This is a genomic window from Corynebacterium jamesii (assembly GCF_046097395.1).
Lineage (GTDB): Bacteria > Actinomycetota > Actinomycetes > Mycobacteriales > Mycobacteriaceae > Corynebacterium.
In genome coordinates, this window is sequence record NZ_CP175789.1 from 2,300,757 (window position 1) to 2,357,882 (window position 57,126).

Consider the following 57,126-nt stretch of genomic DNA (forward strand, 5'->3'; position numbering starts at 1 on the left):
CCTTTGTCTACCAGATCGCGCGCAATAAGATTACGGACGCCTACCGATATCAGGAACGGGACATGTCCGACCCCGTAGATGAAATTCCGGAAGGAGAGTCCTTCACGGATTCCCCCGAAGAGGTGTATTTAAACCTTGATTCGTGTAACGATTTAGCTCGAAAGCTCGATATTCTCAGTGAGAAATCACGAGAAATTATTCTCCTTCGGGTCGTTCATGGTTACAGTGCCGAGGAGACTGCGAGGATTGTGGGATCGAAACCCACGGCCGTTCGGGTGGCTCAGCACCGAGCGGTAATGAAGCTAAAGAAGCACGGAATTATCCAGAATTAGGTAACTACCTCCAGGTAGTTTTAAGAAAGAAAAGAGCTCAGGCGATATGGCGCAGAACGACGACTTCCGGGGGAGCGAGGAGAACTTCTCCTCCATCCTGGATGTTGATCGCATTCTCGATGCGATCGGCCAGGGTGAGCCGATTCCGGAGACGGAAAGCTTCGACTCTAACGACCCTGTTTTCACGGAGCTTATTGCCGCCCGTGAAGAGGCCTACCGGGATATTCCGCCCGCGCCGGACGTGAGTTATCTGTTTGACGAGGAAGTCGATTGGGAGGGGATTGAAGCTGGCGGTGCCGCCGGTGAGTCCAGTAACAGCTCCCGTTTGCTACGCACAGGTGCCAAAGCGGCTGCGGCTGGCAGTATCTCCCTGACCAGTATGCTGATCGCCGGTGGCGTGGCTGCCGCTATCGCCGTGGGCGGGCTGGGCATTGCTGCCTACACCAATTCGCATGATGCGCTGATCAAGCGCGAGGATACTGCGGAGAAGGATGTTTCCGAACTCGATAGCCCCAACGGTTCTGGTGAAGGCGTGTCCGGCAGGGAAGATGGCGCTCTGCACGAGGAAAACGTTGCGGATAAAAGCGATCGCAACGATAAGGGCCGTGACGATAAGCGCAAGAAAGATAAGGCCAAGGACAAATCAGGTAAGAAAACTTCGACGGAGAAGTCCAAGGCGCCGGAGGTAACGTCGGTGGAGGAAATCCCGACGACTACCATCCTGCTTGGTGGTACGGCCTCGGGCATGCCCGTGGAGCCGGAGCAGCCGGGTGGGCCACTGGAGCCGATCGAGACGACATCGAAGCAGCCTGCAGAACCGACATCGACATCTCGCACCAAGAAGCCAGCTCCGACTTCTACCGCGCCACGTCATCCGGAACCACTCCCCACGCTGACTGACTACAATTCCCCGCGCCCTGATGGCAGTGGTTAATCATTGGTGACGGAGTAGTAGGCGGCTATTTGCCCCACAAGAACGGTGGGCGCAAACCGTGGAACGCGAAATCGATTGCGTCCGCATAACCTAGGCAATAATCCCAGGTCACGTAATCATTCGGATCTGGCTGGGCAGAAGGCTCGTGCACCGGCACGAGCTCCTGGTTCAACATGGTCTGAATATTCGACTCGATGATGTCCCAGTCGTAGAAGTGGTTGTCGTTGCAGTCCTCGCACAGCATCGTGACCCCGCGAACCCCACGTGGCTCCAACAGCTTGCGGAAATCACGGACGTTTTTCAGATCCTCCCGCAGAGCCTGAACCTCATCGGGTGACAGTGGCGGAACGGCCTCGTCGAACTCGTCGGGATCCAGAAAAGACGCTGGGTCGTTAGGGTCATCAGCGAAAGGATCCGGCGGCATCTGATCGTGGTTAAAGCTCACACCAACACCGTACCCTGTAGCCACCCGAGAGCCCGCAACGCACCACAAAAGCACCACAAACGCACCACTAAAGTACCTTCCCCGGGGCAGCCTCGAAGCGCCAGTACCTGCCCTATGAATACTACGTAGCCCCGGCACACAAAAACGCGCCTCAAAGGGTTATTCTGTAGTACATCGGCGAGAAGACGGCGAAAACTCCCCAGGCGTGCACCGCACTGGCGAATTAGCGCCGCAGAATTTTTTTAGAGGAAGGTCGGGCAACCCGTGACGAACCCTGAGATGAACGCGAACACCAACCCAGTTTCCACCGGTGGCGACGACCCCAACAAGGTTGCACTGGTCGGACTGACTTTCGACGACGTCCTGCTGCTCCCCGCCGCCTCCGAGGTGATCCCCTCCGGCGTGGATACCTCCACCAAATTCACCCGCAACATCGACCTGAACATCCCGGTGGCCTCCGCGGCCATGGATACCGTCACTGAGGCTCGCATGGCAGTGGCCATGGCCCGTCACGGTGGCATCGGCGTGCTGCACCGCAACCTGTCCATCGAGGACCAGGCGCAGCAGGTGGAGATCGTCAAGCGCTCTGAGGCTGGCATGGTCACCGATCCCGTTACCGCCTCCCCGGACATGACCATCCAGGAAGTAGACGAGCTGTGCGCCCGCTACCGCATCTCCGGCCTACCGGTCGTGGACGACGAGGGCGTGCTGGTAGGCATCCTGACCAACCGCGACATGCGCTTCGAGACGGACTTCAGCCGCAAGGTCTCCGAGGCCATGACTCCCATGCCGCTGGTTGTCGCCCAGGAGGGCGTATCCGCCGAGGCCGCTCTGAGCTTGCTGTCGGAGCACAAGGTAGAAAAGCTGCCGATCGTTGACGGTGCTGGCAAGCTGACCGGCCTGATCACAGTCAAGGACTTCGCTAAGCGTGAGCAGTACCCACTGGCAGCTAAGGATTCCTCCGGTCGCCTGCTGGCCGCCGCCGGCATCGGCACTGGCGAGGATGCGTGGACCCGCGCAGGCAACCTGGTGGACGCTGGAGTGGACGTACTAATTGTCGATACCGCCCACGCTCACAACCGTGGCGTGCTGGACATGGTCTCTCGCGTGAAGAAAGAGTTCGGCGACCGCGTGGACGTCGTCGGAGGCAACCTGGCCACCCGCGAGGCCGCCCAGGCAATGGTCGACGCTGGAGCCGACGGCATCAAGGTCGGCATCGGCCCCGGCTCCATCTGCACCACCCGCGTCGTCGCGGGCGTTGGTGCCCCACAGATCACCGCCATCATGGAAGCAGCCGTTCCGGCCAAGAAGGCCGGCGTGCCGATCATCGCCGACGGAGGCATGCAGTTCTCCGGCGACATCGCCAAGGCGCTGGCCGCTGGGGCGTCCACAGTAATGCTGGGCTCTATGCTCGCCGGATCGGCCGAGACCCCCGGTGAGATCGTGACCATCAACGGCAAGCAGTACAAGCGCTACCGCGGCATGGGCTCCATGGGGGCCATGCAGGGCCGTGGCCTGAGCGGCGAGAAGCGTTCCTACTCCAAGGACCGCTACTTCCAGGCGGACGTCAAGTCCGAGGAGAAGCTGGTGCCGGAAGGCATCGAAGGCCGCGTACCGTTCCGCGGCTCCATCGGATCTATCCTGCACCAGCAGGTTGGTGGCCTGCGCGCAGCCATGGGTTACACCGGTGCGGCGACGATTCCGGAGCTGCACAATGCACGCTTCGTGCGCATCACCGGCGCAGGTCTGCGCGAATCGCACCCGCACGATGTGCAGGGCATCATGGAAGCGCCGAACTACAACCCGAACCGCTAAAGCACGCCCGCTACAGTACGCTAGCTAGAGCACTCTAAAGGAGCCATCCCGTCATGCAGGAATACGTGGACATCGGACGCTCGCGCACCGCGCGCCGGGTGTACGGCCTGAACCAGATCGACATTGTGCCGTCCCGGCGCACCCGCAGCTCGCACGATGTGGATACGTCGTGGAAGATCGACGCTTATTCCTTCGACATTCCGGTGATGACGCACCCGACCGATGCGATCGTTACGCCCGAGTTCGCCATCGAGTTTGGCCAGCTCGGCGGCCTACCGGTTATCAACGCCGAGGGTCTGTGGGGTCGCGTGGATGACCTGGATGCAGCTTTGAGCGGGGTCGTTGAAGCTGCCCGAAAAGCCGAGGTTTTCCTGTTCGAGGAGCAGGGGAGTGCCGCCACCACGGACCGAGATCTCTACGGTGCCAACGCGGAGCTGCAGCGCCTCCACGCGCTGGAGCTGAACGTGGATCTGCTGCAGGAGCGCCTGGACAAGGTTCGAGAATCTGGTGTGCGCTTCGCCGTCCGCGTATCCCCGCAGAATGCTCGCGAGCTCGCGCCGGTGCTGATTAAGTCTGGCATGGATCTGCTGGTGGTTCAGGGCACCCTGGTCTCTGCAGAGCACGTGCATCGCGACGGCGAGCCGTTGAACCTGAAGGAGTTCATCGGCAGCCTGGACATCCCGGTGATCGCCGGTGGCGTGGTGGACTACACCACTGCCATGCACCTGATGCGCACCGGCGCGGCGGGTGTGATCATCGGCTCTGGCCACACCACCAACAACGAGTCGCTGGGTATCGACGTGCCGATGGCTACCGCTATCGCCGATGCGGCCGCGGCGCGCCGCGACTACTTGGATGAGACGGGCGGCCGTTACGTCCACATCATTGCCGACTCCTCGCTGCACAATTCCGGTGACGTGGCCAAGGCTATCGCCTGTGGCGCGGATGCCGTTTCTCTTGGTCTTCCCCTGGCCACTGCAGCCTCCGCAGGTGCGCCGAACTGGTACTGGCCGTCCACTGCGGGGCACCCGAAGTTGCCACGTGGTCTGGTGGAAGAGGTAGGCCTGGGCGAGACACAGCCTCTGGAGGAGCTGCTGTTCGGGCCGACCACCAACCCGATTGGTGGAGAGAACATTATCGGCGCCCTGCGCCGCTCGATGGCCAAGTGTGGTTACACGGACATCAAGAGCTTCCAGAAGGTCGACTTGGTCGTCCGCTAGTACAGAAAGAACACAACTGATCCGAATGAAGTTTTCCCAGTGGTGGCAGCGCACAACTGAACGGCTGCCGATGCAGCTAGCGGTGCTGTCGTGGGCGTCAATAATAATCGGCGTGATCGGCATTATCGCCACGGTCGTGCTTTACCTGGGCTACCAGCCACAGCAGGGTGACGAGACCGTGAAGATGAACGTCGGCGCAACCGGCGTGATGGTCGGGCTGTACTTCTTTGCCTTTGCGCTGTTTGGAGCGATGATTATCCAGGGGCGTACGTGGGGTGTATCCGGGTTGGTGCTTACGCACATCACGCTGGTGTTGATTGCTATCACCGTGGTGCAATCGGGCGTGATCTGGCTGGCCACGATCCTCGGCGTGGTGGCCGTGGTATCGCTGGCCCTTATTTTCTCCCCGCCGTCGATGGACTGGTACAAGCAGCGCTTTGTAGACGGGCGGAGCTAGCTTCTCGCCAGCCCCGGCGACCGGTGTGCTGGCGGGGCCGAATGTGCGTTAGAGTTAGGGGCGTGACTCAACAAGACCCAGCTGCCGCCACTCCACGGCCCGTACTTGTCGTGGATTTCGGCGCGCAATACGCACAGCTCATTGCCCGCCGTGTGCGCGAGGTTAACCTGTATTCCGAGGTCATCCCGCACACCATGTCCGCCGACGAGGTTGCCGCGAAGAACCCTGCGGCTTTGATCCTTTCTGGTGGCCCTTCTTCTGTTTATGCTGATGACGCCCCTTCGCTGCAACTTGGTTTGCTGGAGCTAGGGGTGCCGGTATTCGGTATTTGCTACGGCTTCCAGGCGATGACCCAGGCCATGGGTGGCACCGTGGCGAAGACCGGCCTGCGCGAGTACGGCCGGACCGAACTGCAGATCCAGTCCGAGGCTGGCGTGCTGCACGAGGGCATGGGGGATAGTCAGCAGGTATGGATGAGCCACGGCGATTCCGTATCGGAGGCGCCGGAGGGCTTTACCGTGACCGCCCGCACTGAGGGCGCGCCGGTGGCTGCGTTCGAGTGCCCGGAAAAGCGCATGGCGGGCGTGCAGTACCACCCAGAGGTCTTGCACTCCCCGAAGGGGCAGGAGGTGCTGCGCCGCTTCCTGTTGGAAACCGCTGGGCTGGAGCCGACGTGGACCGCTGGCAACATTGCCGAGCAGCTGATCGGGCAGGTGCGCGAGCAGATCGGCGACGAGGGACGTGCGATCTGTGCCTTGTCTGGTGGCGTGGATTCCGCCGTGGCCGCTGCGCTGGTACAGCGTGCGATTGGCGACCGTCTGACCTGTGTGTTCGTCGACCATGGCCTGCTGCGCGCCGGTGAGCGCGAGCAGGTAGAGAAGGACTTTGTGGCCGCCACTGGCGCGAAGCTGGTGACGGTGGACGAGCGCGAGGCGTTCCTGCAGAAGCTGGCCGGCGTGAGCGATCCGGAGGCTAAGCGCAAGGCGATTGGTGCGGAGTTCATCCGCTCCTTTGAGCGCGCCGTTGCTGGCGTGCTGGCCGATGCCCCGGAAGGGGCCAGCGTGGACTTCCTGGTCCAGGGCACTCTGTACCCGGATGTTGTGGAATCTGGTGGAGGCACCGGTACCGCAAACATTAAGAGCCACCACAACGTCGGCGGCCTGCCGGACGACGTGGAGTTCGAACTGGTGGAGCCGCTGCGCCTGCTGTTCAAAGATGAAGTGCGCGCGGTGGGTCGCGAGCTGGGCCTGCCGGAGGAAATCGTGGCGCGCCAGCCGTTCCCGGGTCCAGGGCTGGGCATCCGCATCATCGGTGAAGTGACGGAGGAGCGCCTGGAGACGCTGCGTGCTGCCGACGCTATCGCCCGCGCGGAACTGACGGCTGCTGGTTTGGACGACGTGATCTGGCAGTGCCCGGTGGTGCTGCTGGCAGACGTCCGCTCCGTGGGTGTGCAGGGCGATGGTCGTACTTACGGCCACCCGATTGTGCTGCGCCCGGTATCCAGTGAGGATGCTATGACGGCCGACTGGACGCGCATTCCTTTCGACGTTCTGGAGAAGATCTCTACTCGCATTACCAACGAAGTGGAGGAAGTAAACCGCGTGGTGCTGGACGTGACCAGCAAGCCGCCGGGAACTATCGAGTGGGAGTAGAAGGCGGTTCTGGAGGCCGTTTTTAAGAAGACCGTTGGTTGTGTCGCATATTTATGCGGCACTGACCAGCGGTTTTCTTTGTGTAAGAGCTTTTTTAGAAAAGGCTGCAAAAATACTGATTTTGTTCCACTAACTAGGTATGCTGTAGTTCATAGTCGCTTGCAGTGCTCTGCATGTTGATTTATATCCTCTTCCCCCGACCTTCCACAGGAAAGGTACATTCCTATGACTTCTAAGTTTGTTCGTAGCGCAACCGCCCTTGCTGCAGCTTCTGCGCTGGCTTTCGGTGGCGTGAGTGTTGCATCCGCCGCCCCGGCTGGCTCTCTGGGTGGCCTGACTGGCTCCCTGGGTGGCCAGAAGGATCTGGACATCCCGCAGGGTCCCAAGGTTAAGCTGGGTAACCTTGGCGGGCCGGCTTTCAATGTTGACGTGTACAAGCAGGTTCACGGCGCCAGCACCGTGGCTCCGGGCGCTACCGTCAAGACTCGTGTTGAGGTTCAGGGTGTTAAGGGTAAGACCAGCATCAACGAGGTCATCGAGTGGATGCCGAAGGGCTTCAAGCTGGTCAAGGTTGAGCGCGTTAAGGGTGGCCTGCTAGGCGACTCTGTCCACCAGCTGGGCCAGACCGAATATGCCGTGACTCAGAATGGCGACAAGACCGAGGTTCACGTTTCCTGGGAGGAGGGTGTGCTGATTAAGCACAAGCCCACCGTCGATACCGCCACTCCGCTACTGCTGGACTTCACCTGGAAAGCTCCGGCAAAGGAGAGCACCTACAAGAATGGTGCTGGCCTGAAGGTTGGCGCTGTTATTAATAACAGCAAGGTCTTCGACAACGGCACCCCGATTGTTGTGAAGAAGGGTGCTAAGCCGGCCGGTTCCGGCGCCTCCGGCTCCTCCATCTCCGGTTCCTAAACCGGGGCTTTCTCCAACTGGCATTGGGCCCGCCTTTCCCGCGTGTGTGGGGGAGTGCGGGCTATTGCTGTTTCTAGCGTTTCTTCGCGCCCCGGTGGGGCTGCTTCTTCGTATTCTTCGTCGCGGTTTTTGCCTCGTCGATGGGCTTGATGTGCGCGGTGCCGTCGATGTGCGGGTAGATGAACCATGTGTATGCGCCGGCGATTATCCATGCGATGATCACTAGCGTCCATGAGCGCGTATTGAGAAGCGGGATCGCCATCAGTGCGATCCACAGTGGGAATAGGGGCGCGACCTGTGCTGCGCTGGTGCGGTAACGCTCACCGCGTTTTTCTACTTCTGCGCGCACCTGTCGGCGGTACGGGTGGCTAAAGGTTAGTAGTAGTGCCGCGCCGACGGTCACGACCAGCACAATCACTTGAAAGCCGGGGGCGAGCGGGGCGGCCATGATGCCCACTGCCAAGCCGAATAGTGCTGAGGCTGCGGCGCGGACGGCGCCGGGCGGGGCGATGACGGGCTCGTTGCGGTGTATTGGGCTCATAGTTGCCTATTTTAGGTGACGCCACCTCCTCCGCCCCTTGCAACCTGCGTCTTTAGCTCTGCGTTTGACGCCGCTTTGCGGGGGAGAGTACATTCAAAGCCGTCAAGATAGAACAAGTGTTCTAATATTTACTTCTGGTGGAGCAGGCTGTCCGTGGAGCTTGATAAAACAAGCGGTGTCGGACAAGGCGGCAGGCACAAGGTGCTGGATGGAAGGGAGGTGGAAGAAGTGGCGAAAACTGCAGCGCAGGCGACGATTGCCGACTTGCGGCGCAAGATGCAGCAGATTGAATCCGGAGATGCGCCGGTCGCTGGCGTATCGAGCTCCGCGGTGCTGGGGTCGGCACCGGCGAGGGAGGAGGCGCCGCAAAGAAAAGACAGTGTGCACGTTGCGCCGGTACCGGACTGGTTGGCCGGGCATCTGCCGGGTGGTGGCGTGGCGCGTGGGCGGGCGACGCAGGTGTCGGATTGTCCGGCAGTGCTGGTTGATGTGTTGGCGCACCTGACGGCGCAGGGCATGTGTGTAGCGGTGGTTGATTATCCGCGGCTGGCGATTGCGGCGGTGGCGGCAGCGGGCGGCGATGTGGAGCGGCTGGTGCTGGTGCCGGACTCTACCCCGCACACGGCGGCGGTGCTGGGAACGCTGGTGGATGGGATGGACGTGGTGCTGTTCGCCGCGCACGGTCAAGGCAGTTCTGTGAGCCCAACTTTTGCGCGTCCTGTGGAGGCACGACTGCGAAAAAGCGAATGCGCCCTGCTGGTGTGTGGGCAGGCGTGGCCACAGGCGAGAATGCACGTGGAACTGCAGGTGTGTGGCGTGCTGGGGCTGAGCCGGGGGAGTGGGCGCATCCGTGCCGTGGAGGTCGAGGGGCGCGTGTGGGGCACAGCCCAACCGCCGAGTGTGGTGCGGGCGACGATTGGTACAGAGGACGTGATTGGTGCAGAGGACGTGATTGGTGCAGCGAGCATAGAGAGTGCAGGGGGCGTGGCTCATGCACACTTCGGATAGTGCAGTGCGCACGGCTCCCGCGACTCGTAGCGCGCGGGTGGCCGTGTTGTGGTTTCCGGACTGGCCGGTGTACGTCCAGGCCCAGTCGCGTGGGTGGGATGTGTTGGCGCCCGCTGCGGTGATCGCGGACTACCGAGTGCTGGCTTGCAACGCGGCCGCGCGCGTCCAGGGAATCAGGATCGGGATGAAACAGCGGCATGCGCTGGCGGCGTATCCGCAGCTGAACGTTGCAGCGGACGACCCGACCCGGCAGGCCTCCGTGCACGAGGACGTGCTGGCCGCGTTGCAGGACGTCAGCGCGGTTGTGGAGACCCTGCGCCCGGGCTTGCTGGCCTTCCCCGTGGATGCGCTGGCCAGATATTACGGCGACGAAGGTGAAGCCGTAGAGAAACTGTTGGACGCAGCTGCGCGGATGCACGCCGACTGCCTGGCCGGGGTAGCCGATGATCTGGTTTCGGCGATGTGGGCGGCACGGCTGGGCAAGGTTATTCGCCCAGGTGGAAGTGCGGATTTTATTGCAGATCTGCCGATTACTGCGTTGGCTCTTGAGCCGGAGCTGCGCGCCCCCGCCCAGCTCAGCTCCACGCTGCAGCAGCTGGGGTTGCGCACGATGCGCGACTTCGCCAACCTTCCGCGTGCGGATGTGGCCGCCCGCTTCGGGCAGGAGGCCGTGGAGTGGCACCGCATCGCCAGCGGGCAGGTGGACCGAGATATATCGCCTCGACGGCACCGCGCGGATCTAGCGCTGCGCTACGAGGCCGACGAGCCCATCGCACGGACCGAAACTGCCGCGTTCGTTGCACGTCACGTGGCCACCGCGCTGCATAACAAGCTCTTCGGTGCCGGGGAGGCCTGTGTGCGCCTGGCCGTGCGGGCCTACCTGGAACCCCCGGTGGATTACACGGGGCCGACCGTCATCGAGCGGCTGTGGCGTTGCCGTGAGCCACTGTCGGAACAGGACACGGCCCAGCGGGTGCGCTGGCAGCTCGACGGCTGGCTGACACGCCTGCGGGCAGGTGCGAATAGCGGCACAGGTTCCAAGGGGAGGGATTCTGGGAGCGCTGACCCTGCGGCTGACATCACCGCCGACTGGGCGGACCATACCGTCGGCGTGACGTGCATCGAGCTTGTGCCCGTAGAGACTGTCCCGGCGGGAAGCCTAGCCGTGCCACTGTGGGGCGGGCCGGATGAAGGCATCCGAGCCGCTCGCGCCGCCGCTGGCCGCGCACAAGCGTTGATTGGCATGAACCGCGTGCTCCGCCCCATCCACCGTGGTGGTCGCGCCGTAGCCCGCCGCATCGCCACCGTGCCCTATGGCGAGGACGACCCGGAGGCCGTCACCGCCCTGCCCACCCGCCAATGGGAAGGCCAATTGTTGCACCCGCTGCCCGGGCTTATCGGGGCTCCTGCCAGCGGAAATGGTGGCCTCAGTTCTGGCAATTCTAACCCCAGCGCCGCACACCCCGCGGCACGGCTGGCTCTGCTGGACCGAAACGGTGATCCTGTGTACGTCACCGCCCGTGGGCTGATGAGCGCCCCGCCAGAAGCTCTGCGCTGGGGCGCTCGACAGTTCCGCATCATCGGCTGGGGTGGCCCCTGGCCCGTCGACGAACAGTGGTGGGCAGAGGGCAAGCGTTATGCCCGGCTGCAGATCTCGGTCCGCGAGGAGGCTCGCGGCAACTCGCCCTACAGCACCCGGAGCGCCTACAGCACCCGGAGCACCCACAGCGCCCACCGGAACTATGCATTCCTACTGGTCTGCAAGGGGAAACAGTGGCGCATCGAAGCTACCTACTAGCCCACCCGACCCTCTCGCCGCTTGGTAACCTGGATGGCATGCCTACAACTAGAAACGCGCAGGCCGGACAGCCCGAAACCGGACAGCCCACCACCACTCAGCCCTCCGCTGGAATCTACGCGGACATGTGCTCTCAACTTACCGACGAGACTCTGCCCGGCACCGCCAAGCCAGGCAAGATCATCCTGGCGCTCGAGTACGTTTCCAATTGGGGCCACGACATCCTTGATGGCACGGCGCTGGGGGAGGAGCTCACCAAGAAGATAGAGAACTTTCTTGATGAAAACGGGGCCCAGCTGCAGTTTATCCGCCGCCCCGGCCGCGAAGGCCAGCAGCGCGCCGCGAACCCCACCCGCCAGCTCTACATCAGCTGGGCAGAAGGCTACGGCGACGACCCCACCCCCATCCTCGAAAGCCTGCAGGTATCGGGCCCCGAAGATCTGCTAAACCTCGACCTCAGCGCCCCCGGCGCCGCCGGTGGTCAGCGCATCGACGGCCCCCTGCTACTGGTATGTACCCACGGCAAGCGCGACAAGTGCTGCGCCGTCTTCGGTCGCCCCGTGGCCGACGAACTTACTGCAAGGTACGGCCAACTCGTGTGGGAATCCTCCCACACTAAGGGCCACCGCTTCGCACCCTCCATGATCCTGCTGCCCTACAACTACTCCTACGGGCAGCTCGGCACCGCGGGCGCTAGCAGCATGCTGGAGCGCACCAAGCAGGGCGAGCTGTGGTTGGAAGGTTGCCGTGGCCGCGGAATCTGGGATCCAGTCGGCCAGGCCGCTGAGCTCGCCGTGGCGGAAAAGCTTGCCAGCGAGGGCCACCCCGTCAAGCTGGCCAGCATGCACGTGGCCAAGCCGGAAACTACAGAGGCCGCAAACCCTACGGGTGCTAACACCGAGGTGCGTATCGTGACCGTAGCCGGAGAATACAGCGCTACAACCAGCCCAGATACCGACCCCACAGGTGCAGAAAAAGAATTCACGGTCCGCCTGACTGCCCACCCAGGCGGAACATCTGTTCCCTCCTGCGGTAAGGGACCCAAGCAGACCGTGACGTGGGTCGCGGAGTTCTAAACGCACAACAAAACCCCGGGGGCAGTTCATTCTGAACTAACACCCGGGGTTTCGTGCTCACTAGTAGAGCGGGCCGACTAGCGCCGCATAATCTTCTTCGACAGCCAGTTTCCGCCCAGCTGGGCGATCTGCACGATGACGATGATCACTGCAACGGTCGTCCACGTAACGGCGTCGTTAAACGAGCGATAACCGTAGACAATCGCGAAGTCACCCAGACCACCAGCACCGATGTAACCGGCCATGGCGGACATATCCACAATGGCGATGAACATGAAGGTGAAGCCCAGGATTAGCGGCCCCAGCGCCTCGGGGATGATCACCGTGAATATGATCTTCAGCGGCGAGGCGCCCATTGCCTTGGCGGCCTCAATCACACCCGGGTCGATCGCCACGAGGTTCTGCTCGAAGATACGGGCCGCGCCGAACGTGGCGGCGACAACCATGCCGACGATGGCGGCGTCTGTACCAATACGGCTCTGCACCACCAGGTCAGTCAGCGGTCCGATCGCCGTCAGCAAGATGATGAACGGGATCGGGCGGATGAAGTTCACCAGGAAGTTCGTGATCCAGTAGACCACCCGGTTCTGCAGAATGCCGCCCTTGCGGGTCGTGTACAGCAGTAGGCCGATGATTAGGCCCAGCACCGAAGAGATCACCAGCGTGATCGAGACCATGTACAGCGTCTCGAAGATCGCCTTCTGGAATGTGTGGCCGTAGCGGTCCCAATCCATTTGCGCGAGGGTCATCGTGTTCATCAGATCTCCTCAATCTCGGTGGAAGCCTGCATGTGGCTGTAGAACTCCTCGATCGCCTTTTCGCCGTCGGCGCTGTGGGGCGTCAGGCGCAGGGTAAGGCGGCCAAAGCTGTGGCTCTGTAGGGTAGTGACGCCACCGTGGACGATGTTTACCGTCACCCCTGTAGCGGACAGCTTAGAGACGGCATCGAAAAACCCGATTCCTTCGGCCATCGTCACAGTGAACAGCCGGCCGTTCTCGGTCTGCAGCGCCTCTGCCTCGACCATGTCGGGGGTGTTGCGCAGCGAAGTGGCAACGAAGTCGGCGGCGGTCTGCGTCTGCGGGTTAGAGAACACGTCGTAGACGCTGCCCTGCTCCACAATGCGACCGTCTTCCATCACAATCACGGAGTCCGCGATGGAACGCACAACCTCCATCTCGTGGGTAATCACCACGATGGTGATGCCGAGCTCGCGGTTGACCTTGCGCAGCAGCTCCAGCACGTCGTGGGTGGTGGAGGGGTCCAGCGCGCTGGTGGCCTCGTCGGCCAGCAGCAGGCTGGGGTTGGTGGCCAGCGCGCGGGCGATGCCGACGCGCTGTTTCTGGCCACCGGACAGCTGCTCTGGGTAGGCCTTGCCCTTATCGGATAGGCCGACGAACTCCAGCAGCTCCTTGACGCGCTCTTCCCGTTGCTGCTTGGACATGCCCTGCAGGCGCAGTGGGTAGGCCACGTTGCCTGCCACATTGCGGGAGGAGAACAGGTTGAACTGCTGGAAGATCATGCCGATGTCGCTGCGCAGCTTGCGCATCTGCGATTCCGGCAGGGGTACAATGTCCTGGCCGTCCAGCAGGATCTGCCCGCTGGTGGGGCGATCCAGGCCGTTGATCTGGCGGACGAGGGTGGATTTGCCGGCGCCGGAATAGCCGATGATGCCGACGATGGAACCCGCCGGGATCTGCGTGTTGATCTCCTGCAGCGCGCGAACTTCCTTCTTGCCCTGCTTGAAGACCTTGGTTACGTCGCGGAAGACGATCTCCGTACCGGTAGTGCCGGTGTTGTTGCTCGTGCTGGTGGTGCCGGCACGGGGCTGATCGACGCTAGTTTGTGCGTCTGTAGCCATAAGGAACCTCTTTTAAGAGTTGGGGTTTCGGGTAGCCGGGGTGGGAGGCGGCTACTTCTTGATCTGGTCCTCGGTTTCCTTCAGGACCTTAGCCAGCTCGTCGGCGCCCATCTTGACCTCGACGGAGGTGCCCTTGGACTGCTCGTTCAGTGCGTCCTGAACCTCCTTGGAGTGCCAGACGTCGACCAGCTTCTGCAGGTCCTCGTCGTCCTTGTGCTCTTCGGTGGTGACGAAGGCGTTGATGAACGGCTTCGCTGCCTCTGCCTTCGGGTCGTCCTCGACGATGGCGGACTTCGGGTCGATGTTGCCGCGCTCCAGGAAGGAGTTGTTGATGACGGCTGGGGTGCCGTCCTTGTAAGCGGTCACGGTCTGCGCCGCATCCACCGGGGTGACCTTGACCTTGGACTTGCCCTCGTCGATGTCAGCCGGGGTGGGGGACAGGATCTTGTCGTCCTTCAGCTTCACCAGGCCGGCGGATGCCAGCACGTGCAGGGCGCGGCCCTGGTTGGTTGGGTCGTTCGGAATGGCGACCTCGCCGGCCTCTTCGATGTCCTTAACCTCGCTGTGGTCCTGGTAGTACACGCCCAGCGGGATGATCTCGGTAGCGCCGATCGGAACCAAGTTGGAGTCGTTGTTCACGTTGTAGTCAGCGAGGAACATCAGGTGCTGGAAGTTGTTCACGACAATCTCGCCGTCCGCCAGTGCACGGTTCGGCAGGCTGTAGTCGCCGAACGGAACCAGCTCAACGTTCAGACCCTCTTCCTTGGCCTTTTCCTCGAATACCTGCCACTGCTTCTGGCCCTGGTCGGTGGTGCCGACCTTGATCGTGTCGTCGTCACCGCCACAAGCGGTCAAGCTGAAAGCCATGGCTGCTGCAGCTACACCGGCTGCTACCTTACGGCGAAGGGACATAGGATCCTCCTGGATTGTCGTGGTTAATCATCATGGTCGCCCGGTTCTTAGTTGGTTGTCCGGGCTGAACTGTGCGTTTAAGGTAGCAGTCTAAACTAGAATGAACAACTTAGTCTAGTCTCAGTTTGAGGCTTTTAAGGCACCCTCCCGCGTTGGCAATTAATAGAATACCTGTTCTATAATTGAGTTCGTGTCTGATGAACCTCGCCGCACACTGCGCAAGCCGCAATCCAGGAGCTTCTCCCAGGGGCGGCCACTGAGCTGGGCGCAGCTCGAAAGTGTGCTGTCCGGGAAAGGTTCGGGTCTTCGGAACCTCCGCGCCGTGGGAGTGGGGGAAGGCCAGCGGCGCACCATGCCGCTCGACCTTGCGGATACGGAGGCAGAGGGGGCCGAAGGGGCGTCCCAAAGAAAAACAACAACCCCCTTCGCAGAGCTTCACGCCTGCAGTGCCTACAACTTCCTGCGTGGCGCGAGCCAACCTGAACAGATGGTGGCGACGGCGCGCGACCTGGGGCTAAGTGCGCTGGCGTGCGTGGATCGCGACGGTTTTTACGGTGCGGCGCGCTTCGCTACGGCGGTGGCGGAGAGTGCAGGGGCAGACCTCGCGACGGTGTTCGGCGCGGAGCTGAGCCTCGATGTACCGCTCACGGTGCTGTGCAAGGGCCGCGAAGGCTACGCGCGGCTTAGTCGCCTGATAGCGGACGCCCGCATGGCCGACCCGCACAAAGACTCCGTCCGGTACCCCGACCTGCCCCGGCTGGCGGAAGAAGCGGATGGGCACTGGCTGGTGCTGCTGGACTGGCGGCGGGCGAGCGCAGGCCGTGCGAGTGGCACGAGTTCGGCCGAGCGCCTGGTGGAGCTTTTCGGCGCGGCCAACGTCGTGGTCGAGCTGCAACACACGATGAACCCCGCCGATGCCGACCGCAACGAGCGCCTCCACGCGCTGGCGGTGCGCCACGGCTTGCGCGAGATCGTCAGTAGCGCCCCGACATGCGCAACCCCGAAGCAATCCCGGCTGGCCGGGGCGAAGGCGGCGCTGCGCGAGCGGCACGACGTTGCCACGGCGGAGCCGACCACCCACCCCGTCGGCGGCTCGTGGCTGCGCTCGGGTGAAGAGATGCTGCAGCTCGCGGGCGATTGCGAGTGGTTGTCCCGCGCCGTGGCGACCACTGCGGACGTCGCCCGCGAGTGTGCCTTCACCTTGGACCTTGTCGCGCCGAATCTGCCGCACTTCCCCGTTCCGGAGGGCTACACGGAAATGTCCTGGCTGCGCGCCATCACCGAGCGCGGAGGGACGGAACGCTACGGCCAGCGCGACTCTTCCGCCGCCGCTCGCACGGCCTGGGCCACCATCGACCGCGAGCTGGAAACCATCGAGCAGCTGGGGTTTCCAGGCTACTTCCTGATCGTCCACGACATCGTGGCCTTCTGCCACGAAAACAACATCTTCTGTCAGGGGCGAGGGTCCGCGGCGAACTCCGCGGTGTGCTTTGCACTGGGGATTACAACGGTGGACGCTGTGGCGTCTGGCTTACTCTTCGAACGTTTCCTTTCCCCCGAGCGCGACGGGCCGCCAGACATCGACCTCGATATCGAATCGGGGCGGCGCGAGGAAGCGATCCAGTACGTGTACTCCCGCTACGGCCGCGAAAACGCCGCACAGGTGGCGAACGTCATCACTTACCGCCGCCGGGGCGCGACACGCGATGCCGGTCGCGCGCTGGGTTACGCGCCGGGGCAGATCGATGCCTGGACCCGCCACCCGGAACAGACCCCTGCCGTGGTGCAGGACCTTGCGGAGCAGATGCTGGACCACCCTCGCCACCTGGGTATTCACTCCGGCGGCATGGTGATCTGCGACCGTCCGATTGCACAGGTTGTGCCGACGGAATGGGCGCGGATGGAAGGCCGATCAGTGGTGCAGTGGGACAAGGACGATTGCGCGGCCGTCGGCCTGGTGAAGTTCGACCTGCTGGGGCTGGGCATGCTGGAGGCGCTACACCACGCGGTGGACCAGGTGCGCGCCCACCGGGGCCGGGAGGTCGAGCTGTGGCGGTTGGATCCCACGGAGCCGGAGGTTTACGCGATGCTGGCCCGCGCCGACGCAGTGGGGGTGTTCCAGGTGGAATCCCGCGCGCAGATGTCCACCCTGCCGCGCTTGAAGCCGCGCACCTTCTACGACCTGGTGGTGGAGGTCGCGCTGATCCGCCCCGGCCCCATCCAGGGCGGTTCCGTGCACCCATATATCCGCCGTCGCAATGGCCTGGAGCCGGTGACTTTCGATCACCCGTGCCTGGAGCCCGCCCTGACGAAGACCCTGGGGATTCCGCTGTTCCAGGAGCAGCTGATGCAGATGGCCGTGGATTCCGCGGGCTTTAGCGGCGCCGAGGCCGATACCCTGCGCCGGGCGATGGGGTCGAAGCGTTCGCCGCAGAAGATGGAGCGGCTGAAGAAGCGCTTCTACCAGGGGTTGGAGGCGAAGAACGGAATCCGCGGTGCGGTAGCCGATCGGTTGTGGGACAAGATCGTGGCCTTCGCCAGCTACGGCTTCCCGGAATCACACTCGCAGTCTTTCGCCTCCCTGGTCTACTACTCCGCGTGGTTCAAGTACCACTATCCGGCGGAGTTCTGCGTGGCTCTGCTGCGCGCCCAGCCGATGGGGTTCTACTCGCCGCAGTCCCTGCTGGCCGACGCGCGCCGGCACGGCGTGGAGGTCCTTCCCGTGGACGTGAACGCTTCGGACGTGCAGGTGGATGCGGTTGTTTCCTTAATGACGCCCCCACGCACCAACCGGCCCACGGGAGTGCATGGCGGTGCTGCTGCGCCTGCTGGCGGGGCGGACACCTGCGCGCGTGTGCACAATGAGCCGCGAGGTGTGCATGGGCTGGGGCGGGGGACTGGTGAAGCGGTAGGGAAGATTCGACTCGGGCTCAGCGGTGCGGGTGGAGTAAAGGGGATACCCGCCGAAGTGGCGGAGCGCATCGTAGAAGCGCGCGAACGGATTGGTCGCTTCACCAGCGTGGAAGACCTATCCCGCGAGGCCGGGCTGACCGTCGCGTACGTGGAAAAGCTGGCGCGAGCTGGAGCTTTGGGGAGCCTGGGTCTGACTCGCCGCCAGGCGGTGTGGGCTGCCGGGGTGGCGGCTACTGAGCGGCCGGGGATGCTGCCGGGGACGTCCGGTGTGCATGCGCCGGCGTTGCCTGGGATGAGTGCTTTCGAGATGGTGGCGTCCGAACTAGCGACCACGGGTGTGACGACGGCCGAGCATCCGGTGCGGCTGCTGCGTGCGTACTTGGACGAGTGGCATCTGCGCCCTGTACCGCGCGGTGTGCACTCCGGTGATGCCTCCCCGCGCGGTGGCGCGGCGGTGGTGATGGCCGACAGTCTGCTGCGCATCCCCGATGGCACGCGGGTGCGGGTCGCGGGCGTGGTGACTCACAGGCAGCGCCCCGCTACCGCAGGTGGGGTGGTGTTTTTCGGCTTAGAGGACGAGACTGGCCTGGCGAACGTTGTCGTTTCGCAGGGGCTGTGGGCGCGGCAGCGGGTGGTTGCTCTGAACGCGAAGATCCTGGTCGTGCGGGGGATTGTCCACAACGCGGAAGGCGCGGCTACCGTGACGGCGGATCTGCTGGAGCAGGTGGAGACTCAACTGCGGCCGGCGGGGGAGATTGCAGGAGCACACGCGGGCTCGCGGGACTTCCGCTGAGCTCGCGCAATTTCCGCTGGGTCCGTGCAACCTCCGCTGAGCTCGCGCAATTTCCGCTGGGTCCGTGCAACCTCCGCTGAACTCGCGCAACCTCCGCTGGGCCCGTGCAACTTCCGTTGGGCTCGCGCAACCTCCGCTGGGCCCGTGCAACTTCCGCTGGGCTCGCGCGACCTTCGCTGAGCCCGTGCCGCCGTACTGCCGCACGTTTCCCCCCTCCCCTTCTTTGCTGACATAGGGGCTCTAACGGGTTGTTCGGCGGGGCTCACGAGCTTGGGAATGTCCGGGATGTCCAAAATTCCACGTCTTAAAATATAACTATTCTTTTTGTGCAGGTCAGAAGCCTGTGGAAAAAGGCTTCAAGGTCGATACTTTCAATAACACGTAGATTTTGGACATCACCTCATGAGGGCGTGAAGAGTGGGGCTCCTGGGGCTGGTGTGCTGCGGGGCTGGGAGTGTGCTGCGGCGCTGGGGGTGTGCTGCGGGGCTGGTGTGCTGCGGCGCTGCGAGTGTGCTGTGGTGCTATAGCGCCGAAGGTCGTGCGCCGGGGGGGTTGGATCGTTAGGGGTGATGGTGAACACGGCGCCGGGTAATTGACACAGACGTATGGGCAAAGAACAATCGTCCACGTGACTCGCAAGCCTTTCGACCCCGACGACCCCCATGCGCAGCAGCGCGCGCGGGGCAGCTCGGCTCGAAAGGTACACCATCACATTGCGAAACCTCCGCAGGTCAGCGATGGTGACGATAACGATATGCATGGCGTGTGGACGAGGCGCCGCAACCTGCCGCCGCAAGCGGATGCGCAGACTGGCCGTCACACCGCCCTGTCACAGGCGGGTGCACAGACTGGTCGCCACGCCGCTCTGTCGCAGGCGGCGAACCCGGGTGACGAAACCGTACGGTTCGGGGGAGATTCTTGGCGGGGGACCCGGCGGCGTCATCGGCTAAGCGACCAGAGCCACAGCGGACAGAGCCCCAGCGCCGAGAGCCAGACCGCGGCACGGCATCGAAGGGAAGACCGCGCGCCGGGTGGCCGCCACCGTGCGCCGGAGCGCTCCTCCAGCAGGCGCCCCACCGACCAGCAATTCCGCCGCCGGCGCATCGCGGCGACGATGCTCGCGACGTTTATACTGCTCTGCGCGGCGGGCGTGGGCGTGGCTGTGCAGAAGCTGGCTAATGCCTCCCACGAAACCCCGCAGGCGCATAACACGGTGAAGGAACCCGCGGATTACGCCCCGACAGAAGCAGTGGCGATTCCACCTGCCAACCCAAACGTGCAGGTCACGCCAGCAGTGGCGCGCATTCCGAAGAATTTCCATCCAATCCGCAAGGTTCCAAAGGCAGGCCAAAACAAAACCATCGAGCTGAAGTCGGGCAAGCACGACCGCCGTTACATCATCAATGTTCCGCGCGCCGCGAAGCCCTACAACAAGGACACGCGGGCCGCCGCGAAGAACTCCAAGCCCCTACCCCTGATTTTCTCTTTCCACGGTTACCGCGAGCAGGCCGACCAGATGGCGCGCTACACGGGCCTGGCGGGCAAGGATGCCATCGTGGTGTACCCGCAGGGTCTGGGAAATGCCTGGGAAGGCGCCCCGTACGCGCGCGTGCAGCCCGGTGAGGACGTGCGTTTCGTCCGCGACATCTTGGATGCGGTCTCCTCGACCTACCAGGTAGATGCGAACCGGATCTACGCGACGGGTATGTCTAACGGTGGTGGTTTCGTGGGTAAGCTGGCTTGCGAGATGCCAAAGGAGTTCGCAGCCTTCGCGGCAGTGTCCGCGGCCTATTACTCGGGCACGTGGCGTGCCTGCGCGGAGAAGGGGGCGGACCCAAAGCGCCCGGATGACGTGCGCTTTAAGCGTAGCGAAGCGACCCCATTCCTGGACATACATGGCCGGAAGGACGAGACGATCCGGTACTCCGGGGGTTCCCGCTACGAGGACGAGTACCTAGGAGCTTTCGAGTTCGCGCAGTTGTATGCCAGCCGCGCACACTGCGTGGGCGCACCGATTACCACGCGCGTGACGGATGCTGTGCAGCGCGTGCAATGGCCGAACTGTGGCAGCGGGATGGAGGTCACGCACTTAGCCATCGGCGATGCCGGCCATACCTGGATGGGGGAGCGCACGGGCGAGGCCGGCGCGGGCGCGGCAGATCGTTCGCGCGAGCGCCGTTCAAATGCGGTGACGGCGACGGGGGAGGTCGCCGCATTCTTCGACGCACATAGCCGAAGCTAGCGCCATAGGTAGTGCAGTAGCCCCCCTTGCCACGGGGGCCGCCCTTACGTGGAGAGATCTACATCGTCGTACGCGATAACCGGATCGGTCAGCCAGGTGATCGCACGGTGGCGTTCCAGCAGGGTGGAGTGATCCTGTGGCTGCATGGTGCCGGGGCCGGTCTGGCCGGGAGTGTCGGACTGTTGCTCGACGGAGATCCAGCGCAGGGAGTAGATGTGCTCCAAAGCATCGCAGATGTCCGAGAGGCTGCGCAGAGGAAGCTCGGAGGCATCGCGTCCCTCTTTGTCTACCCCGCGCAGTGCACCGCGGAGGCTCGGAAGATCGACGGGGTCGAAGCTGAAGACATCGATGTCGATCAGGCCGATCGTCCAGGCGAGGAACTCGGCGGCGGTGTAGGCCCAGGCGAGCTGGTAGGCATCTTCCCGCACTTCCTGGCCGTAGGCTGGTGCCGGAGCGGCCGGTGCTGCTTCGGCTGGTGCTGGTGTGTCCGCGGCTGGTGCTGCTGCGTCCGCGCCTGGTGCTGGTGTCTCACCAGCTTGTGCGGCTTCCGCGCGGTCGAGGAATGACTGCTCAATAGGTGAGAGATTATCGAAAGCGCGCCGCGATCCCGCGCGCAGTGCACCGAAGTCCACGGCCTCGCCGTTCAGCACGCTCACTGCAACAGTCGCAATCACGGCTAGGGTGACGGCCCGGTTAAAGATCTCCTCGGCCGGGCGCAACAGCAGCTCGGCTTCGCAGCGAACCGGCGGCAGCGTCGGCGCCACCTGGAATCCTTGCCGCCACAAGCCACCGCGCACACGGCGCATCCGCGCCTCCGCATCCGGGTGCTGCGGCACGGAATTTGCCTGCGCTCCGTTGGCCGGGGAACTGCCGACCAGCGCGGGATCCAACAAATCCGCCCCGCCCGCGTTGCGCACGGTTCCGTCGGACAGGAAGAACACCGCGTTGGCCTCGCGTGCCCAGTCGGCAAAATCGCCCAGGTGGGAAAAGTCGAAGTTGTCGTCCCGTTCGAAGACGTAGTGGCGGCGCACACTGTGGATGTGCTGTATCACCGTGTGAATGTAGGAGTTGAAGCTGTCGAAGCGCTCCTCGCCCTGTTCTGCCACATATCCCGCGAACCCGGCCAGATGTTCCAGCAGCTCGTGGGTCTGCTGGTCTTCGGCCGCAGTCGCACCGTTGGCAGTGGTTTTTAAAAACGGCCGGTCGGGCGCATCGAAGCACAGCTCGCGGGAGGCGGTGGCGGGTTCGCCCGGGCCGCGGAAGGGCACATCCGCGCGGACGGTCGAGTAAGCGTTCACATAAATGCTCATGTCTCCACAGCATAGAGTCTCTTCGCTCCACCTGCCGAAATCTTCGCCCCGTTGGCCTTAAGACCGTGCCAGCTTCGCTAGAATACTAAACTCATGCGCCATACGACCGCCCCCTCGCTCGCTCCCAACGGCACGGCTATCGCCTACATCGTCCGCGATGGCGGATACCCCTATGCCGTTCAAGCAGCGCTCACCGAGGACGGCGTAGGCACCGAGAGACCCGTGCAGCTGCCCATCGATGGCCCGGTCACGCGCGTGCTGCATTCTCCGGATGCACAGTGGATCGCCTGCGAAGTATCCCCCAAGGGTTCGGAAAAGCTCGAGACCTTTACGGTATCTACAGATCCTGGAGTAGAAGGGGCGTCCCCACTTAGGAACACCTTCGATGCCCGCACGCGCCTGGTGGAGTGGGACCGCGACAACCTGGCAATGGATGCGGTGGCGGCCGATGGCATGACGGAGGCGCGTCTGGTCGATCCGAACACGTCGCGCTACCAGGTGATGGACCGCCGCATCGATGCGTTGCTGGTCGCCGCCGAAGCCGGATATAGCCTCATGCGCGTCGGCCCGCGCGGCAACCGCGAGTTGCTGCTGGTCACCCCGCAGGGTCGTTGGATGCCGCTGCTGCCGCCGGAACCGGGTGCTACCACGGAGGACGGGCGGATCCTGCCGATCACGGACAGCCAGCTGGTGATCCTGGTGGTCACCGACCATGGCGCCGATCGTCGCCGCCTGATGCGCTTGGTGGTGGACATTCACGGCGAGCGCCCGATATGTGTGGAGCGCGAGGAGATGATCAGCAACCCCGAGGCCGACGTGGACGAGTTTGTCATCAGCGAGGATCTGTCCACCGCCGCGGTGCTGTGGAACCAGGCGGGTATTTCCAACCTGGAGCTGCTGAGCCTCGGGGACGATCAGCGCGTGCAGGTCCGCCGCACCGTCGAGCTGCCGGGCATGGTCGCCGCGGACCTGTCCATCACGGATAATGGCCAGTTGTTGGCACTGACGGTGGAGGGACCGAACCTACCGCCGACGGTGGAGGTGCTGCGCCTGGAATCCGGCCGCGTGGAGCCGCTGGATCCGGATCGCACCGACCGTTTGGACGAGCGCGCCCGCCAGGGCGACGTGCCGGAGCTGGTCTACTACACCGCCCGTGATGGCCTGGAGCTTTCTGGATGGCTGTACCTGCCGGAGAACCCCGCGCCGGGTCGCCCCGTGTACGTGCACCTGCACGGTGGCCCCGAGGGGCAATCCCGCCCCGCGAACCACGACGTGCTGGCGGACATTGTCGCCGCTGGTTACACCGTGTTTACCCCCAACATTCGCGGTAGTAAGGGCAATGGTCGCGCGTTCATCCACGCCGACGATCGTTACGGCCGCTTCGCCGCAATCGACGATGTGGCGGATACTGTTTCTTTTCTTTGCGACGCCGACTTGTGCACCGAAGGCCGCGTATTCCTGGGAGGTCGCAGTTATGGCGGGTTCCTAGCCGTGCTGGCGGCGGCCCGCTACCCGGACATGTTCTTGGGGGTGGTGGACGCGTGTGGCATGACGAGCTTTGAGACATACTACGAGTCCACGGAGCCGTGGTTGGCGAGTGCGGCCTCCCCGAAATATGGCTACCCGATGCACGATGCGGAACTGCTGTGGGAGATTTCTCCACTGCACAAGGCGGAACTGATCACCACCCCGGTGCTGTTTATCCACGGGGCTAACGACTCGAACGTGCCGCTGCAGGAATCCCAACAGTTGTATGACGAGCTGGTGAAGTTAGACCGTGCCCCGCAGTTCCTGGAAGTACCAGGGGAAGGCCACCAGTTTGTGAAGCCGAAGTCGCGACAGCTGATCGGCGAGCGGATTCTGGAATTCTTCGCGGCGCTGGGTTAGAACTGCGCCGAACCAGAACGGGGTTGGGCTGCACGGCGAAAACAGCCGAACCGTCCTATCGTGGGAGGTGCTAGAACCTTCAAGACCACTTACAAGGAAAGTTGTTAGGAGAGCGTTTTTCCTATGGCACACCAGAAGCGCCAGATCCCGAATCCCGTCGAAATTTTTGACCTGCTGAAATTTAAGAAGCCCACCCTGGATTTTAAAGCCCGCCGCCTCAGCAATGCGCAGACGATTTGGGATCTGCGCGACATTGCGAAGCGTCGTACCCCGGCTGCAGCCTTCGATTACACCGATGGCGCTGCCGACAATGAGATTTCCATGAACCGCGCACGTAAGGCTTTCCGTGACGTGGAGTTCCACCCGTCAATTCTGAACGACGTTTCCCACGTGGACACGACTGCGGAGGTCTTCGGCGGTACGTCCTCTCTGCCTTTTGGTATTGCACCGACGGGCTTTACCCGCCTTATGCAGACCGAGGGCGAGTTGGCCGGTGCCGGTGCCGCCGGCCGTGCGGGCATTCCGTTCTGCCTGTCCACCCTGGGCACCACCAGCATCGAGGACGTGCAGAAGGCCAACCCGAATGGCCGCAACTGGTTCCAGCTGTACGTAATGAAGGAGCGCGAGATCTCCTACGGTCTGGTCGAGCGCGCTGCTCAGGCGGGCTTCGATACCCTGCTGTTCACCGTGGATACCCCGGTGGCCGGTAACCGCCTGCGCGATGCCCGCAACGGCTTCTCCATCCCGCCGGAGATCTCCCTGGGTACCGTCCTTAATGCCATCCCGCGCCCTTGGTGGTGGTGGGACTTCCTGACCACCCCGCCGCTGGAGTTCGCCTCGCTGACCAGCACCGGCGGCACCGTCGGTGAACTGCTGGATTCCGCGATGGACCCCTCCATCAAGTTCGAGGATCTGAAGACCATCCGCGAGATGTGGCCGGGCAAGCTGGTTGTTAAGGGCGTGCAGAACCTGCCGGATTCCAAGAAACTGGCCGACCTGGGCGTGGATGGCATCATCCTGTCCAACCACGGCGGCCGCCAGCTGGACCGCGCTCCAGTTCCGTTCCAGCTGTTGCCGGAGGTTGTCCGCGAGGTCGGCAACGACCTGGACGTGGCTATGGATACCGGCATCATGAACGGTGCGGACATCGTCGCCGCCATCGCCAAGGGCGCGAAGTTCACCCTGATCGGCCGCGCTTACCTGTACGGCCTGATGGCCGGTGGCGAGGCCGGCGTGGCCCGCGCCATTGAGATCCTGGCCGGCGAAGTGCGCCGCACCATGCGCCTACTGCAGGTTTCCTCGCTGGACGAGCTCACCCCGGAGCACGTCACGCAGCTGAACTCTCTGGACATCAACCAGGTCAATGGCGTGGCATCCGACGAGCAGAGCCTGTTTAGCTAATCGCTGAACTTCATGCCCGCATCGCGCAAGCGCTGCACGTAGGGCATTCCCAAACCGGTGGCCGGGGTCAGTACCCCGCCGCCGGTTTTTCCTTGGTAGGGGGAGGCTGCGGGCAGTTCGGCGTCCGAAAGAACAAGGGTGAGCGCCGCTTCGCTAAGCATCAGTGAGGTGCCCTTGTACCCCGGGTCGGCGTCCAAGCTGATGGTGTTGGTGTAGGTGGCGCCGCTGGCGCCTACGCCGATGTGGGTGGTGTGGAAGAAGCCTGCGTCGCGCTCCGCCTCGGACGGCCCTTCGCCGGGCTCCGGCACCCAGCGGGAGAGGAACGAACGCAGCTTGTCCTGGTTCAGCGCCGCCACTGCCGCGCCGAGCGCTGCCCCCATGGCCACGGCTTGAATGCGCCCCTTGGTTCCCTTGCCGGTGTACATGTATTCGCTGTAGCGCAGCTTCGCACCGTAAGCGTGGCTAAGCAGTGCATTGGAGCGGCGCACCACGCGCGTGTTGGAGCCTGCCATGATGAAGGGGCCAGCCCAGACGTCGTCGCGACCGTAGCCACTACCGCCGATGTCACTTTCGCGCACCACGCCGAAGTCGGGCTGTTTACCCAGGTTCGGTTCGGATTCACGGTTGGGGGAGAGGGTGTACGGGTCGGCTAGCAGCCGCTTCTTGTCCGGGTTGCCCTTGGCAGCTGCGAACTGCTCGCGCATCGAGTCGATGGTGCCGCCGGAGAGCCCACCTTTCATCTTCACGATCATCGTGGCGGTTTCTAGGGGGTCTTTATTTTCGGACGCCCTCTGTCCCAGCAACATCATTCCCAGGTCACTCGGAATGGAATCAAAACCGCAGGCGTGAATGATGCGTGCCCCGCTGGCGGCGGCGCGATCGTGGTAGGAGTCGGCGGATTCGCGCATGAAGAGCGGCTCGCCAGCTAGATCTACGTAGTGTGTGCCGTGGGTGGCGCACTCGCGGACGAGTGGAAAGCCGTGGCGGTAGTAGGGGCCAACGGTGGAGATAACTACGCGGGAGGCGCGGGCCAGCTTTTCCAGGGAGCGGTTATCGCTGGAATCGGCGATGACCAGCGGGAATTCCTTGGCCCGCGGGTGCTTTGCAGCTAGCTGGTCGCGCAGGGCCTCTAGCTTGGACTGGTTGCGGCCGGCCAGGGCGATGCGCACCCCTTCCGGGGCGTTGGCAGCAAGGTAGTCAGCGGTGAGGGCACCAACAAATCCAGTGGCACCTAGCAGTGTGATGTCGTAACTGCGGGAGGGGGAGTTGCTCATGGCCTCCTTTGTACCGGTTAGATTGGGGAAATGACGTCTATCAACCACGATGCGGGTGTGGCCGGCGTGCCGGATCCGCTGAACCCGCCGCTGCACGTTGTGTTTGACCGACCGGAAATCCCGCCAAATACGGGCAACGCTATCCGCATGTGTGCAGGTACGGGGGCATCGCTGCACTTGGCGGGGCCGCTGGCCTTTAAGTTCGACGACAAGCATGTGCGCCGGGCGGGGCTGGATTACCACGAGCTGGCAGACGTGCACGTTCACGAGGGGATTGATGAGGCGCTGGCTCATGTGACTGACCCGGTACGCGGCTCGGGCCGGGTGTTTGCCTTCACCGCGCAGACGGGCATGTGGTTTACGGAGGTGGACTATCGGCCGGGCGACGCGTTGCTTTTTGGCCCGGAACCGACGGGACTGGCCGACGAGGTACTGGCCGACCCGCGGGTGACGGCGAAGGTGCGCATCCCGATGTTGCCGGGGCGGCGGTCCATGAACCTATCGAACGCGGCGGCAGTGGCGGCCTACGAGGCGTGGCGCCAGTTGGGGTTTGTAGGCGGGGTGTAGCCCTCCTGCCTGGGGTGAACACTCTCGCACCCCAGGCGCTTCTTAGGCATGAAAAACCTGGTACGGCATACACTTCGGTCCGCTGATAGCGGCATCAAGTACCACGGGGCGGCCAATGGGCGGCAGCCGAGACAACAGCCTCAACGTCTGACAGGATCTAAAACATGACGTACCCACATTACGGTCCGCCCGGCCCGTACCACTTTGGCCCGCCCGCGCCAGCCCCCATGCCCTATTACGGCGTGGCGGTGGATGCCGGTCGGGATGCCCGCTTCATGCCCCTGCTGGTTGGTTGGCTGGCTGCGTTCTTCTTACCCGTCCTGTTCTGCCTGTTGCGCTTCGCCTTCTTCGGCAAGGACTGGCCCGGTGTCTTCCTGGTCGCCGTTTTTCTGAGCCCGGCCTTCTTTAGCATGCAGGTCATTTTGAACCTCATAGCTTTGGCAATTCCCAAGCGGACCCACGATTCCCTCGCAATCTTTTGGGGCGGCATGCTCGTCTGGTGGGTTGGCGTGTCCGCCTTCGCATTGTCCCCTGGCTGGCAGTACCGCCAAGAGATTCGGGAGATCGGAGACAAAGCCTGGCTCACAGACGGCAATGGCACTACGGAGACGCTCACTGCGGAGGAAGGCAAGCGGTACGTGGAAATCCTCAACTTCTGGCTCTACGAAGACGGAAACCTGCAACAGGCTCTCACCGTTCCCGGCATTATCACAGTTCTCGGCATCGGCATCATTATCGTCGGCTTGGTCGTCGCTGCCCGCAGCGAAGTCCAGCCCGCCCTCGCCCCGGCGCCCTCGTGGCCCGGTCCGGTGCGCTAGGTGCGCTGTGTGGGATACATGCCATCTCGATCCCATCCACCCCGCGTGGAATAATGGGAAGCATGGCAGCTACTAAATTGGATGGAAAACTCTACCGCGACGAGATCTTCGCCGACCTGGAACAGCGCGTCGCCGCGTTGAAGGAAAAGGGCGTGACTCCCGGCCTGGCCACCGTGCTGGTGGGCGACGACCCGGCCAGCCACTCCTACGTGCGGATGAAGCACAAGGACTGCGAGCAAATCGGCGTGAACTCCATCCGCAAGGACCTCCCGGCGGATGTGTCCCAGGAAGAGCTCAACGCGGTCATCGACGAGCTGAACGCCGACGATGCCTGCACCGGCTACATCGTGCAGCTCCCGCTGCCGAAGCACCTGGATGAAAACGCAGTGTTGGAGCGCATCGACCCGGCCAAGGATGCCGATGGCCTCCACCCGGTGAACCTGGGCAAGCTGGTGCTTAACGAGCCCGCCCCGTTGCCTTGCACTCCCAACGGTGCGATTCACTTACTCCGCCGCTTCGACGTGGAACTCAACGGTGCGAAGGTTGTCGTTATCGGCCGCGGCGTAACCGTTGGCCGTCCAATTGGCCTGATGCTCACCCGCCGCAGCGAAAACTCCACCGTCACCCTGTGCCACACCGGCACGAAGGATCTAGCGGCAGAAACGAAGGCCGCCGACGTGATCGTCGCCGCGGCCGGCGTGCCACACATGATCAGCGCGGATATGGTCAAACCGGGTGCAGCGATCCTGGACGTAGGAGTCTCCCGCGGCGACGACGGCAAGCTGAAGGGTGACGTGCACCCAGACGTATGGGACGTCGCCGGTGCGGTCTCTCCGAACCCCGGGGGAGTGGGTCCGCTGACCCGCGCCTTCCTGGTGCGCAACGTCGTCGAGCGCGCGGAGAAGCTGCTGCGTGGCTAATCGCTCCCGCCCAGCTCGCATCGGCGACGCTCGCCAGCAGCTCCTTGATAACCCCCACGACCGGGACAATTCACCCTCCCGATTTTCGCGCCCTGTCCAGTGGGCACTTGTAGGAATATTCGGGTTGATGCTGTTGGCCGTGCTGGCGCTGTTGTTGGTGGACAGGTGGCGTCGAGCTAGCGTCATGCTGGGCAGTGCGATGGTCTACCTGGCCGTGCTACGGCTACTCCTCGATTCCCGGGTGCTGGGCGTGCTCGCGGTACGCTCGCGCAAGTTCGATACCGCCTTCACTGCCGCCATCGGCCTCGGCATCCTGTGGATCGCCGTGAGCGTCGACCCGCTGACCAGCTAAGCCCGCGCAGCGCCCTCGGTCCCCTCGGTACCCTCGGCGATGATCTCCGCCTTCGCCAGGAATTTCGCCAACACCTGACCCATTTGGCGCGACTCGATGAGGAACCCATCGTGGCCCGTCGGCGAGGTGATCTTCGACATGCCGATGAAGTCGCCCAGGTTGCGGGACAGGTGCTCCTGCTGGTGCAGCGGATACAAGATATCGGTATCCACACCCACTACCATTGTCGGCACCTGGCACGAGCCCAGAGCGGCGTTCATGCCACCCCGGCCACGGCCGACGTCGTGGCGGTTCAGCGCGTCGGTCAGCACTACATAGCTGCCCGCATCGAAGCGCGCGACCAGCTTCTCGGCCTGGCGATCCAGGTAACTCTCCACCGCGAAACGCTGGTGAGGGTCGCGGTACGGCCCGTAGGGGTTTTCGCCGTTCTGCGGATCCACCCCGAAACGCTCATCGACTTCCAGCTCGCCTCGATACGTCAGATGCGCGATGCGGCGGGCCTGCCCCAGCCCGTGCGAAGGAACCACGCCCGTGTCGTAATAGTCGCCGCCCTGCCAGGCCGGGTCCGCCTCAATGAAGCGGATCTGGCTGGACTGCAGGCCAATCTGCCACGCAGACGCACGCGCGCTCACCGCGATCGGTAACGCCGCGTTGACCATCTCCGGGTACATGAGCGACCACTCCAGCACCCGCGCCCCGCCCATCGAGGCACCCACAAGGGCATGGACCTTTGTGACGCCCACACGCTCCAACAACAGCCGTTCCGCCGTAACCATGTCACGGATCGACAAAGCGGGGAATCGTGAACCCCACGCCTGGCCGTCGGGGTGCGGCGAACTCGGGCCGGTGGACCCCTGGCAGCCGCCCAGCACATTCGCGCAGAGCACCAGATAACGGGTGGTGTCGATGGGCTTGTTTGGGCCCACCATGTCCGCCCACCAGTCGGCGGCATTGCCGTCGCCAGTGAGGGCATGCTCGATCAGCACAATCGGCCGCTCCTCCGGGGACAGCCCCGGCTCAGGGCCGGCGGAGAACTCGGCATAGTCCGCGGCGCCATCCGGAGAGTCGTAGAACGCGAAGTAGCGGAGTTCGGCGTCAAAAATAGTTACACCCGCCTCCGTGACCACGTCGCCGATAGAGACCGTGCGCGACGCGCCAGAAGCGGGGAGGAACTCGGGGTTCATGGGAATCAGCCTAAAGCCTAGATCCTAGACGGCCTTAGATGGCCGCGAAGCCGAGCTTCAGGTCGTTGATGATGTCTGTGATGTCCTCAATGCCCACAGACAGGCGAACCGTCGCATGGGACACACCCGCGCGGGCCAGGCCAGCCGCATCGGACTGCGAGTGGGTGGTCGTGGCTGGGTGCACCACCAGGGAGCGTACATCACCGACATTCGCCAGGTCAGAGTGCAGCTGCAGAGCATCGATGAAGGCCCAAGCCTGTCCCTTCGCCTCCTCCGAGGTCGGGTCGTCGACCTTCAGATCGAAGCTCAAAACAGAGCCGGGGTACTCCAAGCCCAGCTCCTCCTTGACCTTGAACCACGGGGAAGTCGGTAGGCCGGCATAGTTCACGGTAGCCACCTGCGGCTGCTCGGCCAGGAACTCCGCCACGGCTTTCGCATTCTCGTTGTGCTTAGCAATGCGCAGAGTCAGTGTGTCAAGGCCTTGAGCCACAACCCATGCGTTGAACGCAGAAAGGGTGGCGCCCGTATCGCGGATAATGCCGGCGCGGAGTTTCATGCCGAACGCGGCCGGGGCCAGATCCGCGTACTTCAGGCCGTGGTAGGCGGGGTCGGGGTTGACGAAGCCAGGGAAGACCGGCTGGCCGTCGCGCTCGACGGACCAGTCGAAGGAGCCGCCGTCGACGATGATGCCACCCAGACCCGAGCCGTTGCCCGTGTAGAACTTCGTCAGGGAGGCGACCACGACGTCCGCGCCGAGCTCCAGCGGGCGGACCAGGGCAGCGGTAGCCAGGGTGTTGTCCACGATCAGCGGTACCTGGTTAGCGTGGGCAACGTCAGCGACGGCGGGGATGTTCAGGACGTCTGCCTGCGGGTTTGCGAAGGTCTCGGCGAAGAAGGCCTTGGTGTTCGGGCGGACGGCGGCCTGCCAGGACTCCGGGTCGTCGGGGTTTTCCACGAAAGTGGTTTCGATCCCTAGCTTCGGCAGGGTGTGCTGCAGCAGGGTCTCGGTTCCGCCGTACAGGCGAGGGGAGGCGACGATGTGGTCGCCGGCGCCGGCCAGGTTGAGGATTGCGGCGGTTTCGGCGGCCATGCCGGAGGCGAAAGCGACTGCGTGCACGCCGCCCTCCAGGGAATTCAGGCGGTTCTCCAGGGCCTCGACGGTGGGGTTAGTTAGGCGGGAGTAGATAGGGCCGAGGTCTTCCAGGTGGAAGCGCTGCTTGGCGTGCTCTGCGTCGTTGAAAACGTAGCTGGTGGTGAAGTGGATTGGCAGGTTACGTGCGCCGGTATCGCCGACGGGTTGGCCCGCGTGGATCTGGCGGGTGGCGAAGCCCCACTGTTCTGCTTTTTCGTTGTTGTACTTCGGCATTGGTGTGATCCTTTGGGGTGTCGCGGGTTCTGGGTTTGTTATTTGGCTATGTTGCTTTACGACGATAGACCTACGCGCGTTAAAAGTAAACCGCTCTGTCTACTTTTTTCTTTATGACGCCATAAAGTCCCAGTTGAAGAGGCATTTACCGCTCTAGTAATTACTGTACCGCTTGGTCTAGAATCTCTGAATTTTTCGTAAAACTTGCCGTCTTCAGCGCCCCGTGCCTTGGCCTCTCCGCCGCCCTGCCTCTCCGTCGCCTTACCTTTCCGTCGCCTTACCTTTCCGTCGCCCTGCTTCTCCGCGGTCTCGCTGCTTCGCCATCGCCTCTCTGCAGGCTCACAATTTCGCCACCTCGCGCTCTTTCATGGCTTGGCTCTTGCTATCTGTACACCCCCGATGTGCCCGGTGGTGGGGCTTCTCTGCTGGGAGGGTGAAAATGTCGGAAAAGTTGCAAAACGTTATTGGTGACAATATTCGTTAGTGTAAATGTGCAGGTCACGGGCCTGCGGGGCCGAGCCTCGTTTTTCCTTCCGGAACGTTTTGCAATTTTTCCGACACTTAAGGCACTGTGCGTAGCCTGTGCGCCCTGGTGGCGCCCTGGTGGCGCCCATGCTAGCGAAGGCGTGCGCAGGCACAAGAAAACCCCAGTGCCAGCAGCAAAAGTGCCAGCGCTGGGGATGTTATGGGCCGGGATCCAGCGACCCAGCCCCGGCTTAGCGAGCCTGGCTGAACCAGGGATCCAACCCGCCCGGCCGTTACTTGTTGGCGTTTAGGCCGTCGATAATCTCGTTGAACGTCGAGGACGGGCGCATGACAGCGGAAGTCTTCTCGTCGTTCGGCCAGTAGTAGCCGCCCAGGTCCACCTCGTGGCCCTGAACATCCAGCAGCTCCTGGGAGATTTTCTCCTCGTTGGCCTCGAGTGCGTCCGCGACAGGCTTGAAGATCTCCGCCAGCTCCGCATCGGTGGTCTGGTCAGCCAGCTCGCGGGCCCAGAACTTCGCCAGGTAGAAGTGCGAACCGCGGTTGTCGATCTCGCCGACCTTGCGGGACGGGGACTTGGACTCGTTCAGCACAGCTTCGGTCGCGGCATCCAGAGCATCGCCCAGGATCGGGGTGCGCGGGTTGTTGTCCGTCTCCTGCAGCTTGCGCAGAGATTCTGCCAGCGCCAGGAACTCACCCAAGGAGTCCCACCGCAGGTGGTTTTCCTCCGTAAGCTGAGCCACGTGCTTCGGTGCGGAACCTCCCGCACCAGTCTCGAACAGGCCTCCACCGGCGATCAGCGGCACCACAGACAGCATCTTTGCAGACGTACCCAGCTCCATGATGGGGAACAGATCCGTCAGGTAGTCACGCAGCACGTTACCGGTGACGGAAATCGTGTCTTCGCCAGCGCGGATACGGTCAACGGAGAGCTGCATGGCCTCTTCCGGAGGCAAAATGCGGATATCCAGACCCTCAGTGTCGTGATCCTTCAGGTAGGTCTCCACCTGCTTCTGCACGTTCCTATCGTGTGCGCGCTCCGGATCCAGCCAGAACACAGCCGGGGCGCCGGTAGCGGCGGCGCGCGTCACAGCCAGCTTCACCCAATCCTGCAGCGGAGTGTCCTTGGTCTGGCATGCGCGCCAAATATCGCCCTCGGAGACCTCGTGCTCCATCAGTACGTCGCCGGCCTCGTTCAGAACCTGCACGCGCCCCTCGGCCGGAATGCGGAAAGTCTTGTCGTGCGAACCGTACTCCTCGGCCTTCTGCGCCATCAGGCCGACATTCGGGACGGTGCCCATCGTCGTCGGGTCGAAGGCGCCGTTCTTGCGGCAGTCATCGATAACTACCTGGTAGATGCCTGCGTAGGAGGAATCAGGCAGAACCGCCAGCGTATCCTGCGTCTCATTGTTCTTGTTCCACATCTGGCCAGAGGTGCGGATCATAGCTGGCATGGAAGCATCCACGATCACGTCGGAAGGAACGTGCAGGTTAGTGATGCCCTTGTCGGAGTTCACCATCGCCAGATCCGGGCCATCAGCCAGAGCCTTGTCGAAGGCCTCGCGGATCTCGGCGGCGTTGTCCACAGCGTTGGCATCCAGCGCGTCGAGGATGGCACCCAGGCCGTTCTCGCCGTTCAGACCTGCCGGCAGTAGCTGGTCGCCATACTGCTCGAACACATCGTGGAAGTATGCGCGCACCGCGTGGCCGAACATGATCGGGTCGGAGACCTTCATCATCGTGGCCTTCAGGTGTACGGAGAACAGCACACCTTCCGCCTTCGCGCGAGCCACCTGCGCCCTGAAGAATGTACTGAGAGCATCGGCGCGCATCACTGTGGCGTCAATAATCTCCTTATCCAGAACCGGCAGAGCCTCCTTCAGTACCTGCGTCTCACCGTTCGGCTTGACCAGCTGGATGCGCAGCGTGTCGTCGCCTTCGATGATCACGGACTTCTCGTTGTGGCGGAAGTCATCTGCCTCCATCGTCGCGACGTTCGTCTTGGACTCTGCCGTCCACTCGCCCATGGAGTGCGGGTGCTTACGCGCGAAGTTCTTCACGGCCTTCGGTGCGCGGCGGTCGGAGTTGCCCTCGCGCAGCACCGGATTCACGGCGGAGCCCTTCACAGAGTCGTAGCGAGCCTGCGCGTCGCGCTCTTCGTCGGTCTGCGGCTCGGACGGGTAGTCCGGCAGGTCATCGCCGGCCTTCTGCAGCTCCGCGATGGCAGCCTGCAGCTGCGGGATAGACGCAGAGATGTTCGGCAGCTTGATGATGTTCGCATCCGGGGTCTTGGCCAGCTCGCCGAGCTCCGCCAAAGCATCGTCAACCTTCTGCTCCTCGGGCAGCACGTCGGAGAACGCGGCCAGGATGCGGGCGGCCAGCGAAATGTCGCGGGTCTCCACCTCCACTCCAGAGGTCGAAGCAAAAGCCTCCACGATTGGCTTCAAAGAATACGTCGCCAAGAGTGGGGCTTCGTCGGTGCGGGTGTAGATGATCTTTGCCATGTGGCGTTCGTCTCCCAGCCTCTAGTTAGTCAGTTGATCTTTTTGTGGTTTACGATCCAAGAATACGGCAAATGATGAACCCGTGAATGATACGGGGTTATTGCCCACCGCGCGGCCTGTTTGTGTTTAAAGCTAGAAATATTTTTTTGGACGCCCACCCGCCGCCCCGCCCGCCGTCACCTTCGGCACCCAACCCGGTCGGCTACCCGCCACCCGATCTACCCAATGAAAGCTAACGATGCCCGTGAACCAGTCGAACCAGTCGAGCCAGTCGAGTCAGCAGCGCCCCACTAAGCCGAGCTCCAGCAAGCTGCCCGCGCGTCGCCCAGTCCCGCGCCAAACGGAGATCTCTACGCGCCATCGCTACATCGCCATGGTTGCGATGGCCTTGGGCGGCTTTGGTATCGGCACCACGGAGTTCGTGGCGATGGGCCTGCTGAACCTCATTGCGGACGATTTCGCCATCTCCGAAGATCAAGCAGGACACGTGATCTCCGCCTATGCGCTAGGGGTGGTCGTCGGCGCCCCGCTGATTACAACGCTCACCGGCTCCATCCCGCGCCGCCGCCTGGCGCTGTTGCTAATGGGAGCCTTCGTTATCGGTAACGGCCTGAGTGTCTTCGCACATTCCTATTGGATGCTGATGGTCTCCCGCTTCATCGCGGGCTTCCCGCACGGCGCGTACTTCTCCGTCACGGCGCTGATCGCCGCGTCGATGGCACCGAACGGCAAGCGCGGAAAGGCGGTCGCGCTGACGGGCATGGGGCTTTCCATCGCTACCGTCATCGGTGTGCCGGTGGCGCAGTGGCTGGGCTCGGCGTTTGGGTGGAACGCGGCCTTTGCGATGGTCGCGGTGATCGGCGTGATCACCTTCATCGCCCTGTGGTTCACGGTGCCGCACATGACGTTGATGCCACGCACCAAGCCCATCACGGAGCTCGGCGCCCTGGTGAATTCGCAGGTATTGATGACCCTAGCCATCGGCACGGTCGGCTTTGGCGGCATGTTCGCCGTTTACACCTATATTTCCTGGACCTTGACAGAGAACGCGGGCTTCAACGGTAACCTCATCTGGATCCCGCTGATGGTGTACGGCATCGGCATGGTTGTTGGCACCTACATCGGTGGTGTACTGGCCGATCGGAATCTGGAGTACGCCATCCTCGGCACCCTCCTGTCCCTGATCATCGTTCTTTCTGCTTTTTACTTTCTGTCCCATAACGCGGTGGCTGGCATCGTTAACTTCGGCGTGATCGGTTTGCTGGGTTCGATGCTGGTGCCGAACCTGCAGACTCGCCTGATGGATGTCGCGGGTGAGGCACAGACCCTCGCCGCAGCTTTGAACCACTCTGCGCTGAACATGGCCAATGCGGCGGGCGCAGCAGTCGGTGGTGCCGTTATCGCCGCTGGTTATGGCTATTCCACCCCGGCGTTGGCCGGCGCGGTGATGGCTGCGTGTGGCGCGTTGTTGTGGGTTCCTGCCTACTTTTTACGACGCCGTCAGCTCGCAGCCGCCCGCGCGTGAAGCCGAACGCTCGAAGGTCGCGTGAAGTCGAACGCTCGAAGGTAAGGAGCGCTTAGTAGGGTAGGGCGCATGAAGTCTTTGACCATTGCGACGGTGAACGTCAACGGAATTCGCGCGGCGGCGAAGGTTCGCCACGAGGGGAATCGGGGGATCCTGCCGTGGCTGGAGGCCACGTCGGCGGATGTGGTGCTGATGCAGGAGGTTCGCGCGGACGAGAAGCAGACCCGCGCCGCGCTGGAGCCCGCGCTAGATGAGTGGCATCTGGCCCAGGCTCCCGCTGCGGCCAAAGGACGAGCCGGCGTGGCGATTCTGTCGCGTTTACCGCTGCGGGACGTGCAGATCGGCTTTGCTGGCAGCCCCGGGAGCGAAGAGTTTGCAGATTCCGGCCGTTACATCGAGGCCACCGTGGATGCCGGGGATCTGCCGGTGCGCGTGGCCTCCTTGTATTTGCCTAGCGGAGCGGCGGGGACGGAGAAGCAGGACGAGAAGTACCGCTTCCTGGATTCCTTCGGCGAGTACCTGCAGGCTCGCTCGGTGCAGGTGGAAAAGGGGCAGTTGGATGCGCCCGAGCTGGTTGTCGGCGGCGACTGGAACATCTGCCACCGCCGCGAAGACCTGAAGAACTGGAAGACTAACCGCAAGAAGTCGGGCTTTTTGCCAGATGAGCGGGCTTTCTTGGACTCCCTGTTGGGCACCTTCCCGGATACCGCCACCCAGGTGGCGGATGCCGAGGATTCTGGGCGTAACGGCAACCCCGCGGGCGTGGCTGGGGACTTTTACGGTGCGGTGGACTACGCGCCGGGTGAGGTCGCCGCAGCCCGCTTGGCGGCCGGCGCCGCAGCGAAGCCGAGCTATTTTGATGTGATGCGCCGGGTGCTGCCAGCCCAGGCCGGGCCGTATTCCTGGTGGACGTACCGCGGCCAGGCTTTCGATACCGACGCGGGCTGGCGCATCGATCTGCAGGTGGCCACCCGTGGCATGCTGGATCGCGCCCTCACCGCAAACAATGTGTGGGTGGACAAGGCCGCAGCCTACGATCAGCGCTGGTCCGACCACTCCCCGGTACTGGTGGAGTACACATGCTGACCGTCCTGTATGTCCTGGGGCTCACCGCCGAGTCGATGACGGCCGCGTTGGCCGCAGGGCGGCAGCGGGTGGACATATTTGGCGTCATGCTTATTGCCGCAGTGACGTCCTTCGGCGGCGGCACGGTGCGTGACTTGCTGTTCGGCCACTACCCACTGCGCTGGGTCAACGAGCCGATCTTTTTGGCCATCGTGCTGGGGGCAGCGCTGGTGACGGTGCTGGCGAGCTTCCTGATGGATTACTTCCGCACGATCTTCTTGATCCTCGACGCAGTCGGCCTATCCACCTTCGCTTTACTGGGTGCACAGGTGGCTCTTGATATGGGGTATAGCCCGCTAATCGTCGTGGTCTCTTCTGTGGTCACGGGAGTGTTTGGAGGCGTGCTGCGCGACATCCTGTGCGACCGCGTTCCGCTGGTGTTCAACGAGGAGCTCTACGCCTCCATCGCCATCCTCGTAGCAGTGATGTATATGAGCATGCTGCACTTCAACTTGGATGAGACGATCGGCAGTCAGCTCGTCATCGTCATCTGTCTGATCTTCGCCTTTGGGCTGCGCTTGCTGGCGATCTTCTACCGCATCTCCCTGCCCGTGTTCGAGTACCAAGAGCGCGAGTATGCGCGCGACCCCGCTGGGCGGCTGACCATGTGGGCCCTCAACAAGGCTGGTGTGCGCCGCCGCGAGATGCGCAGGCGCAGCGTTGGGGCGCCACGCACACCGAAGGACAAGACCAAGCGGAAGAGGCGCAGGAGGCAAAACCGGTTCGAGCTGGTCGATCGCGGAGAGTTCGAATACGAGGACGAGCAGGCGCCACAAAACCCGCACGAAGAACCCCACAACCGCGACGAGTAAGGTTACCTACTATGAACCAACCTGCGAAGAAACAGCGCGTGGTCTCTGGCCTGCAGCCCACCAGCGATTCCTACCACCTGGGCAATTACCTGGGAGCGGTCAAGCAGTTTATTCAGCTGCAGGAGGATTACGAGACCTTCTACTTTATCCCCGACCAGCACGCCATCACAGTGCCCGGTTACAACCCCAAGGATCTGCGCAAGCGCACCCTTGCGGGTGTGGCACAGCTGCTGGCGCTGGGTATCGACCCAGAGCGCTCCACGCTGTACGTGCAGTCCCACGTGCCGGAGCACGCACAGCTGGCGTGGGTGCTGATGTGCATCACCGGCGACGGCGAGGCACGTCGCATGACGCAGTTCAAGGACAAGTCCGCCAAGCAGGGCGGGGACAACACGACCTCCGGCTTGTATGCCTACCCGATGTTGATGGCGGCAGACATTCTGCTGTATCGCCCGCACCTGGTGCCGGTGGGCGAGGACCAACGCCAGCACCTAGAGCTGACCCGCAACTTGGCGGAGCGTTTTAACTCCCGCTACAAGAAGACCTTTGTGGTGCCGGAGGGTTTCATTCCCGAGGGTGCAGCGAAGATCTACGATCTGCAGAACCCGACGGCCAAGATGTCGAAGTCTACGGATAACCCCAAGGGTCTGATTAACCTATTGGACGACCCGAAGGTCTCCGCCAAACGCATCCGTTCTGCGGTGACCGACAACGACGGTGAGATTCGCTACGACAAGGAAAATAAGCCGGGCGTATCGAACCTGCTGGTTATCCAGTCTGCACTGGGGGATAAGACCATCGACGAGCTAGTGGCGGGCTACCAGCAGGCCGGAGCCGGCTACGGCGACCTTAAGAAGGACACGGCCGAGGTGCTGGAGGCATTCTGCGCGCCGCTGCGCCAGCGCTACGACGAGTACATGGCGGACCCTGCCGAGTTGCACCGCATCCTTGCCGGTGGTGCCGAGCGCGCCCGCGAGATCGCCGCGAAGACCATCGAGCAGGTGTACGAGCGCGTGGGCTTTCTGGCAGGAGCAAACCAGTAAAGCACGGCAGTAGCGCGAACCAGTAAAGCACGGCAGCCCCCGCCGTGCTTTACTAATGTGAGAATCTTCGAGACGAGACGACCGGAAGGAAGGGCCGTCCCCTTGGCGACCACCGATCCCGATAAGAACAAGCTGGATAACTACGGCGTGGAGCGATCCCGCAAGGATGATCCGGGCCCGCTGGATAAGTACCGCGACAAGTGGCCGTGGCTGGACCACGTGCTGCGGATGCAGGATCGGTACACCGAGCAGGGCGGTAACCAGTTCGCCGCTGGCATCACTTACTTTTCCGTGATGACGATCTTCCCGCTGATGATGCTGACCTTGGCCGTGCTGGCCATGATCCTGGCAGGCAACGAGAAGTTGCTGAACGATGTCATGGACAAGGTCGCCAACATGGGCGACGGCAGCATGGGTGACGTGCTGCAGACCATCATCCAGCAGTCCATCGAGCAGCGAAAGTCCGTGTTCTCCATCGGTCTGCTGCTGGCGCTGTGGACCGGGCTGGGCTGGATCGCCCACCTGCGTCTGGGTGTTTCTGAGATGTGGAAGGTGGATGGCAAGCCGGCCAGTTTCCTGTCTGGCAAGATCAAGGACCTGATCGGCCTGATTGGCCTACTGGTTTCGCTGATCGCGGCCTTCGCCATCACCACTATTGGTAACTCCGGTCTGACCACCCAACTACTGGAGGCGGTCGGCCTGGATCACGTTCCGGGCATCCGCTACATCACCTTCGCAGTGGCCCTGCTAGTGGCGCTGATCGCCAACTTCTGCGTGTTCTTCTGGATGATCCTCTACTTGCCGCGCACCAAGGTGCCGCGCAAGTCCGCTGTGAAGGCAGCCATCATTGGCGCAATTCTGTTCGAAATCTTCAAGCAATTCGCCACCATGTTCTTCTCCAACGCACTGTCTAACCCCGCCGGTGCGGCTTTCGGTCCGATCATTGGTGTGATGGTGCTGATGTACTTCATCTGGCGCATCTTGCTTTACTGCTCCGCGTGGGCTGCCACTACTCCGGAGTCTCTGGCCAACCTGCGCCCGGACGCGCCGCCGGCTGCGGTCATTCGCGTGCGCCAAGAGGTGCGTTCGGGTAGTTCGGACGCCAACCGTGCCGGAATGCTCGGCGTGGGCGCTGCTGCGGGCGTGGTCGTCGGTGGATTGGTCTCCAAGATTTTCAAGCGCTAGCCCCGCATGCCACTGGCTGCGAGCGTGGGACGCGGATGCAGCTAGGATCTTTAGACATGATTGACTCTGACATCATCGCGTCCCTTCCCAAAGTAGAGCTCCACGACCACCTGGACGGCGGCGTGCGCCCCGCCACCCTGGTCGAGCTCGCCGAGAAGATCGGTTACGAGTTGCCCACCACCGACCCAGTAGAGCTGGAGAAGTGGTTCTACGAGGCTGCTAATTCTGGCGACCTGCCGACTTACCTCACCACCTTCGACCACACCACCGCCGTCATGCAGACCGCCGAAGGCCTAGTGCGGATCACTCGCGAAGCCGTCGAGGACCTGGCTGCTGATAGCGTCTGTTACGCCGAGCTGCGCTATGCTCCCGAGCAGCACCAGGCCGACGGTCTTACCCTGCAGCAGGTTGTCGAGGCCACCGTGCAAGGGGTAAAGGAGGGCGAGCGGGCGGTCGCCGAGCGGGATGGTCGCATCCACGTGCGCCTGATCCTGTGCGCCATGCGCCACGCGGACCGTTCGGAGGAGATCGCGCAGCTTACCGTAGATAACTACGGCGAGCACACCCCGGGCGAAGGCTACGTGGTGGGCTTCGACATCGCCGGCGCCGAGGATGGCTTCCCGCCGTCGAAGCATGCCGCGGCGTTTGACCTGCTGCGTAAGAACCTCGTTCCTTTCACTATCCACGCAGGTGAGGCCGCCGGTGTGGACTCTCTTCATGACGCCCTAGCGCAGGGCGCCCGACGCATCGGCCACGGCGTGCGCGTGTACGAGGACTTTAATGCCACCATGAGCGGCATTGAGCTGGGTCCGGTCGCCCGCTTCATGCGCGACCAGCGCATCGCCCTGGAGATCTGCCCGACCTCCAACACACAGACGGGCATCTGTGACGACGTGGCGGACCATCCATTTGGCCTTTTGTACGAGATGGGCTTTTTCTGCACTGTAAACACGGATAATCGCCTGGTCTCTGGCACCACGATGTCCCGCGAGTTCGAGCTGCTGGCCGAGCACTGCGATCTGGAGCTGTGGCAGTTGCTAGAGCTGACCAGCAACGCCTTGCAGGTGGCGTACTGCGACGAGGGACTGCGCGAGGATCTCGAGCGCAACGTGATCTACCCGGCCTACGCCGAGGTTGGCAACAACTTGCCGGACGAGGCGCTGGACTCTAGCGACGAAGAGGGCACCGAGTTTTCCAACGGCATGCAGCGCCTGCACGGCCACGGACAGCCACACGCTGCGGGTGTCGCAGCGGGCGCCGGCCAGCAGGATATTGAGCTTTCCATGGAGAACCTCAAGGCAGAGCTGGAGGAGCTGGGCCTTAGCCTGGATGATGAAGATGGTGGCGCCGGGGCCGAAGATGGCGACGGCGAAGCGGGCGACCAAACCTCCAGCTAGACCCATCTGAATGCTTTCAGTTGGCCCGCCAATGGTTGGGCTTTAACTCCGTGAACTGGCAAAATGCCTTGCATGGCGATTTCTGAGAGCATTCTGCACAACCCGCGCAGCCTCCGCCGGATGGTGGCGCTGCTGGTTGTGATCTGCACGGGCGCGGCCCTCGCTGCGTGCTCGTCTACCGGCGGGCGCCCCCGGGGTGGCGCTTCCGGCGATGGCGGCGGGGGAGTGGATACCCCACGCTACACAGTGGCGATGGTGAGTCACGGCGCGCCGGGCGATACCTTCTGGGATCTCGTCCGCGCGGGCGCGGAAGATGCCGCCAAGAAAAACAACCTAGAGCTGCGCTACAGCTCCTCTCCACAGGCGCCGGACCAGGCGAACCTGGTGCAGAACTCCATCGACTCCCACGTCGACGGCCTGGCCCTGACCATGCCAACCCCGGAGGCTCTGGGGCCGGTGGCCAAGCGCGCAGTCAAGGCAGGCATCCCGGTTGTTGGCTTGAACTCCGGCATGGAGCACTACAAGAAATACGACCTCAGCGCGTTCTTTGGCCAGGACGAATCGGTTGCGGGCGAACGCGCAGGCCAGCGTCTTAAAAAGGACGGTGCGAAAAAGGTTCTCTGCGTGATCCACGAGCAGGGTAACCCCAGCCAGGAGGCACGCTGCGCGGGCATCAAGAAGGGCCTGGGCGGCGGTTCGGTGGAAAATCTCTATGTCAACGGCATGGACCTCACCAGCGTGCAGTCCACCGTGCAGGCGAAGCTGGCGCAGCAGAAGGACATCGACTGGGTCATGGGTCTGGTCGCCCCCGTTGCGCTGACCGCCGTGCAGGCCAAAGAGCAGGCCGGTTCTGATGCGAAGATCTCCACCTTCGACACCAACGCGGAGCTCGTCGCCGCTATCAAGAAGGGCACCATCGAATGGGCCGTGGACCAGCAGCCCTACCTGCAGGGCTACATGGCCATCGACGCGCTCTGGTTGGCTAAACGCAACGGCTCCACCGTGGGTGGCGGCCAGCCGGTGCTCACTGGACCGTCGTTCGTGGATAAAACTAACGTAGACACCATCGCCGACGCAGCCAAGGAAGGTCTGCGATGAAAGCGATGAAACTGCTCAAGCGGCCCGAGTTCACTTCCGTGCTCGGCGCGGTCCTGATCTTCACGCTGTTCATGATCGTCGCGCCGTCGTTCCGCTCCTTCGATGCGTTCTCCACGGTGCTGTACGCCAGCTCCACGATGGGCATCATTTCCCTGGCGGTCGGCCTGCTGATGATCGGCGATGAGTTCGACCTGTCCTCCGGCGTGGCCGTCACCACCGCTGCCCTGGCCGCCACGATGCTGAACTACAACTTCTGGCTGAACTCCTGGGTGGGCGTATTCCTCTCCCTGCTGATCGCCCTGGCCATCGGCGCCTTCAATGGCTTCATGGTGATGCGCACGGGTATCCCGTCGTTCCTCATTACCTTGGCCGCGTTCCTAATGCTGCAGGGCATCAACCTGGCCGTGACGAAGCTAGTCACCGGCCAGGTCGCCACCCCGTCGATCGCCGACATGGAGGGCTTCGATTCTGCCAAGGCCGTCTTCGCCTCCTCGATCAATATCTTCGGTGTGGAGGTTAAAACCATCGTGTTCTGGTGGCTCCTCTTCGTGGCCCTGGCCAGCGTGCTGCTGTTCAAGACGCGCTTCGGCAACTGGATCTTCGCTGTCGGCGGCGATGCCGAGGCTGCCCGCGCCACCGGTGTTCCCGTTCGCCGTGTGAAGGTGATCCTCTTCATGTTCGTCGGCTTCGCCGCCTGGTTCGTGGGTATGCACAACCTGTTCGCCTTCGATTCCATCCAGGCCGGCCAAGGTGTGGGAAACGAGTTCCTCTACATCATCGCCGCGGTTATTGGTGGCTGCGCCCTGACGGGTGGGCGTGGCACGGCCATCGGTACGGCCATCGGCGCACTGATCTTCGGTATGACGAACCAAGGCATTGTTTACGCAGGTTGGAACCCGGATTGGTTTAAGTTCTTCCTCGGCGCGATGCTGCTGTTTGCGGTGCTCACCAACAACTCTGTCGCCAAGTTCACCTCTGGAGGGCGTAGCTAAATGTCTTCTCTTATCGACGCCACCCCGATCATCAGCCTCCGCAATGTCTGCAAGGACTATGGCGATGTCCATGTGCTGAAGGACATCGACCTGGATATTTATCCCGGCAAGGTGACCTGCATCCTGGGTGACAACGGTGCGGGCAAGTCCACCCTGATTAAGATTCTCGCCGGTCGCCACCAGCACACCAGTGGCGAGGTATTGGTCGACGGTGAGGAGGTCAGTTTCAACGGCCCGAAGGACGCCCTGGATAAGGGCATCGCCACCGTTTACCAGGATCTGGCAGTTGTCGGACAGATGTCCGTGTGGCGTAACTTCTTCTTAGGCCAGGAACTCACCGGGCGTTTCGGTATGCTGCGCGCCGACGAGATGCGTCGCATCGCTGCCGAGGAGTTAGAGAAGATGGGGGTGCACTTGGATGATGTCGAGGTGCCCATCGCGAACCTCTCCGGTGGTCAGAGGCAGGTCGTGGCCATTGCGCGGGCAGTGTACTTCGGCGCGCGAGTGATCATTCTGGACGAGCCAACCGCAGCGTTGGGCGTCAAGCAATCCGGCATGGTGCTGCGCTTCGTCAAGGCCGCCGCCGAGCGCGGGGTAGGCGTGGTGCTGATTACACACAACCCCCACCATGCGTATCTGGTGGGCAGCCACTTCGTGCTGCTGAACATGGGCGAGCAGACCCTGGACGCGGATTACTCCGAGGTCACTCTGGAGCAGCTGACGTTGGAAATGGCCAGCGGGGGCGAGTTGGATTCCCTCAACCACGAGCTGCGGGATTTAAGTTAAGCTAAATGCCTGTATAACGACGTTCTAAGGATGGGAGCTGACCTAAGCCGTGGCGCATTACAACCTGTACGAGTCGCTTGGGATTGACCGGAGCACAAGTACTCAGGACATCGCGGAGGACATCGATAAGCGTTTGAGCACGGGTAATGCTTCCAACCCGGGTGGGGAGGACGAGCTGCAGGTGGCCCGCAAGGTGATTGCGGATCCGACGAAGCGCGGCATGTACGATGCCCGCCTGGATGATCCGAACGCCCCCGAGATCGACATTGCCGCGCTGCGTGATCTGGCTGAGCTTCAGGTGCCGGCGCAGGGGCAGCAGTCGCAGGCACAGCCCATTTCCCAGCAGCTCCAGCAGCCCGGACAGCCGCAACAACCGCAGCAACCTAAGCAGCCGTCCAAACTGAAGCGCGAGTTCGCCCGCTCTTCGAAGCTGGCGCTCACCTTAGCTGCTGTTGTCCCCCTCCTCGCAGTGCTGGTGCTGTTTGGGGCCTACAAGGGTGTGAGCTGGTTCTTCGGAGACGAGCGAGAGGTGAAGAATCTCTCCCAGGAATTCCTGGATCTGCGTAAGAAGGGCGAGACTCAGATGTGGCTGGACGATAACCTTGGCAAGGATGCCATGCCCTATGCCCAGGATTACTTCGATCTGGACGACGGCGGATACGAGGGCATGAATGAGGAGTTCGACGCACTCGCTCCCGAGCCGGGAGAAATCACCAAGAGCAACGATTTCGCTCGGTTTGTCCTGCCCGAGGATCAGATCGACCGCTACAAGGACTTCTACTTGGTCTCCGTGAATGACAACAACGGCAAGTTGAAGGGCATGCTGTTCTTCGGCATCGGTAACAACGGTCCGAAGCTACTCAACGCGGAAAAGTTGGACCACTAACGGTTAAAAGACCCCATGAGCAACAACTGGAATAACTGGAACTCCAACTATCCTGCGCAGCAACCCCCGCAGCCGCAGCCAAATAAGACCTCTCCGTGGGTATATTCCATCGTCGCAATCTCCGTGGTGGCGCTGCTGGTCGCCGGCGTGCTGACGGCCACGGCAATTATGGGCAAGGACGGTGGTGACGGTGAGGAATCGCCGGTAGCGGCGGAGACGGTGGCGTCCAAAAAGAGCAGCGAGAGCCCCGCCTCGACCACCACACGTAAAAAGACCAAGACCAGCGAAGCGGAGCCGACCTCGGAAACCCCGGAGGAAGAGCCAACCCCGGAGGAACCGCGGAGCCACGACGCTGCTGACTCGGAATACAGGCTGAGCAGCTATGGCTGGGAGGGCAGCCCCGCGCACTGCAATGCTGATGACCAGTGGCTGTACGCAGCCTATGGCGACGGCGATTACGTCGTGGTGTGCAAGGTCGGGGAGTACGGCGACTACTACTACCGAAGCTATGTCGGTGGCCACTCGATCGAGAAGGACGTGGACATGTCCTACGCAGACCCGAGCCGCGGCAGCTACAGCGTGCCGGTCGGGGGTGGAACGCGCATCGAGATCAACCAAAAAGACCTAAAGGTCTACGAACACGGCGAGGTAGCCAGCACCGTGAAGTTCGACCAATTCTTCGTAGCTGATCGATAATGCCATTCCGGTCGCTGAATCAATAACAAGCTGTAATAATTAGGCGGATCCTACACAGGAATTATTCGCAGAAGAATTCGCTGAATAGATGGAGAGCAATCGTTATGAGTAACCCGAACCCTTACGGCCAGCCGGGACAGAACCCCGGTGGTCAGAATCCGTATTCGCAACAGCCGAACCAGCCACAACCGCAGAATCAGTTCGGCCAGCCGGGACAGCCGAACCAGTTTGCTCAGGCAGCGCCGCAGGGGCAGCCGGGACAGCGCGGGCAGGCAATGAAGCAGGGGCTGCAGTCCCTTGCGTGGAACCAGCTGGCTGCAGGCGTGGCTGGCATCGCAGCGCTGCTGGTGCTGCTCTTCAGCTTCTTCAAGTGGGTCGGTTTTACAACCACTCTCGGTGAGGATAAGTACACCGCTGGCGTGAATGGCTGGGGCGTGCTTTCGGTGAGCGACAATGCCGATAAGCAGGATTTCTCCGGCGATTTCGGTAACACCGGCCTGGGCGTGCTCTTCATGCTCTTGACCTTGGGTCTGCTGATCGCCGCGGCCGTGATGCTGTGGCTGAAGATCCAGCCGCGCGTGGCCGTCTACCTCGGCATCGCCGGTGGTGCGGTGCATCTGATCTGGGCCATCTGGTCCATCGTTGATTTCAATGGCCCCTACAAAGAGGCAAAGGACGAGCTGGAGGCAGCCAAGTCTTCCAACAGTGGTTACGGGTTCGCTTCTGACATCACCTTGGACGGCGGTCCGAAGTTCGCGGTCTTCCTGGCAATCATCATCGCCTTGGCGATCATCGCGCTCGGCGTGCTGGCGATCGTGAAGTTCGGCCCGCAACTGAACGTTCCGGGTAATGGAAACAACGCCCCGGGGCAGTTCGGTCAGCCGAACCAGCCGCGCCAGCCTCAGCAGTTCGGCCAGCCGAACCAGCAGCCGCAATTCGGTCAGCCGCAGAACCCGCAAAACCAGTTCGGGCAGCCAGGACCGCAGAATCAGCCTGGCCAGCCGGGCAACCAGAACCCGTTTAACCAGCCGGGGCAGTAAGAACCTTTCTACATCGCAAGAGAGCTCGTCATGGTAAGCCCAGACGAGCTCTTTTGTTAGTAGCTGCCCTTGAATGACCGGAAGTGATTGATCCATGAATAACCCCAATCCCTACGGCGCGATGGGGGGAAACGCTCAGTTTGGATACAGCTACCGTCCGCAACCAAACCCGTCGTATGGCTCCCGCCCCGGCACATGGATGCTGCTCGTCTCCGGCGGCGCTACAGCTTTAGCCCTGCTTATATTCACTACGAGCTTTCTCGGATGGACGGAGCTGAGGTTTAACTACGATGAAGGAATTATGAGGCTGAAGGTGAACGGCTGGGGCAGGGTTGTCGTCACAGGTGCTCCGGAGGGTGCTGACGTTGTTGATTCGAAGTTCAGCAGTGCCGGGGTCGGCGTACCAGCCAATGTCACAGCCCTGTCGCTCCTGATTGTGGGTGCCGTCATGTTGTGGCAGGCGGTGAAGCCGCGTGTGGCCTTTTCCATGTTTATTGGCGCGGGTCTGGTGGTTCTAGGCTGGGCGATCTGGTCGATCATGAAGATCCAGCGAGCATTGAAGGCCATGGAGAGGGAAGAGGGCGCTCGACTGCGGGAAGAAGGCCTGGTTTTCGAGGAGGTGTTCCAAGGGAATGCAGAAATCGGCGTTTATTTTGCAATCGCCCTTTCGTTGGCGGCCGTCTCTCTTGGTGTATTTGCGCTTTTCAAATACAACAGCCAGGCGAAGATGCCCTGGGGCTGGCCGGGCCAGCCATCTAATTTCTAAAAGCGCGTAAAGCGCTTAATCAGGCCCTCTTCCAGAGCCTTCCAGCCCTTGGCCTCCTCGTCGAAGGGGGCAGAGGGCTGCGAGTCGGACGGGGAGCCCAGCATGTAGGCCAGGTAGTTCTGTAGCTTCGGGTAGCTCAGCAGGATCTTGTTCACACCGTCGTCGCCCGCCCAGTCCGCAGCATCTGCCAGCAGCTCGTAAGCGCGACCTAGCTGGTCGGTATCCACCGCGTCGATGGATTCCGAAATGTCATCGTGCAGGCCAGCGAAGGAGTACTGGTTCGAGTCGTGCACCGTGACCTCCAGCTCGCCGGCGTTGGCGGCACTGACCAGGTCGCCCCAGGTATCCAGCTCTTCGAGGTCGTGATCGTGGGCGTCGATAAGCCACCGCACCAGAGCACGAGAGTTCGGGAAGGTGTTGATCTCCCCGTGGCGGCCCAGGAAGCGGGGCTTGTCGTCGACATAGCAGCGCAGGGTGTAGACGTACTGGCCGTTCAGACTGATGCGGATCGGATCGATGCCGGCCTCCGCCCAGATGGTCTTGTCGTAGGGGTCGATGTCGGCACTGTCCGTGGACTTGGCCGCGGCTGCTGCCTCGGCCTCCTTCTCCTTCTGGCGCTTCTCACGGGCCTCCTTGGCCTCGTCGATGCGCTTCTGCGCGTCCTCCACCTTCGCCTCATCGACCTCTGGCTCCGTCAAGCGGTCCTCGACGTCGTCGAGCATGCCCTTCCAGCGATCCAGCACGGTGCGGCCTACGCCAGACCATTCCTCCAGGCCGTTCTGCGACTGGTAGTGGTCCGGGCCACGGCGCACGTTATCCAGGATGGAGTAAGAGTGGAACCAGTTGTTTACGCTCTTTAGCCCCAGCACGTTACCCATGGAACGCAGCAGGTCGAAGCCGCGGGAGACAGCAGAGGTGGACTCGTAACCGGGGCGCTGAGCCAACTTCCGTGGAACCTCGATGAGGCTGATCGTGCCGGCGCGGGCAGGTACCACGTTGGTCACCATGTCGGACTTAAACTGCGCCCACTTCGGGTGCTCGGCCAGCTCGTTGCGGCCGCCATCTTCCAGGAAAGCCAGCAGCTTAGCGGGAGAATCGAAGACGAAAAGATCGTCGTCGTCGCCCAAGAAGCCCTGCCAGCGCTCACCCTTGACCAGCCAGTTCGGGGCCCACAGGGTGTACCAGGTGCCGCTGGTGATCTCTAACTCCACGGCGACGATGCCGTTGCCGAATGTCCTCAAGCCATTATCTGCTGCCATGGCTAGGCATTCTACTAGGTCGTTTAGTCCTGCGTTTGATCTGCCCGCCGGGTGCGCAGCTCCGCAGTCAGCACCGCCGGCACGGTCTCTGGCATCTCGCCCAAGAACTGCGCTGTCAGGTATTCCCGCGGCGGGGGAGTGCTCACAATGCGCGCCAGCCCGCTGCCGTGGGAACGTCCGTTGATGAGTGGCATGGTGTGTTCTCCTCTTTTCGCCTGTGTCTGTTTACTTAGGCCGCCGTCGGCCGGTAGAACCCCTTGAAGGTCATTCCGCTGTTGTCTTGCCGGATGGGGCTAATCTGCACCGGGTTGCCGGCCTCGATCATGTTGCCGCCGTCCACGATCATCGCCACATGCCCATCCCACACTGCGAGGTCGCCCGCCTGCACGGCTGCCCGTGAGATTTGTGGCCCGACCGCCTGCGCACTTGCCGTCCGCGGCAGATCCACACCGGCCTGCTGGTAGGCCCACTGCACCAGCCCGCTACAGTCCAGCCCCTTACCCGGCACTGTCCCACCCCACTGGTACGGGGTGCCCAGCGCGGTCTTCGCCGCAGCCACCGCCCTATGCGCCTTATCCGACGGTGCGCCCGGCTCGCTGTGGTTATCTTGTGACGCCACCGCCTCCACCGCCGCCGCATCCGGATTCTTCACGGGCAGCCGCTCGGGGATGTGCTCGTCCTTCACCTTGTTCACGTCCAGGGTCAGCCCGCGCAGCTGGTCTTCCAGCGTGTGTATGCGAGATTCTGTCCGTCCCACGTGTTGCAAAACCACCGGCACGGCCGCGCCCAGACCATTCACCCAGCCCAGTGGGCCAGCCATGCCGCTGGTGGCCACCGCCTGGCCGACCTCCCGCACGCAGTCGTCGAAGATGATGCTCAAATCCCCGATTGCCCGCTCTACGGCCTGGGCTGCCTGCCCGGCCAGCTTGTCCAGTGCGCCGCCTGCGCCTAAGGCCTGGGAGACCGTCCGGGCGGCGGAGTCTAGGGACCCGTGTACGTTATCGCCCGCTCGTCCCTGCAGCGCGGCAGCTGCCAGGTTCCCCAGTTCCTCCAGTCCTCCCATTCCGGGCACGGCGGCACTTACGCCCGGGGTGAAAGGCGAGGGGATCGCCGCAGCCAACGGCGCCACCAGGCTCGCAATGTCTAGCACGGTTAAACCTCCATCAGCCCGCCGAGCACCCTGGAGTATTCGCCCTCATGCCCGTCTAGTCCGCGATCGATGCTGGCCAGGGCAGACGTGGCGTCGCTAAAATAACTATCCGCATCCCCCAACAACCGTTCGTGGGCTTCCCGCGCTAGCGTCAGTGCACGCAGAAAATCCCCCAGCGCCGTCGGCGCTACCGGCCCCAGCACCCCGTGCAGCGGTGCGACCCGCCCCTGCAGCGCTGAACCCACGTCGTGCGTACGCCCCCTGAGCTGCCTCAGCAGATCCGAATCGGCCGCGAGCACGTTCCCTAAAGGCATTGAAACCCCTCCCCAAAAATCACACTCAGATCAGTTAGACTCCGCTCAGTTAGACTCCGCTGCGGGCACAAAGGTTCAATCGGGGATCAACGCGGGTATCAACTACAGTGGGGAAGCATGGACATTCAGGTGGTTAATCATCCGCTCGTCGCCGCTCGGCTCAGCATCATGCGCGACAAGAACAGCGACAACGCGCAGTTTCGCGCCGCCCTGGCCGACCTGGGCGCAATGCTGATCTACGAGGCTTCGGCGGATCTGGCGGCCGAGAACTTCGAGCTCGAGACCCCCGTCGCCATCACCCAGGGTGCACGGCTGGAAAAGCCCCCGATCATCGTGCCTGTGATCCGCGCGGGCTTGGGCATGATCGACCCAGCGCTATCCATGATCCCCGACGCACAGGTCGGCTTCATTGGGATGGCTCGCGACGAAGCTACACACCAGCCGGTGCCCTACCTGGAGGCCCTGCCGCACGACCTTTGCGACCAGCCGGTATTCCTCGTCGATCCGATGCTGGCCACCGGCGGCTCGCTGCTTCACGCCATCCGGTTGCTGGAAGACCGTGGGGCCAACGACATCACTTGCGTGTGCATGGTCTCCGCGCGGCCGGGTGTAGATGCCCTGCTGGAGGCCAACGTCGGTGTGCGCAAGCTCGTCACCGCCACCATCGACCCCAGCTTGAACGAGGACGCGTACATCGTCCCCGGACTGGGAGATGCCGGCGACCGCCTATACGGCCCCCGAAACATCGACCTGTAGACGCTCTAGCAGCGCCTCCACTTCCTGTGCGTCGGCCCCCGGCTCTGCGCTGACCTCCAGGTAGAATTTCGCCTTCGGCTCGGTGCCAGAGGCGCGCGCCACCACGCGCACGGCCAGTTCCCCGGACGTCCCCACCAGACGCACGCCGTCGGTGCGGTTGCCCGCGGAATCCTCGATGGGGCCGGCCTGCACGGCCACGCCCGCAAGCTCTACCGGCGGAGTATCCGTCCAGCGCTCGATCAACTCATGTGCCTGTGCTACGTCTTCGAACCGGGCGCTGACCTGCGCAGTTCTAAACACACCGTAGCTGGACTCAATGTCTGCCAACTCGGCGTTTAGGTCCGCCTCTGTCGCCCACGCCGCCGCGATCAGCGCCGTCGCAATGCCGTCCTTGTCGGCCACGATGTGCGGTGCCGGAGCCGTACCGATCGCCTCCTCATAGGCGAAGGCCAGCTCGCCGGGCCGCCCGTCCGCGGCGCGCGCCAGGTTCTTGAAACCGGTCAGCGTTTCCACATAATCCCAACCCTCGGCGCGCGCCATGCGCCCCAGCAGCTGCGAGCTGACCACCGTGGTTGCCACCACAGGCTTTTTCTTTGTAGACGCCCCCACGCGGCCCACCACTCGGCGCGCCAGCAAGGGGCCGGCCTCGTCTCCGCGCAGCATGTGGTACTCGCCGTCAGCGCGCTTCAGACCCAGCATGCAGCGATCCGCATCCGGATCCAGGGCAATCAGCAAATCCGCGTCGATGGCGCGCGCTTCCGCCAACAACGCGTCGGTGGCACCGGGCTCTTCTGGGTTAGGGAAGTCCACAGTGGGGAAGGTCGGATCCGGCCAGCGCTGCGAGGCCACAGAGTGAACGTTGCCGAAGCCGTTTTCGCGCAATGCCCATTCCAGGGCGTTGCCGCCCACACCGTGTAGTGGCGTGTACAGGATCTTCAGCTGTCGCCGCGGAGCCAGTTCGGACTGGCGGCCGGTGGCCACCAGGGTACCGAGGTCGGTGACGTAGCCGGAGACCGCGGACAAGTCCACCGATTTCGCCTCGGAGCGGGGGATCAGCGCCGCGTCGGTGGGTTGGGCGGCGATGTGTTCTTCAATCTGCCGGTCGGCGGGGGAGACCAGCTGTGAGCCACCGTCTAGGTACAACTTGTAGCCGTTATCCTGCGCTGGGTTGTGGGAGGCCGTGATCTGCACACCCACGTCCATCCGTCGGGAGCGCACCAGCCATGCCAGTACCGGAGTGGGAGCGGGTTCTGCGATGAGGGTGACGTCGAAACCCGCACCGGCGAACGTTTCCGCCGTCGCGCGGGCTAGGGCGTGGGAGCCGTAGCGGGCGTCGTACCCAACCGCCGCGCGAAAAACCCCGTCGGCGCGCAACGGGCGCTTCCGCTCCTGCAGCCAGGCGGCGACACCGGCGGTGGCGCGGGTGGCGGTGCCGACGTTCATCTCGTCAGCGCCGGGGCCGACCTTGGCACGCAGACCCGCGGTGCCGAACTTCAACTCGCTCATAGGTGGTTTACCAGCTCGCCCAGCAGCTGTCCCATCTCGCTGGCGGCATCCTTGCCGGCCTGCAGGACCTCCTCGTGGTTCAATGCTTCGCCGGTGATGCCTGCCGCCAGGTTCGTCACCAGCGAGATTCCCAGCACATCCACGCCCGCTTCGCGCGCCGCGATGGTCTCGTAGACCGTGGACATTCCCACCAGACCTGCGCCCAGGGTGCGCAGCATGTGGATCTCCGCCGGGGTTTCGTACTGCGGGCCGGGCATCATCGCGTACACGGCTTCGCGCATGCCCGGGCGCAGCTTCTGCACCTTGGCGCGCAGGGCGGGGCTGTAGGCATCCACCAGGTTCACGAAGTTCGCACCGGTGAGTGGAGTTTTCGCCGTGAAGTTGATGTGGTCGGCGATAAGTACCGGTTCGCCTACGCTCATGCCCTCGGTCAGGCCACCGGCAGCGTTCGTAAGCACCACCGTTTGCACACCCGCTGCAGCGGCAGTGCGTACCGCATGGGCTGTGCGCCACAACTCGTGGCCCTCGTAGGCGTGGGTGCGGCCCAGTAGCACCAGCACGTTGCGGTCGCCGATCCTTCCACTGCGCACGGTGCCGCCGTGGCCCTGCGCGGTGGGGGCGAGGAAGCCCGGCAGTTCAGACATCGGGAACTCCAACAGATCCTGTGCGCCCTCGCACAGCACATCGGCGGCGGGGCGCCACCCTGAGCCGAGCACCACTGCGCAGTCGTAGGAGTCGAGGCCCGTGCGCTCCTTCAGCGCTGCGGCAGCCTCTGCAGCCAGTTCATAGGGATTTGGGGAAGCAGTCATGCCAACCAAGGATACCGCAGGCGCTAGACTAGACAGGTCAGTAAAAGTGAGAGGGACGTGAGTATTCAAGTGCAAGACGGCACACAGGAACGCGTACAGGAAAGCAGCATCCATTCCGTTGCCCAGTTCGTGCAGAACTGGACGCGGGACAACGCCCAACGAATCGTCGACTGGCGCCGCCACCTGCACCGCAATCCCGAGCTGTCGCACATGGAGACGGAAACCACCCGCTTCCTGTCCTCCGAATTGGAGCGCGCCGGGCTGCAGCCCGTGGCTCTGCCCTCTACAGGCCTGATCGCGGACATTGGTCCGGTCGGAGCGCCCCGCATTGCCTTTCGTGGGGATATCGATGCACTGCCGTTGCAGGAGGTCACGGGGCTGGACTTCGCCTCCGAGACCCCGGGCATCATGCATGCCTGCGGCCACGACATCCACACCACGGTCGTGCTGGGCCTAGCCGTTGCTCTAGCCGATTTTGTGGACGCCCACGGGGAGGATGCCCTGGGAATCCAGGTGCGCTTCATCTTCCAGCCGGCCGAGGAAGTCATGGATGGCGGTGCGGTGGATGTGATCGAGGCCGGGGCGCTCAACGGAGTCTCCCGCATCTTCGCTGTCCACTGTGAACCAAAGCTGCGTACCGGCGAGATCGGCGTGCGCACTGGCGCTATCACCTCCGCCAGCGACGTGGTGGAGATCATCTTGCGCGGCCACGGCGGCCACACCTCCCGACCACACTTGGCGGCAGACCTGGTGTACACAGCAGGGCTTATCGCGTCGCAACTGCCCGGCCTGCTGTCCCGCACGGTGGATCCGCGCACTGGCACGGTGTTAACCTTCGGCGCGATCAACGGCGGCTCGACGTTCAACGCAATTCCGCAGGAGGTTCGCCTGCTCGGTACGTTCCGCACGGCGGAGGTTGGAGTGTGGCGTCGTGGCGAAGAGACCTTGCGCGAACTGCTAGAGCACCTGGTGGCACCTACCGGCGCCCAGCTCGAGTTGCGTTACACGAAGGGAGTGCCGCCGGTGATGAACGACGACGTCTCCACCGCCGCGCTGGCGCAGGCCGTTAACGATGTGGATCCGAATGCGTTGAAGGAGGCCCCGCAGTCTACCGGTGGCGAGGACTTCAGCTGGTACCTAGAGCACGTGCCGGGCTCCATGGCTCGCCTCGGCGCGTGGACCGGCAAGGGGGAGCGCCCCGACCTGCACCAGCCGGACATTGTCTTCGATGAACGGGCGCTGGGGATCGGTATTCGCCTCTTCGCCGGGGTTATCGACCAGTTCCGTTAAACCGCTTCTGCGCGAAGTTCATCGCGCTCGTGGTCAGTTGGTGGGTGCGCTGTTTGCGCTCGAACTTCCACTGTTCCTGCTGGGCGCGTTGCTGCATCTTCAGTTCGCGGAAACGCTGGCGCTCCAGTTGTTCTGGACTGGGCTCGTACCAGCTCTGCGGGCCGACCTTCATCACGTACAGCAGCACGAAGACCAGCGGTATCAGTAGTAACAGCACCGCAGAGTTGGCCCAGGCTTCCGCAAGTGCGATGGCCAGGCCGCCACTGCCGATCACGGTGCTCAGCAGCAGCCCCAGGCGCACGTTTCGGCCGCTGCGGTAGTGACGTTCGACCTCGCGCGCGGAATAGTAGGGAACCAGTTCGCGTGATGCCTCCAGCGGCGGCAGATCAGCGAAAAGCTGCTCCAGCTCGCGCCATCGTGGCCTGCTGCACGCGCTCCTCGTACTCGGTCATGGTGAGCCGGCCGTCGGCGAAGTGCTCACCGAGGGCGCTGATAGCGTCGCTGCGATCGACATCGGAGATACGCACATCTCTACGAGACGGTTCGTTCATACCTCTAAGTTAGCACTGAGCGTTTAATCCTCGGACCAGTCGAATGTGCGCTCCACCGCGCGCTTCCACTTGGCATAGGCGATTCTCCGCTCCTCCGGGTCGCCCTCGGGGAAGTACGTCTTTTCCTCTTGCCAGAGGGAGACCAACTCGTCGAGGTCCTGGTAAAAGCCCACGGCCAGCCCGGCGGCGTAGGCTGCGCCGAGGGCAGTGGTTTCCGAGACCTCGGGCACCGTCACTGGTACCTCCAGCTGGTCGGCCTGGAACTGCATCAACAGCGAGTTCACCACCATGCCGCCGTCCACTCGCAAGTTTTTTAGATCTACCTTGGAGTCCGCATTCATGGCCTCGACCACCTCGCGGGTTTGGAACGCAGTGGCCTCTAGGGCGGCGCGGGCGAGGTGCGCTTTCGTCACATAGCGCGTCAGCCCCGCGATGATGCCGCGTGCTTCCGGGCGCCAGTGCGGCGCCAGCAGTCCGCTGAAGGCTGGCACGATGTAGCAGCCCCCGTTGTCGTCCACGCTACGGGCCAGCGGCTCGATGTCGTCGGCAGCGTCGAAAAAGCTCAGGTTATCGCGCAGCCACTGCACCAGAGAGCCGGTGACGGCGATCGACCCCTCCAGCGCATACACAGCAGGCTGATTGCCTAAGCGGTAGGCGACGGTGGTGATCAGGCCGTGCTCGGACCACTGCGGCTCGGTGCCCGTATTCATCAGCAAAAAGTTGCCGGTGCCGTAGGTGTTTTTCGCCTCGCCCTGGTTAAAGCACACCTGACCGAAGGCGGCGGCCTGCTGGTCGCCCAGGATGCCCGCGATGGGCACGCCCTGCACCGGCCCACTGCGGCGAACCTTGCCCACAACCTCGGAAGAGCTCACGATCTCCGGCAGCATGGATTCCGGGATGCCAAACAGCTCGCACAGCTCCGGGTCCCATGTCTGCGTCCGCAGATCCATCAGCATGGTGCGGGAGGCGTTTGTGACGTCCGTGACGTGCCTAGCATTCCCAGCCCGACCCGCCTTGGACTTTTTGTGCGAGCGGCGGGTGAGTTCCCAGATCAGCCAGGAGTCGATGGTGCCGAAGGCGAGCTCGCCGTTTTCCGCTTTCTCACGCGCGCCGTCGACGTTATCCAGGATCCAGCGGATCTTTGGCCCAGCGAAGTAGGTGGA

52 protein-coding genes (2 of these 52 running past the window's edge) are annotated in these 57,126 nt (G+C 63.0%); 33 read left to right on the forward strand and 19 right to left on the reverse strand.

All coding sequences use genetic code 11. From position 1 onward, the window contains the following. Together ACKFRT_RS10300 and ACKFRT_RS10305 are read left to right on the forward strand one after the other, a co-directional pair. Positions 1–332 carry the 3' portion of a sigma-70 family RNA polymerase sigma factor gene (locus tag ACKFRT_RS10300; protein WP_296212809.1) on the forward strand. 238 nt of this gene lie to the left of the window's left edge, so only the last 332 of its 570 coding nucleotides appear in the window; the start codon falls outside the window, past its left edge; its stop codon occupies positions 330–332. A 46-nt stretch (positions 333–378) separates the two neighbouring features. Beyond that, a complete protein-coding gene (locus ACKFRT_RS10305) occupies positions 379–1,266 on the forward strand; it encodes a hypothetical protein (protein ID WP_408925206.1) in 888 nt (295 codons plus the stop codon). Positions 1,267–1,291: 25 nt separating this feature from the next. Here ACKFRT_RS10305 and ACKFRT_RS10310 read toward each other — a convergent pair whose 3' ends face one another. After that, on the reverse strand, positions 1,292–1,690 hold the full coding sequence (locus ACKFRT_RS10310) for a DUF5319 domain-containing protein (protein WP_408926102.1): 399 nt from the start codon (positions 1,688–1,690) through the stop codon (positions 1,292–1,294). A 300-nt stretch (positions 1,691–1,990) separates the two neighbouring features. Between ACKFRT_RS10310 and guaB the strand changes: the two genes are divergently transcribed. From guaB to ACKFRT_RS10335, 5 genes are all read left to right on the forward strand, one after another. Next, positions 1,991–3,526 carry an IMP dehydrogenase gene (gene guaB, locus ACKFRT_RS10315; protein WP_296213151.1) on the forward strand — a complete coding sequence of 512 codons (1,536 nt, stop codon included), beginning with the start codon at positions 1,991–1,993 and terminating at the stop codon, positions 3,524–3,526. A gap of 53 nt (positions 3,527–3,579) precedes the next feature. Beyond that, positions 3,580–4,746 (forward strand): GuaB3 family IMP dehydrogenase-related protein, encoded by a 1,167-nt coding sequence (locus ACKFRT_RS10320; protein ID WP_408925207.1) that lies wholly within the window; start codon positions 3,580–3,582, stop codon positions 4,744–4,746. Between the two features lie 25 nt (positions 4,747–4,771). Continuing rightward, positions 4,772–5,203 (forward strand): hypothetical protein, encoded by a 432-nt coding sequence (locus ACKFRT_RS10325; RefSeq protein WP_408925208.1) that lies wholly within the window; start codon positions 4,772–4,774, stop codon positions 5,201–5,203. Between the two features lie 41 nt (positions 5,204–5,244). Continuing rightward, a complete protein-coding gene (gene guaA, locus ACKFRT_RS10330; protein WP_408925209.1) occupies positions 5,245–6,855 on the forward strand; it encodes a glutamine-hydrolyzing GMP synthase in 1,611 nt (536 codons plus the stop codon). 225 nt (positions 6,856–7,080) lie between these two features. Then, positions 7,081–7,770 (forward strand): hypothetical protein, encoded by a 690-nt coding sequence (locus ACKFRT_RS10335; RefSeq protein ID WP_408925210.1) that lies wholly within the window; start codon positions 7,081–7,083, stop codon positions 7,768–7,770. Positions 7,771–7,843: 73 nt separating this feature from the next. Here ACKFRT_RS10335 and ACKFRT_RS10340 read toward each other — a convergent pair whose 3' ends face one another. Then, entirely contained in the window at positions 7,844–8,311 is a 468-nt protein-coding gene (locus ACKFRT_RS10340) for a hypothetical protein (protein ID WP_296212826.1), read from the reverse strand. 228 nt (positions 8,312–8,539) lie between these two features. On the opposite strand from ACKFRT_RS10340, the gene ACKFRT_RS10345 reads away from it, so the two are divergent. The 3 genes from ACKFRT_RS10345 to ACKFRT_RS10355 are packed head-to-tail and all read left to right on the forward strand — an operon-like array spanning position 8,540 to position 12,193. Further along, positions 8,540–9,319 (forward strand): hypothetical protein, encoded by a 780-nt coding sequence (locus tag ACKFRT_RS10345; protein WP_408925211.1) that lies wholly within the window; start codon positions 8,540–8,542, stop codon positions 9,317–9,319. Next, positions 9,303–11,117, forward strand: coding sequence for a Y-family DNA polymerase (locus ACKFRT_RS10350; protein ID WP_408925212.1), 1,815 nt, complete (start codon positions 9,303–9,305; stop codon positions 11,115–11,117). Before ACKFRT_RS10345 ends, ACKFRT_RS10350 begins: the two co-directional genes overlap by 17 nt. 38 nt (positions 11,118–11,155) lie before the next feature. After that, positions 11,156–12,193: a sucrase ferredoxin gene (locus ACKFRT_RS10355; RefSeq protein WP_408925213.1), complete on the forward strand. Its 1,038-nt coding sequence runs from the start codon at positions 11,156–11,158 to the stop codon at positions 12,191–12,193. Positions 12,194–12,270: 77 nt separating this feature from the next. Here the strand turns inward: ACKFRT_RS10355 and ACKFRT_RS10360 are convergent, their stop codons facing one another. From ACKFRT_RS10360 to ACKFRT_RS10370, 3 genes are read right to left on the reverse strand one after another with little or no spacing between them, the layout of a single operon-like run. After that, the gene (locus ACKFRT_RS10360; RefSeq protein WP_408925214.1) at positions 12,271–12,951 is read right to left on the reverse strand and encodes a methionine ABC transporter permease; all 681 of its coding nucleotides are present in this window, start codon (positions 12,949–12,951) and stop codon (positions 12,271–12,273) included. After that, on the reverse strand, positions 12,951–14,051 hold the full coding sequence (locus ACKFRT_RS10365) for a methionine ABC transporter ATP-binding protein (protein ID WP_408925215.1): 1,101 nt from the start codon (positions 14,049–14,051) through the stop codon (positions 12,951–12,953). Before ACKFRT_RS10365 ends, ACKFRT_RS10360 begins: the two co-directional genes overlap by 1 nt. A 51-nt stretch (positions 14,052–14,102) precedes the next feature. Further along, positions 14,103–14,963: a MetQ/NlpA family ABC transporter substrate-binding protein gene (locus ACKFRT_RS10370; protein ID WP_296212843.1), complete on the reverse strand. Its 861-nt coding sequence runs from the start codon at positions 14,961–14,963 to the stop codon at positions 14,103–14,105. A 190-nt stretch (positions 14,964–15,153) separates the two neighbouring features. Between ACKFRT_RS10370 and ACKFRT_RS10375 the strand changes: the two genes are divergently transcribed. Both ACKFRT_RS10375 and ACKFRT_RS10380 read left to right on the forward strand, forming a co-directional pair. Continuing rightward, positions 15,154–18,669 carry an error-prone DNA polymerase gene (locus ACKFRT_RS10375; RefSeq protein ID WP_408925216.1) on the forward strand — a complete coding sequence of 1,172 codons (3,516 nt, stop codon included), beginning with the start codon at positions 15,154–15,156 and terminating at the stop codon, positions 18,667–18,669. A gap of 628 nt (positions 18,670–19,297) precedes the next feature. Continuing rightward, the gene (locus ACKFRT_RS10380; protein WP_408925217.1) at positions 19,298–20,911 is read left to right on the forward strand and encodes a prolyl oligopeptidase family serine peptidase; all 1,614 of its coding nucleotides are present in this window, start codon (positions 19,298–19,300) and stop codon (positions 20,909–20,911) included. A gap of 44 nt (positions 20,912–20,955) precedes the next feature. On the opposite strand, the gene ACKFRT_RS10385 is transcribed toward ACKFRT_RS10380, so the two are convergent. Then, on the reverse strand, positions 20,956–22,221 hold the full coding sequence (locus tag ACKFRT_RS10385; RefSeq protein WP_408925218.1) for a DUF4272 domain-containing protein: 1,266 nt from the start codon (positions 22,219–22,221) through the stop codon (positions 20,956–20,958). Positions 22,222–22,314: 93 nt separating this feature from the next. Between ACKFRT_RS10385 and ACKFRT_RS10390 the strand changes: the two genes are divergently transcribed. Both ACKFRT_RS10390 and ACKFRT_RS10395 read left to right on the forward strand, forming a co-directional pair. Continuing rightward, complete coding sequence (locus ACKFRT_RS10390) at positions 22,315–24,108, forward strand: alpha/beta hydrolase family protein (RefSeq protein ID WP_408925219.1); 1,794 nt, start codon at positions 22,315–22,317, stop codon at positions 24,106–24,108. A 123-nt stretch (positions 24,109–24,231) separates the two neighbouring features. Next, positions 24,232–25,509, forward strand: a complete 1,278-nt coding sequence (locus ACKFRT_RS10395; RefSeq protein WP_408925220.1) for an alpha-hydroxy-acid oxidizing protein — start codon at positions 24,232–24,234, stop codon at positions 25,507–25,509. Here the strand turns inward: ACKFRT_RS10395 and ACKFRT_RS10400 are convergent. Continuing rightward, on the reverse strand, positions 25,506–26,783 hold the full coding sequence (locus ACKFRT_RS10400) for a saccharopine dehydrogenase family protein (RefSeq protein ID WP_408925221.1): 1,278 nt from the start codon (positions 26,781–26,783) through the stop codon (positions 25,506–25,508). The genes ACKFRT_RS10395 and ACKFRT_RS10400 overlap by 4 nt on opposite strands. A gap of 30 nt (positions 26,784–26,813) precedes the next feature. Between ACKFRT_RS10400 and ACKFRT_RS10405 the strand changes: the two genes are divergently transcribed. From ACKFRT_RS10405 to ACKFRT_RS10420, 4 genes are all read left to right on the forward strand, one after another. Next, entirely contained in the window at positions 26,814–27,350 is a 537-nt protein-coding gene (locus ACKFRT_RS10405) for a tRNA (cytidine(34)-2'-O)-methyltransferase (RefSeq protein ID WP_408925222.1), read from the forward strand. 164 nt (positions 27,351–27,514) lie between these two features. Further along, positions 27,515–28,168, forward strand: a complete 654-nt coding sequence (locus tag ACKFRT_RS10410) for a hypothetical protein (RefSeq protein ID WP_408925223.1) — start codon at positions 27,515–27,517, stop codon at positions 28,166–28,168. A 62-nt stretch (positions 28,169–28,230) separates the two neighbouring features. Further along, complete coding sequence (locus ACKFRT_RS10415; RefSeq protein ID WP_408925224.1) at positions 28,231–29,088, forward strand: bifunctional methylenetetrahydrofolate dehydrogenase/methenyltetrahydrofolate cyclohydrolase; 858 nt, start codon at positions 28,231–28,233, stop codon at positions 29,086–29,088. After that, positions 29,081–29,440: a DUF3017 domain-containing protein gene (locus ACKFRT_RS10420; RefSeq protein WP_296212870.1), complete on the forward strand. Its 360-nt coding sequence runs from the start codon at positions 29,081–29,083 to the stop codon at positions 29,438–29,440. The genes ACKFRT_RS10415 and ACKFRT_RS10420 overlap by 8 nt, the downstream gene beginning before the upstream one ends. Here ACKFRT_RS10420 and ACKFRT_RS10425 read toward each other — a convergent pair. The 3 genes from ACKFRT_RS10425 to ACKFRT_RS10435 all read right to left on the reverse strand — a co-directional run bounded on the left by ACKFRT_RS10425 (position 29,437) and on the right by ACKFRT_RS10435 (position 34,977). Further along, positions 29,437–30,624 (reverse strand): homoserine O-acetyltransferase, encoded by a 1,188-nt coding sequence (locus ACKFRT_RS10425; RefSeq protein WP_408925225.1) that lies wholly within the window; start codon positions 30,622–30,624, stop codon positions 29,437–29,439. The genes ACKFRT_RS10420 and ACKFRT_RS10425 overlap by 4 nt on opposite strands. A gap of 34 nt (positions 30,625–30,658) precedes the next feature. Beyond that, a complete protein-coding gene (locus tag ACKFRT_RS10430) occupies positions 30,659–31,990 on the reverse strand; it encodes an O-acetylhomoserine/O-acetylserine sulfhydrylase (RefSeq protein WP_408925226.1) in 1,332 nt (443 codons plus the stop codon). A 758-nt stretch (positions 31,991–32,748) separates the two neighbouring features. Next, positions 32,749–34,977: an NADP-dependent isocitrate dehydrogenase gene (locus ACKFRT_RS10435; protein ID WP_408925227.1), complete on the reverse strand. Its 2,229-nt coding sequence runs from the start codon at positions 34,975–34,977 to the stop codon at positions 32,749–32,751. Positions 34,978–35,287: 310 nt separating this feature from the next. Here ACKFRT_RS10435 and ACKFRT_RS10440 point away from each other — a divergent pair, with 310 nt between their 5' ends. From ACKFRT_RS10440 to ACKFRT_RS10500, 13 genes are all read left to right on the forward strand, one after another. After that, complete coding sequence (locus ACKFRT_RS10440) at positions 35,288–36,502, forward strand: MFS transporter (RefSeq protein ID WP_408926103.1); 1,215 nt, start codon at positions 35,288–35,290, stop codon at positions 36,500–36,502. Positions 36,503–36,571: 69 nt separating this feature from the next. After that, a complete protein-coding gene (locus ACKFRT_RS10445) occupies positions 36,572–37,588 on the forward strand; it encodes an exodeoxyribonuclease III (protein WP_408925228.1) in 1,017 nt (338 codons plus the stop codon). Beyond that, positions 37,582–38,439, forward strand: coding sequence for a trimeric intracellular cation channel family protein (locus tag ACKFRT_RS10450; RefSeq protein ID WP_408925229.1), 858 nt, complete (start codon positions 37,582–37,584; stop codon positions 38,437–38,439). Before ACKFRT_RS10445 ends, ACKFRT_RS10450 begins: the two co-directional genes overlap by 7 nt. Positions 38,440–38,450: 11 nt before the next feature. Further along, the gene (gene trpS, locus ACKFRT_RS10455) at positions 38,451–39,482 is read left to right on the forward strand and encodes a tryptophan--tRNA ligase (RefSeq protein WP_408925230.1); all 1,032 of its coding nucleotides are present in this window, start codon (positions 38,451–38,453) and stop codon (positions 39,480–39,482) included. 102 nt (positions 39,483–39,584) lie between these two features. Next, on the forward strand, positions 39,585–40,667 hold the full coding sequence (locus ACKFRT_RS10460; RefSeq protein WP_408925231.1) for a YhjD/YihY/BrkB family envelope integrity protein: 1,083 nt from the start codon (positions 39,585–39,587) through the stop codon (positions 40,665–40,667). 56 nt (positions 40,668–40,723) lie between these two features. Beyond that, positions 40,724–42,064: an adenosine deaminase gene (locus ACKFRT_RS10465; RefSeq protein WP_408925232.1), complete on the forward strand. Its 1,341-nt coding sequence runs from the start codon at positions 40,724–40,726 to the stop codon at positions 42,062–42,064. 120 nt (positions 42,065–42,184) lie between these two features. Continuing rightward, on the forward strand, positions 42,185–43,162 hold the full coding sequence (locus ACKFRT_RS10470) for a substrate-binding domain-containing protein (RefSeq protein ID WP_408926104.1): 978 nt from the start codon (positions 42,185–42,187) through the stop codon (positions 43,160–43,162). Continuing rightward, positions 43,159–44,154 carry an ABC transporter permease gene (locus ACKFRT_RS10475; protein WP_408925233.1) on the forward strand — a complete coding sequence of 332 codons (996 nt, stop codon included), beginning with the start codon at positions 43,159–43,161 and terminating at the stop codon, positions 44,152–44,154. Before ACKFRT_RS10470 ends, ACKFRT_RS10475 begins: the two co-directional genes overlap by 4 nt. Further along, positions 44,155–44,940 (forward strand): ATP-binding cassette domain-containing protein, encoded by a 786-nt coding sequence (locus tag ACKFRT_RS10480; protein WP_408925234.1) that lies wholly within the window; start codon positions 44,155–44,157, stop codon positions 44,938–44,940. A 49-nt stretch (positions 44,941–44,989) separates the two neighbouring features. Then, positions 44,990–45,826: a hypothetical protein gene (locus ACKFRT_RS10485; protein WP_408925235.1), complete on the forward strand. Its 837-nt coding sequence runs from the start codon at positions 44,990–44,992 to the stop codon at positions 45,824–45,826. A 15-nt stretch (positions 45,827–45,841) separates the two neighbouring features. Continuing rightward, on the forward strand, positions 45,842–46,522 hold the full coding sequence (locus tag ACKFRT_RS10490) for a hypothetical protein (protein ID WP_408925236.1): 681 nt from the start codon (positions 45,842–45,844) through the stop codon (positions 46,520–46,522). A 104-nt stretch (positions 46,523–46,626) separates the two neighbouring features. Beyond that, entirely contained in the window at positions 46,627–47,562 is a 936-nt protein-coding gene (locus ACKFRT_RS10495) for a hypothetical protein (RefSeq protein WP_408925237.1), read from the forward strand. A gap of 94 nt (positions 47,563–47,656) precedes the next feature. Continuing rightward, entirely contained in the window at positions 47,657–48,328 is a 672-nt protein-coding gene (locus ACKFRT_RS10500) for a hypothetical protein (RefSeq protein ID WP_408925238.1), read from the forward strand. On the opposite strand, the gene ACKFRT_RS10505 is transcribed toward ACKFRT_RS10500, so the two are convergent. Genes ACKFRT_RS10505 through ACKFRT_RS10520 form a run of 4 tightly spaced genes read right to left on the reverse strand, consistent with a single transcriptional unit; the run spans position 48,325 to position 51,051 of the window. Next, positions 48,325–49,587: a hypothetical protein gene (locus ACKFRT_RS10505; RefSeq protein ID WP_408925239.1), complete on the reverse strand. Its 1,263-nt coding sequence runs from the start codon at positions 49,585–49,587 to the stop codon at positions 48,325–48,327. The genes ACKFRT_RS10500 and ACKFRT_RS10505 overlap by 4 nt on opposite strands. Before the next feature lie 23 nt (positions 49,588–49,610). Then, on the reverse strand, positions 49,611–49,781 hold the full coding sequence (locus ACKFRT_RS10510; RefSeq protein ID WP_408925240.1) for a hypothetical protein: 171 nt from the start codon (positions 49,779–49,781) through the stop codon (positions 49,611–49,613). 35 nt (positions 49,782–49,816) lie between these two features. Next, a complete protein-coding gene (locus ACKFRT_RS10515) occupies positions 49,817–50,737 on the reverse strand; it encodes a C40 family peptidase (RefSeq protein WP_408925241.1) in 921 nt (306 codons plus the stop codon). 2 nt (positions 50,738–50,739) lie between these two features. Then, complete coding sequence (locus tag ACKFRT_RS10520) at positions 50,740–51,051, reverse strand: hypothetical protein (protein WP_408925242.1); 312 nt, start codon at positions 51,049–51,051, stop codon at positions 50,740–50,742. Between the two features lie 117 nt (positions 51,052–51,168). On the opposite strand from ACKFRT_RS10520, the gene upp reads away from it, so the two are divergent. Then, positions 51,169–51,807, forward strand: a complete 639-nt coding sequence (gene upp, locus ACKFRT_RS10525; protein ID WP_408925243.1) for a uracil phosphoribosyltransferase — start codon at positions 51,169–51,171, stop codon at positions 51,805–51,807. On the opposite strand, the gene ACKFRT_RS10530 is transcribed toward upp, so the two are convergent. Further along, positions 51,778–53,313 (reverse strand): phospho-sugar mutase, encoded by a 1,536-nt coding sequence (locus ACKFRT_RS10530; protein WP_408925244.1) that lies wholly within the window; start codon positions 53,311–53,313, stop codon positions 51,778–51,780. The two genes, upp and ACKFRT_RS10530, sit on opposite strands and share 30 nt — an antisense overlap. Then, on the reverse strand, positions 53,310–54,122 hold the full coding sequence (locus ACKFRT_RS10535; RefSeq protein WP_296212935.1) for a purine-nucleoside phosphorylase: 813 nt from the start codon (positions 54,120–54,122) through the stop codon (positions 53,310–53,312). The genes ACKFRT_RS10530 and ACKFRT_RS10535 overlap by 4 nt, the downstream gene beginning before the upstream one ends. A gap of 57 nt (positions 54,123–54,179) precedes the next feature. Between ACKFRT_RS10535 and ACKFRT_RS10540 the strand changes: the two genes are divergently transcribed. Beyond that, complete coding sequence (locus tag ACKFRT_RS10540; RefSeq protein WP_296212937.1) at positions 54,180–55,412, forward strand: amidohydrolase; 1,233 nt, start codon at positions 54,180–54,182, stop codon at positions 55,410–55,412. Here the strand turns inward: ACKFRT_RS10540 and ACKFRT_RS10545 are convergent. The 3 genes from ACKFRT_RS10545 to glpK all read right to left on the reverse strand — a co-directional run. After that, on the reverse strand, positions 55,393–55,713 hold the full coding sequence (locus ACKFRT_RS10545) for a hypothetical protein (RefSeq protein ID WP_296212938.1): 321 nt from the start codon (positions 55,711–55,713) through the stop codon (positions 55,393–55,395). The genes ACKFRT_RS10540 and ACKFRT_RS10545 overlap by 20 nt on opposite strands. Before the next feature lie 85 nt (positions 55,714–55,798). Beyond that, positions 55,799–55,963 carry a DUF1707 domain-containing protein gene (locus ACKFRT_RS10550; RefSeq protein WP_408925245.1) on the reverse strand — a complete coding sequence of 55 codons (165 nt, stop codon included), beginning with the start codon at positions 55,961–55,963 and terminating at the stop codon, positions 55,799–55,801. Positions 55,964–55,986: 23 nt separating this feature from the next. Further along, positions 55,987–57,126: the 3' portion of a glycerol kinase GlpK gene (gene glpK, locus ACKFRT_RS10555; protein WP_408925246.1), read on the reverse strand. Its footprint extends 411 nt past the window's final position; 1,140 of the gene's 1,551 nt are visible here — the last part of the coding sequence; the start codon falls outside the window, past its right edge; it ends in the stop codon at positions 55,987–55,989.

Coding starts and splice junctions, on each gene's coding strand:
- ACKFRT_RS10305 (WP_408925206.1), top strand. CDS start 379: ATGGCGCAGAACGACGACTTCCGGGGGAGCGAGGAGAACTTCTCCTCC.
- ACKFRT_RS10310 (WP_408926102.1), bottom strand. CDS start 1,690: ATGCCGCCGGATCCTTTCGCTGATGACCCTAACGACCCAGCGTCTTTT.
- guaB (WP_296213151.1), top strand. CDS start 1,991: ATGAACGCGAACACCAACCCAGTTTCCACCGGTGGCGACGACCCCAAC.
- ACKFRT_RS10320 (WP_408925207.1), top strand. CDS start 3,580: ATGCAGGAATACGTGGACATCGGACGCTCGCGCACCGCGCGCCGGGTG.
- ACKFRT_RS10325 (WP_408925208.1), top strand. CDS start 4,772: ATGAAGTTTTCCCAGTGGTGGCAGCGCACAACTGAACGGCTGCCGATG.
- guaA (WP_408925209.1), top strand. CDS start 5,245: ATGTGCGTTAGAGTTAGGGGCGTGACTCAACAAGACCCAGCTGCCGCC.
- ACKFRT_RS10335 (WP_408925210.1), top strand. CDS start 7,081: ATGACTTCTAAGTTTGTTCGTAGCGCAACCGCCCTTGCTGCAGCTTCT.
- ACKFRT_RS10340 (WP_296212826.1), bottom strand. CDS start 8,311: ATGAGCCCAATACACCGCAACGAGCCCGTCATCGCCCCGCCCGGCGCC.
- ACKFRT_RS10350 (WP_408925212.1), top strand. CDS start 9,303: ATGCACACTTCGGATAGTGCAGTGCGCACGGCTCCCGCGACTCGTAGC.
- ACKFRT_RS10355 (WP_408925213.1), top strand. CDS start 11,156: ATGCCTACAACTAGAAACGCGCAGGCCGGACAGCCCGAAACCGGACAG.
- ACKFRT_RS10360 (WP_408925214.1), bottom strand. CDS start 12,951: ATGAACACGATGACCCTCGCGCAAATGGATTGGGACCGCTACGGCCAC.
- ACKFRT_RS10365 (WP_408925215.1), bottom strand. CDS start 14,051: ATGGCTACAGACGCACAAACTAGCGTCGATCAGCCCCGTGCCGGCACC.
- ACKFRT_RS10370 (WP_296212843.1), bottom strand. CDS start 14,963: ATGTCCCTTCGCCGTAAGGTAGCAGCCGGTGTAGCTGCAGCAGCCATG.
- ACKFRT_RS10385 (WP_408925218.1), bottom strand. CDS start 22,221: ATGAGCATTTATGTGAACGCTTACTCGACCGTCCGCGCGGATGTGCCC.
- ACKFRT_RS10390 (WP_408925219.1), top strand. CDS start 22,315: ATGCGCCATACGACCGCCCCCTCGCTCGCTCCCAACGGCACGGCTATC.
- ACKFRT_RS10395 (WP_408925220.1), top strand. CDS start 24,232: ATGGCACACCAGAAGCGCCAGATCCCGAATCCCGTCGAAATTTTTGAC.
- ACKFRT_RS10400 (WP_408925221.1), bottom strand. CDS start 26,783: ATGAGCAACTCCCCCTCCCGCAGTTACGACATCACACTGCTAGGTGCC.
- ACKFRT_RS10405 (WP_408925222.1), top strand. CDS start 26,814: ATGACGTCTATCAACCACGATGCGGGTGTGGCCGGCGTGCCGGATCCG.
- ACKFRT_RS10410 (WP_408925223.1), top strand. CDS start 27,515: ATGACGTACCCACATTACGGTCCGCCCGGCCCGTACCACTTTGGCCCG.
- ACKFRT_RS10415 (WP_408925224.1), top strand. CDS start 28,231: ATGGCAGCTACTAAATTGGATGGAAAACTCTACCGCGACGAGATCTTC.
- ACKFRT_RS10425 (WP_408925225.1), bottom strand. CDS start 30,624: ATGAACCCCGAGTTCCTCCCCGCTTCTGGCGCGTCGCGCACGGTCTCT.
- ACKFRT_RS10430 (WP_408925226.1), bottom strand. CDS start 31,990: ATGCCGAAGTACAACAACGAAAAAGCAGAACAGTGGGGCTTCGCCACC.
- ACKFRT_RS10435 (WP_408925227.1), bottom strand. CDS start 34,977: ATGGCAAAGATCATCTACACCCGCACCGACGAAGCCCCACTCTTGGCG.
- ACKFRT_RS10445 (WP_408925228.1), top strand. CDS start 36,572: ATGAAGTCTTTGACCATTGCGACGGTGAACGTCAACGGAATTCGCGCG.
- ACKFRT_RS10450 (WP_408925229.1), top strand. CDS start 37,582: ATGCTGACCGTCCTGTATGTCCTGGGGCTCACCGCCGAGTCGATGACG.
- trpS (WP_408925230.1), top strand. CDS start 38,451: ATGAACCAACCTGCGAAGAAACAGCGCGTGGTCTCTGGCCTGCAGCCC.
- ACKFRT_RS10465 (WP_408925232.1), top strand. CDS start 40,724: ATGATTGACTCTGACATCATCGCGTCCCTTCCCAAAGTAGAGCTCCAC.
- ACKFRT_RS10470 (WP_408926104.1), top strand. CDS start 42,185: ATGGTGGCGCTGCTGGTTGTGATCTGCACGGGCGCGGCCCTCGCTGCG.
- ACKFRT_RS10475 (WP_408925233.1), top strand. CDS start 43,159: ATGAAAGCGATGAAACTGCTCAAGCGGCCCGAGTTCACTTCCGTGCTC.
- ACKFRT_RS10480 (WP_408925234.1), top strand. CDS start 44,155: ATGTCTTCTCTTATCGACGCCACCCCGATCATCAGCCTCCGCAATGTC.
- ACKFRT_RS10490 (WP_408925236.1), top strand. CDS start 45,842: ATGAGCAACAACTGGAATAACTGGAACTCCAACTATCCTGCGCAGCAA.
- ACKFRT_RS10495 (WP_408925237.1), top strand. CDS start 46,627: ATGAGTAACCCGAACCCTTACGGCCAGCCGGGACAGAACCCCGGTGGT.
- ACKFRT_RS10500 (WP_408925238.1), top strand. CDS start 47,657: ATGAATAACCCCAATCCCTACGGCGCGATGGGGGGAAACGCTCAGTTT.
- ACKFRT_RS10505 (WP_408925239.1), bottom strand. CDS start 49,587: ATGGCAGCAGATAATGGCTTGAGGACATTCGGCAACGGCATCGTCGCC.
- ACKFRT_RS10510 (WP_408925240.1), bottom strand. CDS start 49,781: ATGCCACTCATCAACGGACGTTCCCACGGCAGCGGGCTGGCGCGCATT.
- ACKFRT_RS10520 (WP_408925242.1), bottom strand. CDS start 51,051: ATGCCTTTAGGGAACGTGCTCGCGGCCGATTCGGATCTGCTGAGGCAG.
- upp (WP_408925243.1), top strand. CDS start 51,169: ATGGACATTCAGGTGGTTAATCATCCGCTCGTCGCCGCTCGGCTCAGC.
- ACKFRT_RS10530 (WP_408925244.1), bottom strand. CDS start 53,313: ATGAGCGAGTTGAAGTTCGGCACCGCGGGTCTGCGTGCCAAGGTCGGC.
- ACKFRT_RS10535 (WP_296212935.1), bottom strand. CDS start 54,122: ATGACTGCTTCCCCAAATCCCTATGAACTGGCTGCAGAGGCTGCCGCA.
- ACKFRT_RS10550 (WP_408925245.1), bottom strand. CDS start 55,963: ATGAACGAACCGTCTCGTAGAGATGTGCGTATCTCCGATGTCGATCGC.